The sequence below is a fragment of the Citrobacter sp. Cpo069 genome (genome assembly GCF_030332785.1).
Taxonomy (GTDB): domain Bacteria; phylum Pseudomonadota; class Gammaproteobacteria; order Enterobacterales; family Enterobacteriaceae; genus Citrobacter; species Citrobacter portucalensis.
Window position 1 is genome coordinate 57672 of sequence record NZ_JAOWHD010000061.1, and the last position, 57671, is coordinate 115342.

Genomic DNA, 57671 nt, shown 5'->3' on the forward strand with positions numbered 1-57671 from the left:
TCGTCAACTGTACGGCGCGCCGACAATTGTTGAACGCCATCGCCACCGTTACGAAGTCAACAATATGCTGTTGAAACAGATTGAAGCTGCGGGTCTGCGTATTGCAGGCCGTTCCGGTGATGATCAGTTGGTCGAGATCATTGAGGTACCGAATCATCCGTGGTTCGTGGCCTGTCAGTTCCACCCGGAATTTACTTCCACGCCACGTGATGGGCACCCGCTGTTTGCCGGCTTTGTGAAAGCCGCCAGTGAACATCAGAAGCGTCAGGCGAAGTAAGAAGTAAATAAGTTAGAACGGCAATGCACCCATTAGGGTGCATTGTTTGTCTGGAGTTTTAGTTTAACTTGTACTGAGGAAAATCTAATGTCCAAAATCGTTAAAATCATCGGTCGTGAAATCATCGACTCCCGTGGTAACCCGACTGTTGAAGCCGAAGTACACCTGGAAGGTGGTTTCGTTGGTATGGCAGCAGCTCCGTCAGGTGCTTCTACTGGTTCCCGCGAAGCACTGGAACTGCGCGATGGCGACAAATCCCGTTTCATGGGTAAAGGCGTACTGAAAGCTGTTGCAGCTGTTAACGGCCCAATTGCTCAGGCTCTGCTGGGTAAAGATGCTAAAGATCAGGCTGGCATCGACAAGATCATGATCGATCTGGACGGTACTGAAAACAAATCCAACTTCGGTGCAAACGCCATCCTGGCTGTGTCCCTGGCGAACGCCAAAGCAGCAGCAGCTGCAAAAGGCCTGCCGCTGTATGCACACATCGCTGAACTGAACGGTACTCCGGGTAAATACTCCATGCCGGTTCCGATGATGAACATCATCAACGGTGGTGAGCACGCTGACAACAACGTCGACATCCAGGAATTCATGATTCAGCCGGTTGGCGCTAAGACTCTGAAAGAAGCCGTTCGTATGGGTTCTGAAGTGTTCCACAACCTGGCTAAAGTTCTGAAAGCTAAAGGTATGAACACTGCAGTTGGTGACGAAGGTGGCTACGCGCCGAACCTGGGTTCCAACGCTGAAGCTCTGGCTGTAATCGCTGAAGCGGTTAAAGCAGCTGGCTACGAGCTGGGCAAAGACATCACCCTGGCGATGGACTGTGCAGCTTCTGAATTCTACAAAGACGGTAAATACGTTCTGGCTGGCGAAGGCAACAAAGCATTCACCTCCGAAGAATTCACTCACTTCCTGGAAGAACTGACCAAACAGTACCCGATCGTATCCATCGAAGATGGTCTGGACGAGTCTGACTGGGACGGTTTCGCATACCAGACTAAAGTACTGGGCGACAAAATCCAGCTGGTTGGTGACGATCTGTTCGTAACTAACACCAAGATCCTGAAAGAAGGCATCGAAAAAGGCATCGTTAACTCCATCCTGATCAAATTCAACCAGATCGGTTCTCTGACCGAAACTCTGGCTGCGATCAAAATGGCGAAAGACGCTGGCTACACCGCTGTCATCTCTCACCGCTCTGGCGAAACTGAAGACGCTACCATCGCTGACCTGGCTGTTGGTACTGCTGCAGGCCAGATCAAAACTGGTTCTATGAGCCGTTCTGACCGCGTTGCTAAGTACAACCAGCTGATTCGTATCGAAGAAGCTCTGGGTGAACAAGCACCGTACAACGGTCGTAAAGAGATCAAAGGTCAGGCGTAATCCTGTTCTTTAACTCTTAACGTAAAAACCCGCTGCGGCGGGTTTTTTTATGCTCTTAAAGCAGTAGAGGAAGGGTCGCGCTGGCGGTTTGCTGGCTCACATTACTGTACTTTTCATCCAGAGCAATCAGCGACGTAGTCAGTAGTTCTACCAACAGCATCACTCCCACCTTGGCGTTTAGCGCGCCAGCACTCAACGGACCTTCTGGTTTGGCTGCGACCAGTTGAATATCGCTCAGCGAAGCCAACGGGCTGCGCGGCGTATTACTTAACGCCAGTACGCGCACGCCTTGCTTACGCGCCAGTTTAACGACATGCAGTAGATCGCGCGTCGAGCCTGAACTGGAAATCGCTACCACCAGCGTGTCTTTGTTAAGCGTTGCGGCGTTCATGGCTGCACGATGCATGTCACTGAACAATTGTGCAGGTTTGCCGAGGCGCAGGAGTTTGTAATGTAAATACTCACCCAGAATAGCGCTGGCCGCTACGCCATAAATCTGTACCGACTGGGCCTGATGCAGCGCCAAAGCGGCGGATTCCAGTAATGTCCTGTCGAGTAATTTTGCTGTGTCCTGCAGCGCTTGTACGGATTCATTGACCACATTGTCAATCTCATCTCCGCTGTGCTCTACCGGCTGTCCTTGCTGGAGATCGAGTGCCAGCGCCATTTTGAATTCGTTATAACCCTTACACCCTAGTGCGCGGCACAGACGTGTGACGCTCGCCTCGCTGGTGTCGCTTTCACGCGCCAGTTCGGTAATCGTCAGGTAGACAACTTTTGCCGGATCGCTGAGCACAAACTCTCCCAGCTTCTGCTGTGTTCGGCTATATCCGTCAACGCCCTGGCGCAATCTCAGCAGCAGGTTTTCATTTTCTGACATGCAAAATCCTTAATGCGTTTCTCTGTTGATAGTGTGGCGGAAAGCAGGGGAGAGATGCCAGTCATTTTAAAAAAGTATGATCGGCTTCCTGGATTTTGATGATAATTTTCATTTTATAAATTAAATGTGGTAAAAATTTTCATCATTAATCGGGGAGATGAAAAAATGATGCAAATGTTTAGCGGCGCTTCATCGGGCGCATGGTTCGAAAAGGCACAGCGGTTCGGCAAATCGTTCATGCTGCCGATTGCGGTACTGCCCGCTGCGGGGCTGTTGTTAGGGATTGGCGGCGCGCTGTCGAATCCAAACACATTGACTGCTTATCCGTTTTTGGACGTTGACTGGTTACAGGCAATCTTCACGATCATGACCAGCGCAGGTTCTATTGTGTTTGCCAACCTGTCGGTGCTCTTTGCGGTAGGTGTCGCAGTGGGACTGGCGAAAACGGATAAAGGCACCGCCGGGCTTGCGGCATTGCTGGCATTTCTGGTGATGAACGCCACCATCAACGCTTTATTGACGCTCAACGGAACGCTGGCACACGAGAATCCCGGTGCCGTAGGCCAGGGGATGACGCTGGGTATTCAGACACTGGAAACGGGTGTGTTCGGTGGGGTGGTGATTGGGCTTGTCACCTGTGCGCTGCATAGCCGTTTCAATAAAGTCTCATTACCTCAGTTCCTTGGTTTCTTCAGCGGTTCGCGCTTTGTACCGATTATTAGCTCCCTTGCCGCGATTGTCGTGGGTGCGGTCATGACGGTGGTTTGGCCGCATTTCCAGAAACTCATTTTTGGACTGGGTGGTCTGGTGGATGCGACAGGCTATCTGGGGACGCTGTTGTACGGCTTCATCCTGCGTATGCTTGGCCCACTGGGTTTACACCATATCTTTTATTTGCCGTTCTGGACGACAGCGCTTGGCGGTAGTGAAATCGTCAACGGCCAGTTAGTTGAAGGTACGCAGCGTATTTTCTTCGCGCAACTTGCCGATCCGAATACGCAGCAGTTCTATGCGGGCACCTCGCGCTTTATGTCCGGGCGCTTCATCACCATGATGTTTGGCCTGCTTGGCGCATGTCTGGCGATGTACCACACCGCCAAGCCTGAGAACAGAAAACTTGTCGCTGGTCTGCTGTTGTCAGCGGCCCTGACCTCTTTCCTGACAGGCATCACTGAGCCTATCGAGTTCTCCTTCCTGTTTGTCGCACCCGTGTTATACGTCATTCACGCCTTCTTCGATGGGCTGGCGTTTATGATGGCGCATATTTTACATATCACCATCGGGCAAACCTTTTCGGGTGGGCTTATCGATTTCCTCCTTTTCGGCGTGCTACAGGGGGAAGCTAAAACCAACTGGATGTACGTCCCCATGGTGGGGATCCCGTGGTTCTTCCTTTACTACTTCACCTTCCGCTATTTGATTAACCGCTTTAACTGGTTGACACCAGGTCGTGAAAACGCAGCGCCGACTGAATCCGGCCTGCCGCAAAGTGAGCGAGCAGCGGCAGTGATCGCCGGGCTGGGAGGCAAAGAGAATCTGGAAGAGGTGGACTGTTGCGCCACACGCCTGCGCGTGACGGTGAAAGAGAGCAGCAAGGTCGATGAAGCGGCGCTGAAAGCGACCGGAGCCCGTGGCGTAATTATTCGCGGTAACGGGGTTCAGGTGATTTATGGCCCGCATGTCACCATCATTAAAAACGAAGTCGAAGAGATCTTATCGTAATGAAAACTGTACTGGATTCCCTGAAAGGTAAATTAATCGTCTCCTGTCAGGCGCTGGAAAATGAGCCTCTGCACAGCTCGTTTATTATGTCACGTATGGCGCTGGCGGCAGCGCAGGGCGGTGCGGTAGGTATTCGTGCGAACAGCGTGGTGGACATTCGCGCGATCAAAGAGAGCGTCTCCCTGCCGGTGATTGGGATTATCAAGCGTGATTATCCGGGTAGCGATGTGTTTATCACGGCCACTTTACAGGAAGTCGATGAACTGATGACCGTTGAGCCGGAAATTATTGCTCTGGATGCGACAGCGCGCCCGCGCCCCGGTGGGCAAACGCTGGAAGAACTGTTTACGCAGATCCGCGCTCGCTATCCGTCCGTACTGCTGATGGCGGATATTGCCACCGTAGACGAAGCGGTGACCGCCGAGCGCCTGGGCTTTGACTGTGTGGGCACTACGCTCTACGGCTATACCGCTGATACTGCCGGGCATGTGCTGGCGGAAAACGACTGCGGTTTTTTACGTGATGTGTTGGCTGCGGTTAGCGTACCGGTTGTGGCGGAAGGGAACGTTGATACCCCTGAACGTGCTGCACGATGCCTGGCATTAGGCGCCCATACCGTGGTGGTTGGTGGGGCTATCACCCGTCCGCAGCAGATAACGGCACGCTTTGTCGCAGCGATCGCCTCGTAAAGCATCGATGGGGCATGATACTTTGGCGGGGATCTGCGATAATTATCGTTTATCCCCATATTGAGAGCGCTATGCAGTACCCGATTAACGAGATGTTCCAGACCCTGCAAGGTGAGGGTTACTTTACCGGCGTCCCCGCCATTTTTATTCGTTTACAGGGATGCCCGGTTGGCTGTGCCTGGTGCGATACCAAACACACCTGGGATAAGCTTGAGGATCGGGAAGTCTCCCTGTACAGCATCCTGGCCAAGACCAAAGAAAGCGATAAATGGGGTGCTGCGAGCAGCGAAGATCTGCTGGCGGTCATTTCGCGTCAGGGCTATACCGCCCGTCACGTGGTGATCACCGGTGGTGAGCCCTGCATTCATGACCTGATGCCGCTGACTGACCTGCTGGAAAAGAACGGTTTTAGCTGCCAGATTGAGACCAGCGGCACGCACGAAGTACGCTGTACGCCGAATACCTGGGTGACCGTATCGCCGAAGGTGAATATGCGCGGTGGCTATGATGTGCTGTCACAGGCGCTGGAGCGCGCGAATGAAATCAAACATCCGGTTGGTCGCGTTCGCGATATTGAAGCACTGGATGAACTGCTGGCGACGTTGAGTGACGACAAACCGCGAATCATCGCCTTACAGCCAATCAGCCAGAAAGAAGATGCGACGCGTTTGTGCATTGATACCTGTATTGCGCGTAACTGGCGTCTGTCGATGCAGACCCATAAGTATCTGAATATTGCCTGATAACTGTGCCGGGGGCGTTTCGCTTACCCGGCCAGAGTTTGTTGCTCGTTGCAGGCCGGATAAGACGCATTGCCATCCAGCCTATAATCACTCGCCGCGGTATACGCAGCCCGCTGTGCAGGTCTCTTTCACCATTACGGCACTCAGCAGAGGGACCACAGGTTTAACCTGATCCCAAATCCATTTGGCCAGCACTTCGCTGGTTGGATTTTCTAAGCCAGGAATATCGTTCAAATAGTAGTGATCGAGTCTGTCGTAAGTCGGCTTAAACGCGGCTTTTAACTCAGCAAAATCCATGATCCAACCGGTATGCGGATCGACTTCACCGGTAATTTCAAGACGCACCATAAATGAGTGACCATGCAGGCGGCCACACTTATGCCCTTCCGGTACATGCGGCAGGTGGTGAGCGGCTTCGAAGGTGAAATCTTTAAACAAGGTGGTGGACATTTTTTACTCTCAAGAATGCGAAAAACCGCGGTAGGGTACCGTAAAGAGCAAATTTTATCATTATTTATACACGTCATTCTTTAAGCTGCTTCTTTGTTGGCTGCCTTTGCTCGCCCCAGTCACTTACTCATGTAAGCTCCTGGGGACTTGCTCAGTTGCCGCCTCGATGCATCTTAAATTATTTAGTGTATAAAAGGATGCTCAGTACCAAAGCTACATATTCATACAACCAATATTGGTTAATTATTTATATATCAAATGCTTATATAATCTGTTTTGCAGTTAATAACTATAACTAAAACAGGTTAGTCCATTTGGTTATTTGTTATTTCCATCCCTTCTTTAATTGTTACTATCCCCGCCGTTAACCTTATCTTCAGTTTGGGTTTTATTGCTGAAATCCGCTTTGCTTACTGGAACATGACAACGCATGACGACACAGGCCCCACCTTCCGCTTTGCTACCGCTAAACCCGGAGCAACTGGCACGCCTTCAGGCGGCCACGACCGATTTCACTCCCGCACAACTTGCGTGGGTTTCTGGCTATTTTTGGGGCGTGCTGAATCAGCAGCCTGGCAGCAACGCGGTGGCGACTGCGCCTGTCGCTGAAATGCCTGGCATTACGCTTATCTCCGCCTCGCAAACCGGTAATGCGCGCCGTGTGGCGGAAGCCCTGCGCGATGATCTGATCGCCGCGAAGCTCAACGTTACTCTCATCAACGCTGGCGACTATAAATTCAAACAAATCGCCAATGAAAAACTGCTGATCGTGGTGGCGTCGACGCAAGGGGAAGGTGAACCGGCGGAAGAAGCCGTGGCGTTGCATAAATTCCTGTTCTCGAAAAAAGCGCCGAAGCTTGATAACACCGCTTTTGCCGTATTTGGTCTTGGCGATACCTCTTATGAGTTTTTCTGCCAGGCAGGAAAAGACTTCGATGCGAAACTGGCTGAGCTGGGCGGTGAACGTCTGCTCGATCGTGTAGATGCCGATGTCGAATACCAGGCCGCGGCTGCGCAGTGGCGTGCTCGTCTGGTTGATGTTCTGAAAGCGCGTGCGCCTGCGGCACCGTCTGTGCAAGTTGCCGCGAGCGGTGCAGTAAATGAAGTACACACCAGCCCATACACCAAAGAAGCGCCGCTGACGGCGTCGCTTGCGGTGAATCAGAAAATTACCGGCCGCGACTCTGAAAAAGACGTGCGCCATATTGAAATTGATTTAGGCGATTCTGGCCTGCGTTATCAGCCGGGCGATGCGCTGGGCGTCTGGTATCAGAATGACCCGGCTCTGGTTAAAGAACTGGTTGAACTGCTGTGGCTGAAAGGTGATGAGCCGGTCACGGTTGAAGGCAAAACCCTGTCGCTCGCTGAAGCGTTGCAGTGGCATTTCGAGCTGACGGTTAACACCGGCAATATCGTAGAGAACTATGCCACCTTAACCCGCAGCGAAACTTTGCTGCCGTTAGTCGGTGACAAAGCACAGTTGCAGCATTACGCCGCAACCACGCCCATCGTCGATATGGTGCGCTTCTCTCCGGCGCAACTGGATGCTCAGGCGTTAGTTGATCTTCTGCGTCCGCTGACGCCGCGTTTGTACTCCATTGCTTCTTCCCAGGCGGAAGTGGAAAGCGAAGTGCACGTCACCGTGGGCGTGGTGCGTTATGAGATAGAAGGTCGCGCCCGTGCTGGTGGTGCTTCCAGTTTCCTCGCCGACTGCGTGGAAGAAGAAGGTGAAGTTCGCGTGTTCATTGAACACAACGACAACTTCCGTCTGCCAGCGAACCCGCAGACGCCGGTAATTATGATTGGACCGGGTACGGGGATTGCGCCGTTCCGTGCATTCATGCAGCAACGTGCGGCTGACGGAGCCGAAGGCAAAAACTGGCTGTTTTTTGGTAACCCACACTTTACCGAAGATTTCCTGTATCAGGTGGAATGGCAGCGTTACGTCAAAGAGGGCGTACTGAGCCGTATCGATCTCGCCTGGTCCCGCGATCAAAAAGAAAAAGTCTACGTACAAGATAAACTGCGCCAACAGGGCGCGGAACTGTGGCGCTGGATTAACGACGGTGCGCACATTTATGTCTGTGGCGACGCCAATCGCATGGCGAAAGACGTTGAGCAGGCGTTGTTGGAAGTGATTGCCGAATTCGGTGGTATGGATATCGAAGCGGCGGATGAATTTTTAAGTGAGCTGCGCATTGAGCGCCGTTATCAGCGAGATGTCTACTAATGAGCGAAAAACATCCAGGACCATTGGTGGTCGAAGGCAAACTGTCCGACGCTGAGCGTATGAAGCTGGAAAGCAACTATCTGCGCGGTACCATTGCCGAAGATTTAAACGACGGCCTGACCGGCGGGTTTAAAGGCGACAACTTCCTGCTGATCCGTTTTCACGGTATGTACCAGCAGGACGACCGCGATATCCGCGCCGAACGTGCCGAGCAAAAGCTGGAGCCGCGTCACGCGATGCTGCTGCGCTGTCGTCTGCCAGGTGGGGTGATCACCACCAAACAGTGGCAGGCGATCGATAAGTTCGCCCATGACAACACCATTTACGGCAGCATTCGTCTGACCAACCGTCAGACCTTCCAGTTTCACGGCATTCTGAAGAAGAACGTTAAGCCGGTACACCAAATGCTGCACTCCGTCGGCCTGGACGCGCTGGCGACAGCCAACGACATGAACCGTAACGTGCTGTGCACCTCCAACCCGTATGAATCTGAGCTGCACGCGGAAGCCTACGAGTGGGCGAAAAAGATCTCCGAACATCTGCTGCCGCGCACCCGCGCCTATGCAGAGATCTGGCTGGATCAGGAAAAAGTCGCGACTACCGACGAAGAGCCGATCCTCGGTCAAACCTATCTGCCGCGTAAGTTTAAAACCACGGTCGTGATCCCACCGCAGAACGACATCGATCTGCACGCCAACGACATGAACTTTGTGGCGATTGCGGAAAACGGCAAGCTGGTGGGCTTCAACCTGCTGGTGGGCGGCGGTTTGTCGATTGAGCACGGCAACAAGAAAACCTACGCCCGTACGGCAAGCGAATTCGGCTATCTGCCGCTTGAGCATACGCTGGCGGTCGCGGAAGCGGTGGTGACGACTCAGCGCGACTGGGGTAACCGTACCGACCGTAAAAATGCCAAAACCAAATACACCCTTGAGCGCGTCGGCGTCGACACCTTCAAGGAAGAGGTTGAGCGCCGGGCGGGGATCAAGTTTGAGCCGATCCGTCCGTACGAGTTTACCGGTCGCGGCGATCGTATCGGCTGGGTGAAAGGGATCGACAATAAATGGCATCTGACGTTGTTTATTGAAAACGGCCGTATCCTCGATTATCCGGGCCGACCGCTGAAAACCGGTCTGCTTGAGATCGCGAAGATCCACAAAGGTGAGTTCCGCATTACCGCGAACCAGAACCTGATCATTGCCGGTGTTCCTGAGAGTGAAAAGGCGAAGATCGAGAAGATTGCGCAGAAGAGTGGCTTAATGAACGCGGTCACTCCGCAGCGTGAAAACTCGATGGCCTGCGTCTCGTTCCCGACCTGTCCGCTGGCGATGGCGGAAGCCGAGCGCTTCCTGCCAACGTTTATCGACAACATTGACACGCTGATGGCGAAGCACAGCCTGAGTGATGAAAACATTGTCATGCGTGTGACCGGCTGCCCGAACGGTTGTGGTCGTGCGATGCTGGCGGAAGTTGGTCTGGTGGGTAAAGCACCCGGGCGTTACAACCTCCATTTAGGGGGCAACCGTATCGGAACTCGCATTCCCCGGATGTTTAAAGAGAACATCACCGAGCCGGAAATTCTGGCATCGCTGGATGAACTGATTGGGCGCTGGGCGAAAGAGCGCGAAGCGGGTGAAGGCTTCGGTGACTTTACGGTGCGTGCGGGCATTATTCGCCCGGTGCTCGATCCCGCCCGGGATTTCTGGGAATAATGTGAAATTGACTTATCGGGTCTGCTGAATCGGTAGGCCTGATAAGCGCAGCGCCATCAGGCAAGGCAAACAGTGAGGAACTTATGTCCAAACTCGATCTCAACGCGTTGAACGAACTGCCGAAAGTTGAACGCGTTATGGCGTTGGCACAAACCAACGACCAACTGGAAAAATTGAGCGCCGAGGATCGCGTAGCGTGGGCGCTGGAAAACCTGCCTGGTGAATATGTACTGTCATCAAGTTTTGGTATCCAGGCGGCAGTGAGCCTGCATCTGATAAATCAGATTCGCCCGGATATCCCGGTGATCCTCACCGATACTGGCTACCTGTTCCCGGAAACCTATCAGTTTATTGATGAGTTAACGGACAAGCTTAAGCTTAATCTGCAAGTCTACCGGGCAAAGGAAAGTGCGGCCTGGCAAGAAGCGCGCTACGGCAAACTGTGGGAGCAGGGCGTTGAAGGCATTGAAAAATACAATGACATCAACAAAGTCGAGCCGATGAACCGGGCGCTGCAGGAGCTGAACGCGCAAACCTGGTTTGCCGGTCTGCGTCGAGAGCAATCGGGCAGTCGTGCGCATTTGCCGGTGCTGGCTATCCAGCGTGGCGTGTTTAAAGTTCTGCCGATCATCGACTGGGACAACCGTACGGTTTACCAGTATCTGCAAAAACACGGTTTGAAATACCATCCGTTGTGGGATCAGGGCTATCTGTCGGTAGGCGATACCCACACCACCCGCAAATGGGAGCCGGGTATGGCGGAAGAAGAGACGCGTTTCTTCGGATTGAAACGCGAGTGCGGACTGCACGAAGGGTAACAGGAAAGGGGGCCGGTAAGATTTACATCCTACCGGACCACTTCTTCAGGATTTACCCGCTTTTGCCAGTTCTTTTACCAGTGGCAGCATAATGCGTACCACGTCGCGGCTACGGTGCTCTATCCGGCCCGGTAACGCTTTATCGATATGCTGTTGGTTATCCAGTCGCACGTCGTGCCAGCTGTTGCCTGCCGGGAAAGAGGCGCTTTTGGCGCGCTGCTGATAGCCATCTTTCTTGCCCAGGTTCCAGTTGGTCGCTTCAACTGAAAGAACGGCAATCCCCGCGTTGTCGAAGACCTCTGCATCGTTACAACATCCAGTGCCTTTCGGATAGTCTTTGTTCAGACCTGGATTGGTGCTGGCAACGATACCGCGGCTGTGCGCGATAGCCAGTGCCCGGTCGCGCGTCAGTTTTCGCACCGCTTCCGGGGTTTTCTTACCGCTATTGAAATAGAGCTTATCGCCGACGATCAGGTTATCGAGGTTGATAACCAGCAGCGTGTTTTTCTTCTCGGCGGCGCTCATTCGCTTCAGGATGTTCTCCGCGCCCAGTTTGCCTTCTTCCTCGCCGCTGGTGGCGATAAATCGAATACCGTACTGTGTCGGCACGTTTTTGAGTTTTTCCGCCAGTTCCAGCATTACGCCAACACCTGCAGCGTTGTCATCGATACCTTGCAGGGTTAATCCACCCAGATTGGCATCGGAATCGGCGTCGCTTTGTGCGGCGTAGGTGTCGAGGTGCGCCATAATAATAATCTGTTGCGGCGCTTTGCCTTCATGTGCAGCAATAACGGTGCTTCCCGTTACGTTATGCCAGTTTTTACGGTTATCTTTGGCGGTATAAACATAACGGCTATTAAACGTCCGAATATCGCTGCTATAACCCATCTGCTGAAATTGTTGACGTATATAATCAGCAGACAACATTTCTGCCGGAGATCCCGTCACGCGGCCTGGGAAAAACGTTGCGATATATCGAGCCTGGGTATTTGCTATATCTCCGGGCTTCGAAGATGTTGCCTGTGCGGGAAGGATGAAGCACGCGCCGAGCGCCATGGCTGCAAGAAGGTGGCGCAATGCGAGAAACATGATGAGTCCTTAAATACCAAGCAGAAATTTTCAGCCGCTAGTATGAAACCGTGATCGAGGTAAAACAATTTCATTTGCTCCTAAATGCCCGAATTCCGGTAGCTTAAGCACTTTTTGATATTTGCTTTTCCGGATCGTTATTCCTTTGAGGAACTACTCATTCCAATTCGTAATTTCATTCGCCCTCTTGCCCTCCCTATAGTCAGGTTATCTGAGCATCGTTAGCAAAATAACGGCATTACATAGGAACGGTTATGGATCAAAAACGACTTACCCACCTGCGGCAACTGGAAGCGGAAAGCATCCATATCATTCGTGAGGTGGCCGCCGAGTTTTCTAATCCGGTGATGATGTATTCCATCGGCAAAGATTCCAGCGTAATGCTGCATCTGGCGCGTAAAGCGTTTTATCCGGGCACGCTGCCGTTCCCATTGCTGCACGTTGATACCGGCTGGAAATTCAGCGAAATGTACGAGTTTCGTGACCGCACGGCGAAAGCCTACGGCTGTGAACTGCTGGTGCATAAAAACCCGGAAGGGGTGGCGATGGGCATCAACCCGTTCGTTCACGGCAGCGCCAAGCATACCGACATTATGAAAACCGAAGGGCTGAAGCAGGCGCTGAATAAATACGGTTTCGATGCCGCGTTTGGTGGTGCTCGTCGTGACGAAGAGAAATCACGTGCCAAAGAGCGCATTTACTCTTTCCGCGATCGTTTTCATCGCTGGGACCCGAAAAACCAGCGCCCGGAGCTGTGGCATAACTACAACGGGCAGATTAACAAAGGCGAAAGCATTCGCGTCTTCCCGCTCTCTAACTGGACTGAACAGGATATCTGGCAATACATCTGGCTGGAAAATATCGACATCGTGCCGCTGTATCTGGCGGCGGAGCGTCCGGTGCTGGAACGCGACGGCATGCTGATGATGATTGATGACGACAGAATCGATCTGCAGCCCGGGGAAGTGATTAAAAAACGCATGGTGCGTTTCCGTACGCTCGGCTGCTGGCCGCTGACAGGCGCGGTGGAGTCGAATGCGCAGACGCTGCCGGAAATTATCGAAGAGATGCTGGTCTCAACCACCAGTGAACGTCAGGGCCGCGTGATTGACCGCGACCAGGCGGGCTCCATGGAGCTGAAGAAACGTCAGGGGTATTTCTAAGGAGCCGCCATGAATACGACACTTGCACAACAAATTGCTAATGAAGGCGGCGTTGAAGCCTGGATGGTTGCCCAGCAACACAAAAGTCTGCTGCGCTTTTTAACCTGCGGTAGCGTGGATGATGGGAAAAGTACCCTGATTGGCCGCCTGCTGCACGACACGCGTCAGATTTATGAAGACCAGCTTTCATCGCTGCACAATGACAGTAAACGTCACGGCACTCAGGGCGAAAAGCTTGATCTGGCGTTATTGGTTGACGGCTTGCAGGCCGAGCGCGAGCAGGGCATCACCATCGACGTGGCGTATCGTTATTTCTCTACCGAGAAGCGTAAATTTATTATTGCGGACACTCCCGGGCATGAGCAGTACACCCGTAACATGGCGACCGGTGCGTCGACCTGCGACCTGGCGATCCTACTGATCGATGCGCGTAAAGGCGTGCTGGATCAGACTCGTCGTCATAGCTTTATCTCCACGCTGCTTGGGATCAAACACCTGGTAGTGGCGATCAACAAAATGGATCTGGTGGACTTTAGCGAAGAGACATTTAACCGCATTCGCGAAGACTATCTTACTTTTGCTGAACAACTGCCGGGCAACCTGGATATCCGGTTTGTGCCGCTCTCTGCGCTGGAAGGCGACAACGTGGCTTCGCAAAGCGCCAGTATGCCGTGGTACAGCGGTCCGACGCTGCTGGAAGTGCTGGAAACCGTTGAGATCCAGCGCATTGTTGATACTCAGCCGATGCGCTTCCCGGTGCAGTATGTGAACCGACCGAATCTGGATTTCCGTGGTTATGCCGGAACGCTGGCCTCCGGTAGCGTGAAGGTCGGACAGCGCGTCAAAGTGCTGCCGTCCGGCGTTGAGTCAAGCGTGGCGCGGATCGTAACCTTTGATGGCGATTTACAGGAAGCGCATGCGGGTGAAGCGATCACCCTGGTGCTGAAAGATGAGATCGATATTAGCCGGGGCGACCTGTTACTTGATGCCGGTGAAACGCTGCCGACAGTACAAAGCACAGCTGTTGATGTGGTGTGGATGGCGGAACAACCGTTGTCGCCAGGGCAGAGCTACGACATAAAAGTCGCGGGCAAGAAGACCCGCGCACGCGTAGATAGCGTGCAGTATCAGGTCGATATTAATAACCTGACCCAACGTGACGTTGAAGCGCTACCGCTGAACGGTATCGGTCTGGTTAATCTGACTTTTGATGAGCCGCTGGTGCTGGATACCTATCAGCAGAATCCGGTTACGGGCGGGCTGATTATCATTGACCGCCTGACCAACGTTACCGTTGGCGCGGGACTGGTGCGTGAGCCAATCGTCCAGGAGCTTGCCACAGCTTCTCAGTTCAGCGCGTTTGAGCTGGAGCTTAATGCACTGGTGCGTCGCCACTTCCCACACTGGGGTGCGCGCGATCTGCTGGGAGGAAAATAATGGCGCTGCATGACGAAAACGTCGTCTGGCATGCCCATCCTGTTACACCGCAACAGCGGGAACAACGCCACGGTCATCGTGGTGTTGTGCTGTGGTTTACCGGGCTGTCAGGTTCCGGTAAATCCACGGTAGCAGGGGCGCTGGAAGAAGCGCTGCATAAGCTAGGGGTGAGCACCTATCTGCTGGATGGCGATAACGTGCGTCACGGTCTGTGCAGCGATCTTGGGTTTAGCGATGCCGATCGCAAGGAGAATATTCGTCGGGTTGGTGAAGTGGCTAACCTGATGGTAGACGCCGGCCTGGTGGTGTTGACTGCGTTTATCTCTCCACATCGCGCCGAGCGAAAAATGGTTCGCGAGCGCGTGGGTGAAGGGCGTTTTATTGAGGTTTTTGTCGATACGCCATTAGCAACGTGCGAAGCTCGCGATCCAAAAGGGCTGTATAAAAAAGCGCGTGCGGGAGAGTTGCGCAATTTCACCGGAATTGACTCGGTTTACGAAGCGCCTGAATCGCCAGAGATTCATCTTGATGGTGAACAATTGGTAACAAATTTGGTTCCTCAATTATTAGACCTGCTGAGGCAGGAAGATATTATCAGATCCTGAGACACCCGAGCTTGCACGCCCGGTCAGTCACGGTCACAGGATTAGATATGCGTAACAGCCATAACATTACTATTACAGAGTCAGATACCTTCGCCGCCGACGACGAAACTACCTGGTCACTCCCAGGAGCCGTGGTCGGTTTTGTCGCGTGGTTGCTGGCGCTGGGATTCCCGTGTCTGATGTATGGCCCTAACACACTGTTTTTCTTCCTCTATACCTGGCCCTTTTTCCTTGCGTTGTTGCCCGTGGCGATTGTCGCGGGTATTGCCCTGCATTCGCTATTGAAGGGGAGATTGCTGCTGAGTATTGCCTGTACCCTGCTGGTGGTTGGCGCAATGTTTGGCGCACTGTTCCTGTGGCTACTGGGTTAGGCATACGTCCTTTCACGCGATCGCCGCTGTTGTTCACTGTCTGGCCATAATTCAAACCGTAACCAACAATGAGATTATGTTCTCCTTACATGGGGTATACGTAACAACGGGCAAATGTGGTACATTTGCCCGCGTTGTCGCGGCATTCCCGTCCGTTGATGTAAAGTTGTCAGCGGAGTTTATGGGATGTTGATGCCGTTTTTCAGGGGGCAGGATGGGTAAACTTACGTTGCTGTTGCTGGCTTTATTAGTCTGGCTACAGTATTCGCTGTGGTTCGGTAAGAACGGCATACATGACTATAGTCGCGTCAACGATGATGTTGCGGCGCAGCAAGCTACAAACGCGAAACTGAAAGCGCGTAACGATCAGCTTTTTGCCGAAATTGACGATCTCAATGGCGGGCAAGAGGCTATCGAAGAGCGCGCGCGTAACGAACTCAGTATGACTAAGCCAGGCGAAACCTTTTATCGTCTGGTGCCTGACGCGTCTAAACGCGCTCAGACTGCAGGGCAAAACAATCGATAAACCGTCCAGGGATTTAACATGGCAGCCACTTTAATGGACGTTTGCGCCGTGGTGCCGGCTGCCGGGTTTGGCCGCCGAATGCAAACAGAGTGTCCTAAGCAGTACCTCTCTATTGGCAATAAAACCATTCTCGAACACTCGGTTGATGCGCTGCTGGCTCATCCCCGGGTGACGCGAGTCGTCATCGCTATTAGCCCAGGCGACAGTCGCTTTGCCCAACTTCCACTCGCAGCGCACCCGCAAATTACCGTGGTGGATGGTGGCAACGAGCGTGCCGATTCTGTCCTTGCTGGTTTGCAAGCCGCAGGTGAGGCCAGTTGGGTACTGGTGCATGATGCCGCGCGTCCGTGCCTGCATCAGGAAGATTTATCTCGTTTGCTGGCAATAAGTGAAACCAGCCGCATCGGTGGGATCCTTGCCGCGCCGGTGCGCGACACGATGAAACGCGCGGAGCCGGGCCGAACAGACATCGCCCATACGGTCGATCGCACCGATTTATGGCATGCGTTGACGCCGCAGTTTTTCCCTCGCGAGCTGTTGCATGATTGTCTGACCCGTGCGCTAAACGAAGGCGCAACCATTACGGACGAAGCCTCGGCGCTGGAATATTGCGGTTTTCATCCGCAGCTGGTCGAAGGACGCGCTGACAACATCAAAGTCACCCGCCCGGAAGATCTGGCTCTGGCGGAATTTTATCTGACCCGAACTATCTAGATACATCATTCTTCAGGCTGCCTGGAGGATGTTGTGTATATCAGGAGAAGGCATAATGCGAATTGGACACGGTTTCGACGTACACGCTTTTGGCGGAGTTGGCCCAATTATCATTGGTGGTGTGCGCATCCCGTATGAAAAAGGATTGCTGGCGCATTCTGATGGCGACGTGGCGTTACACGCGTTAACCGATGCACTGCTGGGCGCGGCTGCGCTGGGGGATATCGGTAAACTCTTCCCGGACACCGACCCGGCCTTTAAAGGTGCAGATAGTCGTGAATTATTGCGTGAAGCCTGGCGGCGTATTCAGGCCAAAGGCTATACGCTTGGTAATGTGGATGTGACGATTATTGCTCAGGCGCCGAAGATGCTGCCGCACATTCCGCAAATGCGCGTGTTTATTGCCGAAGATCTCGGCTGCCATATGGATGATGTTAACGTGAAAGCGACCACCACGGAAAAACTCGGTTTTACCGGGCGTGGGGAAGGGATTGCCTGTGAAGCGGTGGCGTTACTCATTAAGGCAACGAAATGACTGCGTTTGAAGATCTGACGTATCTCCATGGCAAACCACAAGGCCATGGCGTTCTGAAAGCGAATCCGGAAGACTTTGTCGTCGTCGAAGATTTAGGCTTCGAACCGGATGGCGAAGGTGAGCACATTTTGGTGCGTATCCTGAAAAACGGCTGTAATACCCGTTTTGTGGCTGACGCGCTAGCGAAGTTCCTGAAAATTCACGCCCGTGAAGTGAGCTTTGCTGGCCAGAAAGACAAGCATGCAGTCACGGAACAGTGGCTGTGCGCGCGCGTGCCGGGCAATGCAATGCCTGATTTAAGCAAATTTGAACTCGAAGGCTGTAAAGTGCTGGAGTACGCGCGCCACAAGCGTAAGCTGCGTTTAGGGGCGCTGAAAGGTAACGAATTTACGCTGGTGCTGCGTGAAGTGAGCCAGCGAAATGACGTTGAAGCGCGTTTGCAGGCGATTAGCGAGCGCGGCGTACCGAACTATTTTGGCGCTCAGCGTTTTGGTATTGGCGGCAGCAACCTGCAAGGGGCGCTGCGCTGGGCGCAAAGCGATGCGCCGGTGCGCGATCGCAATAAGCGCAGTTTTTGGTTGTCGGCGGCCCGTAGCGCGTTGTTTAATCAGATAGTCAGTGAACGCTTGAAAAAAACAGACTTTAATCAAGTTGTTGACGGCGATGCGCTACAATTGTCGGGACGCGGAAGTTGGTTTGTCGCCACGCAGGAAGAACAGACCGAATTACAGCGTCGCGTCGATGATAAAGAATTGATGATTACAGCGGCATTACCGGGCAGCGGTGAGTGGGGAACTCAGCGCGACGCGCTGGCGTTTGAAGAAGCCGCTATTGCTGATGAAACCGCGCTGCAGTCGCTGTTGTTGCGCGAGAAAGTCGACGCATCGCGTCGTGCTATGTTGCTGTATCCACAACAATTAAGCTGGAACTGGTGGGATGACGTAACCGTTGAGTTACGTTTCTGGCTACCGGCAGGTAGCTTCGCCACCAGTGTTGTAAGGGAACTTATTAACACAATGGGTGATTATGCGTATATTGCTGAGTAACGATGATGGGGTCCACGCACCCGGTATACAAACGCTGGCGAAAGCGCTGCGTGAGTTTGCTGACGTACAGGTGGTTGCCCCGGATCGTAACCGCAGTGGCGCGTCTAACTCGCTGACGCTGGAATCCTCACTTCGCACGTTCACCTATGATAACGGTGATATCGCCGTACAAATGGGTACACCTACCGATTGCGTCTATCTGGGCGTGAACGCATTAATGCGTCCGCGTCCGGACATTGTCGTGTCTGGTATTAACGCAGGTCCTAATCTGGGCGATGATGTTATCTATTCCGGTACCGTTGCGGCGGCGATGGAAGGTCGTCACCTGGGCTTTCCTGCGCTGGCGGTCTCACTTGATGGGCATAAACACTACGATACTGCTGCCGCAGTAACCTGCCGTATCTTACGGGCGCTGAGTCGCGAACCGCTGCGCACCGGGCGCATTTTGAATATCAACGTGCCGGATTTACCGCTGGATCAGATTAAAGGTATCCGCGTCACCCGCTGCGGTAGCCGCCATCCTGCGGATCAGGTGATCCCACAGCAGGACCCGCGCGGTAATACGCTGTACTGGATCGGGCCGCCGGGCGAAAAGTGCGACGCTGGACCGGATACTGATTTTGCCGCTGTCGATGAAGGCTATGTTTCCATTACGCCGCTGCATGTCGATTTAACCGCCTACGGCGCGCATGAAGTTGTTTCTGACTGGTTAGACAGCGTGGGAGCCGACACGCAATGGTAAGCAGACGCGTACACACTCTTCTTGAACAATTACGTGCGCAGGGCATCAGAGATGAGCTTGTTCTCGATGCACTTGCCGCCGTGCCGCGCGAAAAATTCATTGATGAGGCGTTTGAACATAAGGCCTGGGACAATATTGCCCTGCCGATTGGTCAGGGGCAGACGATTTCGCAGCCCTATATGGTTGCGCGGATGACCGAGCTGCTTGAGTTAACGCCGCAGTCCCGGGTGCTGGAAATTGGTACCGGCTCTGGCTACCAAACGGCGATTCTGGCGCACCTGGTGCATCATGTGTGCTCTGTTGAGCGCATTAAAGGTTTGCAGTGGCAGGCGCGTCGTCGACTTAAACAGCTTGATTTACATAATGTTTCTACCCGTCATGGTGATGGATGGCAGGGCTGGCAAGCGCGAGCCCCGTTTGACGCTATCATTGTTACGGCAGCGCCGCCTGAGATCCCAACTGCGCTAATGATGCAGTTGGATGAAGGCGGCATTCTCGTCTTACCCGTGGGCGACGAGCACCAGTTTCTGAAACGGGTGCGTCGTCGGGGAGGCGAATTTATTATCGATACCGTGGAGGCCGTACGTTTCGTTCCCTTAGTAAAAGGGGAGCTTGCGTAGATACAGGCAATGAATACCTGGAGTTTTCCTGGATATTCTGGAATTAGTAAGCGTATCGTGGTCACGTTTCCAGTGCCCAGTCCGATGCCTTGCACGGTGATTACGTCACTGGTTTTAACCAAATTTTCCTGGGGGATAAATGAGCGCGGGAAGCCACAAATTTACCGTTCGCCGCATTGCGGCATTGTCACTGGTTTCATTATGGCTGGCAGGTTGTTCAAATACCTCGAATCCACCTGCACCGGTCAGTTCCGTTGATGGCGGTGCATCAACGAACACCAATTCCGGCATGCTGATTACGCCTCCACCAAAAATGGGCTCGACGTCGACAGTACAGCAAACGCCACAGATCCAGCCGGTGCAGCGTCCGACCACACAGTCAACACAGATCCAGCCTGTCGCGGAACAGCCTGTTCAGATGGAAAACGGTCGTATTGTGTACAACCGTAAGTATGGGAACATTCCGAAAGGTAGCTATACGGGCGGCAGTACCTATACTGTTAAGAAAGGCGATACCCTTTTCTATATCGCCTGGATTACCGGGAACGATTTCCGTGATCTCGCACAACGCAATAACGTTCCGGCCCCGTATGGCCTGAATGTCGGTCAAACTCTGCAAGTGGGCAACGCGTCGGGTACACCGATTACTGGTGGGAATGCCATCACCCAGGCGGATGCAGCACAGCAAGGAGTTGTGACCAACCCTGCACAAAATTCCACCGTTGCTGTTGCTTCGAAACCAACAATTACGTATTCTGAGGATTCAGGTGAACAAAGTGCTAATAAAATGTTGCCGAACAACAAGCCTGCTGGGACCGTTGTCACAGCGCCTGTAACGGCTCCAGCAGTTAGCGCAACCGAATCAACTGCAAGCTCAACGTCAACCAGCTCGCCAATCTCTACCTGGCGCTGGCCGACTGACGGCAAAGTAATCGAAAACTTCGCGGCTACTGAAGGTGGCAATAAAGGGATCGATATTGCAGGCAGTAAAGGACAGGCTATTGTCGCGACCGCAGATGGACGCGTCGTATATGCCGGTAACGCACTGCGCGGTTACGGTAATCTTATTATCATCAAACATAACGATGATTACCTGAGTGCCTACGCCCATAACGATACAATGCTGGTCCGGGAACAACAAGAAATCAAGGCGGGGCAGAAAATAGCTACCATGGGTAGCACCGGAACCAGTTCAACACGCTTGCATTTTGAAATTCGTTACAAGGGGAAATCCGTAAACCCGCTGCGCTATTTACCGCAGCGATAATTCGGCGGAACCAGGCTTTCACGTGCTAGTTCCGTTAGGGATCACGGGTAGGAGCCACCTTTATGAGTCAGAATACGCTGAAAGTTCATGATTTAAATGAAGATGCGGAATTTGATGAGAACGGAGTAGAGGCTTTTGATGAAAAAGCCTTGAGTGAAGAGGAACCCAGTGATAACGACCTGGCTGAAGAAGAGCTGTTATCGCAGGGGGCCACACAGCGTGTGTTGGACGCGACTCAGCTTTACCTTGGTGAGATTGGTTATTCACCACTGTTAACAGCCGAAGAAGAAGTTTATTTTGCGCGTCGCGCACTGCGTGGGGATGTCGCTTCTCGCCGTCGCATGATTGAAAGTAACCTGCGTCTGGTGGTGAAAATTGCTCGTCGTTATGGCAATCGTGGTCTGGCATTGCTGGACCTGATTGAAGAGGGCAATCTGGGACTGATCCGTGCCGTCGAGAAGTTTGACCCGGAACGCGGGTTCCGCTTCTCAACATACGCAACCTGGTGGATCCGCCAGACGATTGAACGGGCGATTATGAACCAAACCCGTACGATCCGACTGCCGATCCACATTGTAAAAGAGCTGAACGTCTATCTGCGTACCGCGCGTGAGTTGTCGCATAAACTGGACCACGAACCGAGCGCAGAAGAGATTGCTGAACAACTGGATAAACCGGTTGATGACGTCAGCCGTATGCTCCGACTCAACGAGCGTATTACCTCGGTAGACACCCCGCTGGGTGGCGATTCCGAAAAAGCGTTGCTGGATATTCTGGCCGATGAAAAGGAAAACGGCCCGGAAGACACCACGCAAGACGATGATATGAAACAGAGCATCGTCAAATGGCTGTTCGAACTGAACGCCAAACAGCGTGAAGTGCTGGCACGTCGTTTTGGTCTGCTGGGGTACGAAGCTGCGACACTGGAAGATGTGGGCCGTGAAATTGGTCTCACCCGTGAACGTGTTCGCCAGATTCAGGTTGAAGGTCTGCGTCGTCTGCGTGAAATCCTGCAGACTCAGGGACTGAATATCGAAGCGCTATTCCGCGAGTAAGCACAAGTTCTATCAAGAAAGGCCAGTCTCATTGGGACTGGCCTTTTTCTATGTTTGTTGCCTGATGGCACTGCGTTTATCAGGCCTACGGGGAGCTGGACTTTGTAGGCCGGATAAGACATTTATGTCGCCATCCGGCAGATTAGTTCATCATCTTACGCACCAGACGTGTGAACTGCTCACGTTCTTCATCAGATAATCGCCCCAAAAACTCATCATCCACGCTATCGCCTAACGGAGTTGCGCTGGCCAGTAATGCTTCTCCTTGCGCGGTCAAATAAACAAACCGTCGACGCTTATCTGCCGGGTCATGTTCACGCCTGACCAGCTCCCGTTTTTCCATTCGGCTCAGCATTTCCGCAAGGGTTGCCTTGGTACAGACTGCGGCTTCGGTCAGGGCGACCTGCTCAATGCCGGGACGTTCAGCAATGGCGCGCATCACCGCATACTGTGGTTTGGTCAGGTCCGGTAATTCATGTTGCCAGCGGGACGTATGCTGCTGGAAGAGCTGACGTAAAAGGTGAAATGCTTTATTTCGTAACGGCATGAGCGCTCCGGAATTCCTGTCAGTCTCTATCATAGCGGGTTACGCATCTTTTTTTAACAATTGCGGCTTTAGCGATCTGTGCTCGATGACCTTGCCCGAAATGTTATGTGAGAGTATTTTAACCAAAATGTTCGTACACGAACAAAAATTGAGAGGCTAAATGAGACTGATTGTCGGAATGACCGGGGCAACCGGCGCGCCACTTGGTGTGTCGCTATTGCAGGCGCTGCGAGAAATGCCCGAGGTGGAAACCCATCTGGTGCTGTCAAAGTGGGCCAAAACCACTATTGAACTGGAAACGCCGTACAGCGTCCGTGATGTGTCTGCGTTGGCCGATTATTGCCACAACCCGGCGGACCAGTCGGCAACCATCTCCTCTGGATCGTTTCGTACTGACGGCATGATCATTATCCCCTGCAGTATGAAAACCCTGGCCGGTATTCGTGCAGGCTACGCGGAAGGGCTGGTGGGGCGCGCTGCTGATGTGGTGCTGAAAGAAGGGCGCAAGCTGGTTCTGGTTCCGCGTGAAATGCCGCTTAGCACGATTCATCTGGAAAACATGCTCGCACTTTCCCGCATGGGCGTGGCGATGGTCCCGCCGATGCCCGCGTATTACAACCACCCGCAAACGGTCGATGACATTACGCAGCATATCGTTGCGCGTGTGCTCGATCAGTTTGGTCTGGAACACCCCAACGCCCGTCGCTGGCAGGGTTTACGGCAGGCGCAGAATTTTTCACAGGAGAATGAATAATGGCATTTGATGATTTGCGCAGCTTTTTACAGGCGCTGGATGACCAGGGGCAATTGCTGAAAATCAGTGAAGAAGTTAACGCCGAGCCGGATCTGGCTGCGGCAGCCAATGCGACCGGACGCATTGGTGACGGTGCGCCAGCGCTGTGGTTTGACAATATTCGTGGTTTTACCGATGCCCGCGTGGCGATGAACACTATTGGTTCGTGGCAGAATCACGCCATCTCTTTAGGCCTGCCGCCAAATACCCCAGTGAAAAAACAGATTGATGAGTTTATTCGCCGTTGGGATAAATTTCCGGTTACGCCGGAGCGTCGCGCCAATCCGGCGTGGGCTGAAAACTGTGTTGATGGTGATGAGATCAACCTGTTTGATATTCTGCCGCTGTTTCGCCTGAACGATGGCGACGGCGGTTTCTATCTTGATAAAGCCTGCGTGGTGTCGCGCGATCCGCTGGATCCGGACAACTTTGGCAAACAGAACGTCGGCATTTATCGTATGGAGGTGAAGGGCAAACGCAAGCTTGGCCTGCAGCCGGTGCCGATGCACGATATCGCGCTGCACCTGCATAAAGCCGAAGAGCGCGGTGAAGATCTGCCGATTGCCATCACGCTGGGTAACGATCCGATCATCACCCTGATGGGGGCCACGCCGCTGAAGTACGATCAGTCGGAATACGAAATGGCGGGAGCGCTGCGTGAAAGTCCGTATCCGATCGCTACCGCGCCGCTCACCGGCTTTGACGTGCCATGGGGTTCAGAAGTGATCCTCGAAGGGGTAATTGAAAGCCGTAAGCGTGAAATCGAAGGGCCGTTTGGCGAGTTTACCGGGCACTATTCCGGTGGACGTAATATGACGGTCGTGCGTATCGATAAAGTCTCTTATCGTACCAAACCTATTTTTGAATCGCTGTATTTGGGGATGCCGTGGACGGAGATTGACTACCTGATGGGGCCGGCAACCTGCGTACCGTTGTATCAACAGTTGAAAGCCGAATTCCCGGAAGTGCAGGCGGTGAATGCCATGTATACCCACGGTTTGCTGGCAATTATCTCCACCAAAAAACGCTACGGCGGCTTTGCCCGCGCGGTGGGGCTGCGCGCAATGACGACGCCGCATGGCCTGGGTTACGTGAAAATGGTGATTATGGTTGATGAGGATGTTGATCCGTTCAACCTGCCGCAGGTGATGTGGGCGCTGTCTTCGAAGGTCAATCCGGCGGGCGATCTGGTGCAATTGCCGAATATGTCGGTGCTGGAGCTTGATCCGGGTTCCAGTCCAGCGGGGATTACCGACAAGTTAATTATTGATGCGACCACGCCGGTTGCGCCGGATAACCGTGGGCACTATAGCCAGCCGGTATGTGATTTACCGGAAACGAAAGCCTGGGCAGAAAAACTGACCGCCATGCTGGCTAACCGTAAATAAGGAGTAGCAGATGATTTGTCCACGTTGTGCCGATGAACATATTGAAGTGATGGCAAACTCGCCGGTAAAAGGAGTCTGGACGGTATATCAGTGCCAGCATTGTCTATACACCTGGCGTGATACTGAGCCGCTACGCCGTACCAGCCGCGAGCACTACCCGCAAGCGTTTCGCATGACGCAGAAGGATATTGATGACGCACCGATGGTGCCGAGTATTCCACCGCTGCTGGCAGAAGATAAGCGCTAATACAACTCGCCGGGTGCGGCTTTGCCTTACCCGGCCTACATATAGCGATATTTTGAAGGCCCGATAAGCGTATCACTATCGGGCATTACGGCGTTACACCAGACTCTTCAACCGGTAGATCCACTCCAGCGCCTGGCGAGGCGTTAGCGAATCCGGGTCGAGATTTTCCAGTGCTTCAACGGCGGGCGACGTTTCTTCCGGAGCTGACAGGAGCGACATCTGTGTGCCGTCGACCTGAGTTGCAGCAACATTCGGCGCGATGCTTTCCAGTTCGCGAAGTTTTTGCCGCGCGCGTTTAATAACCTCTTTTGGTACACCAGCCAGGGCAGCTACTGCCAGACCATAGCTCTTGCTCGCCGCACCATCCTGTACGCTGTGCATGAAGGCGATGGTATCGCCGTGCTCTAACGCATCAAGATGCACATTTGCTACGCCTTCCATTTTCTCCGGTAACTGAGTCAGTTCGAAGTAGTGGGTGGCAAACAACGTTAATGTTTTGATTTTATTGGCCAGATTTTCCGCGCACGCCCACGCCAGCGACAGGCCGTCGTAGGTGGAGGTGCCGCGTCCAATCTCATCCATCAGCACCAGGCTGTTCTCGGTGGCGTTATGCAGAATGTTGGCGGTTTCGGTCATTTCTACCATGAAGGTGGAACGACCGGAGGCCAGATCATCCGCCGCGCCCACGCGGGTAAAGATGCGGTCGATAGGCCCGATCTCCACTTTCTGCGCCGGAACGTAGCTGCCGATGTAGGCCAGCAGCGCAATTAACGCAGTCTGGCGCATATAGGTACTTTTACCCCCCATGTTCGGGCCGGTGATAATCAGCATCCGTCGCTGAGGCGAGAGGTTAAGTGGGTTGGCGATAAACGGCTCGGTCAGCACCTGTTCAACCACCGGATGACGTCCCTCGGTAATACGAATACCAGGCTTGTCGGTGAAGGTCGGGCAGGTGTAATTCAGGGTATAAGCGCGTTCCGCAAGGTTGACCAGTACGTCCAGTTCTGCCAGCGCGCTGGCGCTTTGTTGCAAATCAGCCAGGTGCGGCAGCAGCATGTCGAACAGCTCATCGTACAGCTGTTTTTCCAGCGCCAGCGCTTTGCCTTTTGATGTCAGAACTTTGTCTTCGTACTCTTTCAGCTCCGGAATAATGTAGCGTTCGGCGTTTTTCAGCGTCTGGCGACGCACATAGTTAATCGGCGCCAGATGACTTTGCCCGCGACTGATCTGAATGTAGTAGCCATGAACGGCGTTAAACCCAACTTTCAGCGTATCCAGACCGGTGCGCTCGCGCTCACGAATTTCCAGTCTGTCCAGATAGTCAGTTGCGCCATCAGCCAGCGCTCGCCACTCGTCCAGTTCTTCGTTATAGCCGGGGGCGATGACGCCACCGTCGCGAACCAGCACAGGTGGAGCTTCCACTACGGCACGTTCCAGCAGTTCACGCAGGTCAGCAAACTCACCCATTTTCTCGCGCAGCATCTGCACGGGGGCACTGTCTATGCTTTCCAGTTGTGCGCGCAGTTCTGGTAATTGCTGGAAGGCATGACGCATACGGGCCAGATCGCGCGGGCGCGCGGTACGCAGGGCCAGACGTGCCAGGATACGTTCAAGATCGCCGACCTGACGCAGCACGGGTTGCAATTCACCGGTGGAGTCCTGTAGCGCGCCGATGGTCTGTTGGCGTTCAGTGAGGACTTTGGTGTCGCGGACCGGCATATGCAGCCAGCGCTTGAGCATACGGCTGCCCATCGGCGTCACGGTGCAGTCGAGTACTGAAGCCAGCGTGTTTTCAACGCCGCCCGCCAGGTTCTGGGTAATTTCCAGATTGCGGCGCGTGGCGGCATCCATAATGATGCTGTCCTGCTGACGTTCCATGGTGATGGAACGAATATGCGGCAGCGAAGTACGCTGGGTATCTTTTACGTATTGCAGCAGGCAGCCAGCCGCGCATAATCCACGCGGGGCGTTTTCTACGCCAAAGCCAATCAGATCCCGCGTGCCAAACTGCAGGTTTAGCTGCTGGCGAGCGGTATCGATTTCAAATTCCCATAGCGGACGACGACGTAATCCGCGACGTCCCTCAATCAGTGAAGTTTCAGCGAAATCTTCGGCATACAACAGTTCAGCGGGATTGGTGCGCTGCAATTCTGCGGCCATGGTCTCGCGGTCGGCGGGTTCGCTAACACGAAAACGCCCGGAGCTGATATCCAGCGTGGCGTAACCATAACCTTTACTGTCCTGCCAGATAGCGGCCAGCAGGTTGTCCTGGCGTTCCTGTAACAGCGCTTCATCACTGATGGTGCCTGGCGTGACGATACGCACCACTTTGCGCTCGACCGGACCTTTGCTGGTCGCCGGATCGCCAATCTGTTCACAAATAGCGACGGATTCACCCTGGTTGACCAGCTTGGCGAGGTAGTTTTCTACCGCATGGTGAGGAATGCCCGCCATCGGGATTGGCTCGCCCGCAGACGCGCCGCGTTTGGTCAGGGAGATATCAAGCAGCTGAGACGCACGTTTCGCATCGTCATAAAACAGTTCGTAAAAGTCGCCCATGCGGTAAAACAACAGTATCTCCGGGTGCTGGGCTTTCAGCTTGAGATACTGCTGCATCATTGGGGTGTGGTTCGTGAAGTCCGTATCAAGTGACTCTTTCATATCGCTTTTGCTCTTTTTTTAATCTTTTTGGGGACCTGGGCAGTCTCACGTGAGCCCCTGGAAACTCACATAAACCCACAAATTTGTCATTCGAAAGCCGCCTGATGGGCAGTAACGACGAGCGTTGGCTCGACCTGAATGGTCTATCTTATCACCGACAACGACTGAGATTCATCCGTAGGTTTTGCCGCCAGAACGCTTATTGATTATTCATTTTCCGGCAAAGCATAATTCTGGCAGTACAGATAGGGGATCCCCTCTTTGGTAATCAGGTATGTCGCGCTGTTCAGTGCAAAAAAATCGACGTTGGATACGCTGGTGTTGGTCAGGAAAAAATCGGGGAGGAGTTCCTGAATAAGGCTGGCGGGAGCCGTTTCTCGATTGGAAATTTGGATTTTCTGTGAAATCCAAACCGGGCTTGAGCCGTAGCTGGATTGTGTAAAAAGTACCATGCGTTGCACGGTTTGCTCATTATTTTCGGCATCTTTGATAATACCATCAATATTCACAATACCTTTACTGCCCCCGGTTTTAATATCAATAATCCCTCGGAACGAGCTTGTATTGCGTACAATTTCGATGGCAGAGCGGCAGGTGAGATCATGTAACTCGCCATTGTTCTTACTGTACCGATAGACGACAGTAAGAATAAGCGCAGCAAAACAAAGCAGCAGGATAATACCTGTCTGGATGCGGGACGTTCGGGGATATAAGTTCATTAGCTATCATACCGTGGGTAATATACCGACTGACAGGCATTTTCTTGCCTGGCTTTTATCGGTGAGCGACACACCAGCACGGACAGTTTCTTAGACTCAGGATAGGTCGTGATATAGATAAATTTATGGCTCTGACACAGTCCTGGGTTTTTGTCGATAAACGCGGTATGCCGGGAGAAATTACTGGCATCGTTATTGAAATAATACTGACAGCCAGTGGGTGCTTTATCCGCAGTGATATAGCCGGAGAAATAATCATCGCTGGCTTTCCATGGATATAATATCAGCACACAAATTATCAGGGTAAGTGCCAACATTACTGTTTCTGCAGCCGTTATCAAAGGTTGACGCGGTGTGTCAGCCAAAAATTCCTCAATGGTGGCATCTGGCGCTAAGGATTCTTCAGCAGAAGCAGAGTTCTCCTCCGGTGTTTCAATGACCTGAATATCAAACTCTTCTTGAATGATCAGCCCTTTGCGGGGGATCGTTGTGATCAGCGGTTGTTCAAGCTCCAGCTGCAGTAAGCTTTTACGCAACGAGAGAATACTTTGATAAAAGGCGTTGAAACTCACCTGCCGGTGATTTTTACCCCAACCGAATTCCAGCAATTCGTTTTGAGAAACCACTTGCCCGCGATGTTGAATAAGTAATAAAAGACATAACGACGCTGAGTGTTTGAGTTTTATCCGCTGATTGGGGTGATCTACCCGCGCCAGACATTGTGTGGCTGGCGTAAATATTATTCTATTTTCAATCAGATAACTGACATTGCCAGTCTCAGACATATTGTCTCTACTCTTGATGATGCGTCTGGTGGTTGTTTAGTCATGATACCACTGAGCCTATAAAGACCACCAGCATGGACCTGATTCCACAGCGAGAACCGCGAAGTGTTGCAAATTGGTATCATAATATAACAAGAATGAAAACTTTTTAATGAAAATAAAATCCATTAAAATCAATTGATTGTATCTTTTTGGCTACTCTGCAAAGAACAGAAAGATGAAAAAATGTCGACAAAGATGATTGCCATTAATTCTTTATGGACAGCGCCATATACTGCATGGCACCACCACGCGAAAACAGCATGAACCTTAACGCGTCAATGGCACCAGGGAATGCCGGTGGTAGATGTAGATGGGAATAAATGTCAGCTTGTTTGCGAGCTGACATTTATTTTTAGTGCCGAGTAAATTTAACCATCTTTTTGACTAAGCCATAATTTGCGGTAGAGAGTCCCATGTTCCAGAAAGAAATTGAAAATGCTGTAGTGCTCGTTGGCGATGAAATGAAGAAGTCGGATAATGCCTGGCTGTCGTTACGTAAAAAACGTCAGCGTATTGATTTGAAGACCGATGGACAAATCTTATTTCTGGAGAAAGGGACTGTCTCTGTTTATCGTGTGGAAAACGATTTAGTCACCGTGAGTATTTCTGCACCTGCTATTCTCGGCCTGCCACAAATGCGTACGGAAGTGGCTGGTCACTATTTACGTTGTGATACCGATTGTGAAATGTGGGCGATGAGCGTACAAAATGCCGATCACCTGTTTACGACCAAAAACTTATGGAAGCAGGCGTTTGATATCTTAACGCATCATCTTCAACGTTATTTTCAGCGTGAAGCGTTGCAGTCGCACCGTACTATTCGTGAGCAGATTATTGAACACGTAAAATATATCTGGTCGATGGAGCCAGAGGTTCGCGAGAAAACATCCGTGTATACTTTTATTTTGACCCGTAACCATATTTCACGTAGTGCCATCCATAAGGTGTTACAGGAGCTGGTTAATGACGGGAAAATCACCCTGAATCGTGGAAAGCTCTCTTTTTGCACGCCGTTATAAATTCATGCGCTCCCCGGCAAAATGTAAGGGAGCGCATCCGATCAACGTTCTCTGAGTGCTTCCGCGCGTGCGCGAATAATCGGTTTTAACAGGTAGCTCAGAATCGTTTTCTTGCCGGTGAGAATATCGACGCTCGCCACCATGCCGGGAATGATCAGCATCGGATGCTCTTTTGTTCCCAGGTAATTTTTGTCCGTCTGCAAACGCACAATATAAAAGCTTCGCCCCTGCTTGTCGGTAACGGTGTCCGGGCTTATCTGCACTACTTCGCCTTGCAGACCGCCATAGATGGTGTAATCGTAAGCGGTAAATTTCACCATCGCATGTTGACCCGGATGGAGGAAGGCGATATCGCGCGGCTGGATTTTGGCTTCGATTAACAGTTTGTCATCCAGCGGAACGATTTCCACCAGATCGCTGCCCGGTTGAATGACGCCGCCGATAGTATTCACCATCACCTGCTGGACGATACCCCGCACCGGTGAGGTGACCATGGTACGGTTCACCCGATCCTCCAGTGCTTTAACGCTTGCCTGGGTTTTACTCAGATTGGTGCGAGCTTCATTGAGTTGGGCCAGCGCATCGCTCTGGAAACGGCCACGGCTTTCACCGATTTTATTCTCAATCTCTTTAATTTCTGACGTGGCCTTGGGGAGCGACAGGCTAATAGAATTGAGCTGCCCGGCGGTTTCCACCTCGGTACGACGCAGGCGCAGCAGTTCGACTTTTGAAATGGCGCCTGAAGCGAGCAGCGGCTCGGACATTTTGATTTCCTGACGGATTAACCCGAGGCTGTGCTTAAACTGATCCTCCTTTGACTCAAAGTCGCGCAGCTCCTGTTTTTTCTGCACCAGCTGTTCTTCGAGCCCGGAAATTTCGTTGTGAAATTGTTCCCGACGGCTGTTGTACAGCTCGGTTTCTCCCCGGGCGACTTCCGGCGCCTGGCTGGCTATCTCGGGTGAAATCACAAAGTCCCGGTTTTCAACTTCCGCCGTCAGGCGTTCTACCTTGGCGCGCAGACCGAGTTTGTCGGCTTCGGTTTCACCCACGTTGGAGGCGAAACGCGTGTCATCGAGGTGCAGTAGTGGAGTTCCGGCGTTAACGATTTGCCCTTCATGCACGTACAGCTCGGTGACAATTCCCCCTTCCAGGTTCTGGATTTTTTGCAGTTTTGATGAAGGGATCGCTTTGCCTTCACCGCGTGTCACTTCATCAATTTTTGCAAAACCAGCCCAGATGAAGGACAGCACCACCAGCGCGAGGATCACCCACAACGTCAGTCGTATCACTCTTGGGGCGTCATCAATTATGGCCTGACTAACCTCATTAATACTGTCGGTTTGATTTTCATCACGACCGCGAAAATAGTGCTGCATATAGCTGCGGGCACGAGTCAGGAGATCAGCGAGACGCATTAATTTGCCCCTTTTTCAACGCATCCATCACTACCCCTTTCGGACCGTCTGCGATGATGCGACCTTTATCAACAATAATCAGACGGTCAACCAGCGACAGCATGGAAGCGCGGTGCGTGACCAGTAATAACGTTTTTCCCGCAATACAGGGGGCCAGCGCGTGTTTGATCTTCTCTTCGCTGGTGTTGTCCATCGAACTGGTGGGTTCATCCAGTAGCAGGAGAGGGGGATCAAGCAACAGTGCGCGCGCGAGCGCCACCGCCTGCCGTTGCCCACCAGAAAGCTGGGAGCCGCGTTCGCCGACCTGCAGGTTATAGCCGTCGGGATGCAGGCGTGCGAATTCGTTGACGCCAGCCAGTTCTGCCGCTCGCAGCATGGTTTCGTCATCGACATAGCGCGCTCCGCACAGCAGGTTATCGCGCAGCGTGCCGTTGAATAGCTGGATGTCCTGTGGCACGTAGCCGATGCTGTGGCGCAGATCATTCACATCCAGCTGACGAGAGTCGATACCATCGATCAGCAGGTTCCCGGCGCTCGGCTGGAATAAATTGACGATTAGTTTACTCAGCGAACTTTTACCGGAACCGCTGCGCCCGATAATGCCGATGCGCTCACCGGGCTGAATGGTCAGGTTAATTTTGTGCAGCGACAGGTTTTGTTGCTCCGGGTAGCTGAAATCCACATCGCGAAATTCAATGCTGCCCTGTAACTGTTCACGCTTGAGCGGGTTTTCATCCGCACGGCGCTCCTGCGTCAGCGACATCATTTTCTCAGTATTTTTGATGGTCAGCTTCGCCTGCTGATAGCGGGCGATAAGGCCGGTGAGCTGACCCAGCGGCATCAAGGCGCGACCATTGAGCATGTAGCAGGCGATCAAGCCACCCATACTCAGTTTGCCGTCGATAATCATGTACACCCCGACGATGATCATCACCACGCCTGAAATTTGCTGGAACCAGCCGGTGAGGTTGCTGGCCAGGCTGGACAAGGTTTTCACCCGCAGTTCGAGACGGCTCAGGCTACCCAGCGTTTGTTCCCACTGGAACTGGCGTTCGCTTTGGGCATTATTCACTTTGATGGCATCCAGACTGCTCAGGGTTTCAATCAGTAGTGCCTGACGTTCGCTGGCGAGGCTCATGGTTTTTGCCACCGCAGCGTTGACCGGCTTTTGTAGTGCCCAACTGCACAACAGGGCAATCGGTAATGTCAGTACCGGGATCCATGCCAGCGCGCCGCCGATAATGCCAATAACAATCAGCAGTAACAGGGTGAAGGGCAAATCGATAATCGTCGTCAAAGTGAGGGATGAGAGGAAATCACGCAGTGACTGAAACTCGTGAATGTTTTGTGCAAAGCTGCCCACGCGCGCCGGGCGCTCTTTCATCTCCATACCGACAATGCGCTCAAACAGGGTTGAAGAGATGATGAGATCGCTTTTCTTACCTGCAATATCAAGGCAGATACCGCGCAGCATTTTTAAAATCAGATCAAAGACAAAAGCCAGGCAGATGCCAACTGCCAGCACCCATAGTGTGACCGTTGCCTGGTTTGGCACGACGCGGTCATACACATTCATGGTAAAGAGCGGTGTGCCGAGCGCAATCAGGTTGATTAACAGACTGGCCAATACCGCATCCATATACAGAAAACGCGACAGCTTCAGCGTGTCTTTAAACCAGGATTTGGTACGCGGCAGAAAGGCCTCTGCCTGCAAATCGAATTCGTGGCGCGGATGCGCAAAAATGACTTTGCCCGCATAGTTTTGCTCAAGCGTGGCGGCATCAACGCAAATCTCCCCACCTTCGCTTTCGCTGGGCATAAAACGGGCGCTGCCGTCATCGTTCCATGCCAACAACACCCCGGTACCCCCCGCGTTCAATAACAAGACAGCAGGCAGAGATATTGCCGGAATTTTATCGAGCGTGCGCGTGACGACTCGCGCCTTTAAACCGGCCCTTGCCGCCGCGCGTGGGAATATATTCAGCGTGAGCCGATCGTTTTCTAATGGCAGGCCACTGCTTAATGTTGAACGACTCGCCGGTTTACCGTGCAGAAAACACAGAATCAGTAAGCTATCTAATAACGGGTCGTCATTATGGCTACGTGGGTCGTGATGTTGAGAATTAGGGTTAGCGTAATTCTCAGGGACGTCATTTAATAATTCGGCTTGTGCACTCATTTTCGCAACCATTCTGACCGTGCACGGTTAAATAATAGCAAGCTAATTATAAGCGTGCAGGTCAGAGATTTATTGGGGATTAATAATTATTAATGAAGTTCCGGTAAGCTATTTTCTTCTGCTGAATCTACCGGTTGTCCTGAAGGCGGCGGTGTGATTTTTAGAATGTTCATTAATTCCCCGGTGCGTTCGCTAATACGGTAGCCACTGGTCATGGCCAGATAACGTAATTCAACAAGACGGCGTTTAGAGGAGAACACTTCATTTTCACTATCGAGTAAATCCAGCAGCGTACGCTCGCCAAGACTAAATTGATCCTGATAAGCCGTGCGTACTTTGACGCTGCGGTCAGCGTATTCTTCCGCCGAAGGAATCTGAGCGCGTGCGTTTTGCAGTGCGGTCCAGGCCAGGCGCAGCTCCTGATTCAGCTGGCGCAGTGTGTTATTACGTACATCCTGAGCCTGCTTGTGCAGATAAGCGCGGGAGTTCATGTTGGCTTTGTCGCTGCCGCCCTGGTACAGGTTGTAATGCAGTTTGACCATCGCTTCCCACTCTTCGGTGTGTGCGCTGGTGGTATCGGTGTTGTTGCTAATCCCGCGGGAAAGCTCAACGTCCACACGTGGATAGAAGGTGGATTTCGACGATTCATACTGCTGGTGCGCAGCTTCGATATCCGCATTGGCAGACTTCAGTAATGGATTATTTTTTTCCATCCGACTTTTGGCATCTTCCAGCGAGGTTGGCAGCTGAGAGTCAATGCTCTCTGGCTGGCTTAAGCCCTGCGGATCCATGCCCGTCACGCTGATAAAGGTGGTTTTCGCGTCTTCAAGGTTAGTTTGCTCGGTCAGCAGGTTGTTTCGCGCCTGCGCCAGACGCGCTTCGGCCTGCATAAAATCCCCGGAGCGCCCAACGCCCTGATCGGTACGCAGTTTTATCTGGTCGTAAATGCGCTCGTGGTTCGCCAGATCGTCTTCAGCAAGGCGTACAAACTCTTCGCGTTGCAGCACGTCGAAATAGGCCTGAATCACCGCATAAGCGGTGCTTTCACTGGTGTTCATCACACCATAGGCGCGTGAGTCAACGGTCGCTTTTTGTCGCGCCACTTCGCTGTTGGTCGCAAAGCCGTTAAACACATTCTGCTCGAGGCTGATAGTCGCCTCGTTAGGTGATTGAGTCAGACCGTTATTGCGTCCTGCAGCGCGGGTAGTTGCATCATCAACATTTTTGCGCCCGGCCTCGGCATTTAAATTCAGTGATGGCAAATAGCCACCTTGTGCCGCACGCAGATCTTGCTCCGAGGAATAACGGCTATTTATTGCAGCATTAACTTCAGGATGATTCGCTAATGCATCTTTAACGGTATTTTGTAAGTCTTCTGCGTTTACTGCATTTATTGAAAAACATGAAAGCAGAAAAACTAAAAACTTCTTCATGACATGAATGCCCTATATCTCACGGTTATGACATCCAGGTGTCGTCGCTATCATCCATTTTTACAAACACGTTATATTAATTAACAAATATGAATTATCTTAATTGATGGCTGTAATCAGCTATTCAGCGACATGTTTTGTCACATCGTGTTTTATTTTTGGTTATTTTTTATTATATTCATTTGCCAGTCAAGTCTCATGTAATTGCATTCTATAAAATGTGTTTTTTTCTACATTGAGATATTAATGTTTACATTAATTGAATGTGATATTTGTTCGTTAATGTATTAACGAGTTTATAAAAATAATGATGGTAATTAAGTGAGGTTACGGTGAGCAAATTACTCGGTGTGATCAAAGCAATTATTGGACAGGTTTACGTAGTTGATGCCAATGGTGCACAACGACTGGTTCATGAAGGCGACAGGGTATATAGCGGTGAAGAAATTGTGACCAGTGCCAGCGGCGCGGTAAGTATCTCTTTACCAGACGGAAAAACGCTGGATATAGGCCGTAATAGCCATTGGGGTGAGCACGGGCTACAGGTTAGCCATCATCCGGAAAGTAGTGCTCAGGATATTGCCGCCGCACAAAAGGCCATTGCCGATGGCGCTGACCCGACGCAGGTGCTGGAAGCCACCGCGGCGGGTAATGAAGCACCGGTAACATTAGAAGGTGGCGGCGGGGGGCACACTCTGGTTCAGCTTGAATTGACCGGGCAGGTGGTTGATCCGACAGCAGGTTTTAACACCAAAGGTCTGGGAAGCCCGAACTGGGATATCAATCTGCCGATAGGGGGAGTTACCGCAGGTTCCGCGAGTGTTTTCCCGCCTGAGGTACAAATTACCGAGTTTGCCGGCAACGACGGTTTCATTAACAAAAGCGAATTCCATCAGACCCATTTAAGCGGCACCAGTAATCAAAATCACATCACACTCACCTTCACCGATAGCCAAAAAAACACATTCACCGTTACTGTTCCGGTGAGCAACGGGCACTGGAATATTGATACCGATCTGGGGGGACTGGTCCCGGGAAATGTAACAGTGGTGGCAATAGCCACCGATGTGACGGGACGAACGGCAGAAAGTTTTGACCATGCACTGATTGATATTACCGGACCACACATCGACATTACCGTTGATAACGTCACGCCGGATAACATCATTAACTACGAAGAGTCACGTCAACCACAAACCCTGATCCACGGTTCGGTCGGCGGCGACACTAAACCCGGCGATATCGTTACTTTATTGGTTGATGGTAAAGAATATACCGGTGTTGTCACCGACCCCGGTAATGGGACTCTGACTTATACCATCCCGGTACTGACCCAGGGGTTACTGCATGACCCGAACATCCACGCCACGTTAACCTCTACTGACGACGCAGGAAATACCACCATTGTTTCCACGGATCATCATGTCGATAACGACCTGTATGCGCAAAATGCCGTGACCATTGAAACGGTGGCGAATGATGATGTCGTCAACGCTAATGAGTTTCGTATGCCGACCATTATTTCTGGCATTGCCAGCGGTGATGCGAAAGCGGGTGATCCGGTCACGTTGACCATTCAGGGCAAAGCGTTTCACGGCACGGTTTTCGACGAGCATGGCCAGCTACGCTATGAAATCGTTGTGCCTTCCGCAACCCTCAACGAGGGGGCTAACGATGTGCAGGTGACGCTGGTAAGCCATGACGCGGTAGGCAATGAAGCCACTGCCGTGACGCACCGCACCGTGGTACTGGACACCCAGGCACATAACGCCCTCACGATTGATGATGTCACGACAGATAACACCCTGAATCGTGCTGAGCTGTATATGCGTAACCAGGTGATTTCCGGAACCGTCAGCGGGGAAGACGCGAAAGCGGGCGACCCGGTGCTGGTAGAGATCAATGGCCACCAGTACAACGGTCAGATCATCGATCTCGGCAATAGCACGCTGGGCTATCGTATTGCGGTGAACGCTGCCGATTTTGCCAACAACGTTGCAAAAGTCGATGGTTATATGGACGTGAAGGTAACGGTCACCTCTCACGATGCGGCGGGCAACCTGGCGATCGCCACCGATACCCACAGCGTGCACATTGATAATCTTGCGACCAATCAGGTCAACATTGACGCGGTGGCGACGGATGATGTGGTCAACGCGATTGAACACCGCATGATCACGCTGATTAGCGGTGTGGCAGGCGGTGATGCCAAAGCGGGCGATGCGGTCACCGTCAGCGTACAGGGGCAAAACTATGCCGGAACGGTGGTCAATGATAACGGTCAGTTGCGCTATGAAGTGGCATTACCGAAAGGAACGCTGCTGGAAGGTAAAAACGACGTGGTGGTAACGCTGGTCAGCCACGATGCGGCGGGTAACGAAGTCACCGCGCTCGCGCACCGTACCGTCACGCTCGATACTCAGGCGCACAACTCGCTGACAATCAATGATGTAGATAGTGATAACACCCTGAATCGTAGTGAGTTGTACACACGTAACCAGGTGATCTCCGGCACAATTGGCAGCAATGAAGATGCTAAACCTGGCGATCCGGTTCAACTCGAAATTAACGGTCACCTGTACCGGGGGGAGGTAATCGATTTAGGCAATAACACGCTGGGCTACCGTATCACGGTAAACACCGCAGACTTTGCCAACAACAGCGTACCGGTCGACGGTAACGTGGACGTGAAGGTCACAGTCACCTCTCATGATATGGCGGGTAACCTGGCGATCGCCACCGACACCCACATCGTGCACATTGATAACGTTGCGACCAATCAGGTCAGTATCGACGCGGTAGCGACAGATGACGTAGTCAACGCCATTGAGAACCGCATGGTAACACTGATTAGCGGTGCAGCCGGCGGTGATGCCAAAGCGGGGGATACGGTCACCGTCAGCGTCCATGGGCAAAACTATGCCGGAACAATCGTTGATGATAACGGGCAGTTGCGCTACGAAGTCGCGTTGCCGAAGACGGCCTTGCAGGAAGGTAAAAACGACGTAGTGGTGACGTTGGTCAGTCATGACTCGGTGGGAAATGAAGTTACCGCGCTGGCACACCGCACAATCACGTTAGACACTCAGGCACATAATACTGTCCGTATACATGATGTCACTGCCGATAACACATTGAATTACCAAGAGCTACTTGCGGCTAAACAGACCATTACCGGTTTCGTTGGTGGTGAGGATGCAAAGGTAAACGATCCTGTCTTACTGGAGATAAATGGCCATCAGTACAGCGGTAAGGTGATTGATTTTGGCCGCGGTAAGCTGGGTTATCGCATTGATGTGGACTCTTCTGCATTTGCCGATAACAACGGCCATGTGCTGGCGAATGTGAAAATTACCGCGATGGTCACATCTCATGACGCAGCGGGAAACCTGGCGATCGCGACTGATTCCCATAAAGTTCATATCGATAACTACGCGGAAAACACCATTAAGATTGACGCAGTGGCGACGGACAATTTGGTGAACGCCAATGAAAACCGGATGCCGACGATTATTAGCATCGTAGCCGGTGGTGATGCCCGGGAGGGTGATGCGGTAACTATCAGGGTTCGTGGACAAGACTTTGACGGCAAGGTGATCAACGATAACGGTCAGTTACGCTATGAAGTGGTTCTGCCGCATGGAACCTTGCATGAAGGAAAGAATGCGGTGGTCGCGACGCTGGTCAGCCATGACGCGCTGGGCAATGAAGTGACCAGTGAGTCGCACCGTATTATCACTCTTGATACTCATGCGCAAAACACCATCTCGCTAGATAACATTGCTACAGACAATGTTATCAATTACCAGGAACTGTCCGCGGCGACACAGCGCATTACCGGCATCGTTGATGGTGAAGATGCGAAGGTCGGCGATCCCATTCAACTGGAAGTTAATGGTCATCAGTACGATAGCCGGGTCATTGACCTTGGTAACGGACATCTGGGTTACAGTATTGATGTGGACTCATCGGCCTTTGCGAACAATAGCGTTCATGTGTTGACGGATGTCGATGTGCACGTCACTGTCACCTCTCATGATGCGGCGGGTAACCTTGCCATCGCTACCGATAGCCATAAAGTTCATATTGATAACTTTGCCAAAAACGCGGTGACGACGAATATCGTCGCGTCGGATGATGTGGTGAACGCCATTGAAAACCGCATGCCGACGCTGATTAGCGGTATCGCAAAAGGCCTGGATGCCAAAGTGGGCGATGTGGTGACCGTCCACGTACAGGGGCAAACACAGGACTTTAGCGGCACGGTGGTTAACGATCACGGCGTTCTGCGCTACGAAGTGTTTGTTCCAACAGGTGTGTTGCAGGAAGGCAGCAACGACGTGATGGTGACGCTGGTCAGTCACGATGCAGCGGGCAACAAGGCGGTGGCGGTGGAGCATCGAACCGTTACGCTGGATACCCAGGCGCAAAGTACCGTCACTATTGATAGCGTCACAGATGACGACAAACTTAACCATCTTGAGCTGGATACGCCGATGCAGCTCATCAGCGGTAAGGTGGGCGGTGACGCGCAGGTTGGCGATGCGGTGATCGTAGAAATCAATCACCAGACGTTTAACGGCAAGGTGATTGATCTTGGAGGCGGTCATTTAGGCTATCAGGTCCCGGTCAACTCAACGGCGTTCAGCGATAACAAAGGCAACCAGGATAAAAATGTGACCGTGAGTGTCACGGTTATCTCCCACGATGCGGTGGAAAATGAGGTCATTACCACCGCAACCCATGATGTGCATATTGATAACCATGCCGCGGCTAAAATCACCGTTGATACGGTGGCGGGTGATGACAAGCTGAACGGCGCAGAAGCCGCGAAACACCTCACTGAGATCATGGGGACGGTTTCGGGCGATGTGCATGTAGGGACTAAAGTTCAGGTTATCGTCAACGGCCATACTTACGACACAACTGTTCAGCGACTCCCGGAACATAATAATGCGCTGGGATATAAGCTGGACGTTCTGAGCCGCGATCTGGTCAAAGACCCGCATATCGTGGCCCGCGTAGTCGGCGAAGATAATGTGCATAATTTCCAGAAAGCGGAGATATCGCACGATCTGGTGGTTGATTTACATGCTAAGGCAATGCTGACGATCGATCCCGTTACTGGCGATAACATGGTCAATGGCGATGAATCAAAACAGCCATTCACCTGGATAACCGGGAAAGTGGCAGGGGATGTTCACGTAAATGACGTCGTTTACCTCACCGTTAATGGTCACGTTCTTACAGGGAAAGTGCACGATGTAGGGGGCGGGGTTCTCGGCTACAGCATTAAAGTCAGCACCGCAGATCTGATCTCCGATCCGCATTTAACCGCGACGGTGAGCACTACCGATGGTGCGGGCAACCCAGCCACGGCCAATGCAGAAACCACCGTTATTATCGATACCCGTGTCGATGCGCAGATAACCATTGATGCCGTGACGCCGGATAATACGCTGAACTTTGCTGAGCAAATGCATGGCTATACGATAGTGAGCGGTACGGTGAGCGGTGAAGTTCATCCGGGCGATTCATTCACCATGACCATCAACGGCCACAACTATGCCGGGGTGGTGGAAGATCGTGGCAATCATCAGATGGGTTTCCACGTACCCGTTGCTACGGCCGATCTGGTTGCCGATCCGCATATCGACGTCACCATGGATATCACGGACGATGCCCTGAACCATGCACAAATTACAGCACATCATACCGTTACGCTGGATGCTGACGCGAAGGCCTCTATCACTATCGATCCGGTAACGGGCGATGATGTATTGAATAAGATTGAATTGGGGCAAACGACGACAGTTGTCAGCGGTACAGTCGGTGGCGATGCGAAAATTGATGATGTGGTGCACCTGAATATTGGTGGCCATATGGTTGATGCTATAGTGGTGGACCTGCCGAATCTGGGAACGTTGGGTTACTCCATCAAGGTGGATACGCATTGGCTGCAAAACGATCCGCATATTACTGCAACAATCACCACTACCGATGCGGCGGGTAATAATGCGACGGCAGATGCGCACCGTACCGTGGACATTGACGATAAGATTGACGCGATTGTGCATATTGATCCGATTGTTACCGATAGCGGTGATGCGGTGATTAACCACGACGAGGCCCTGAAGCAGCAAACGACGGTTACGGGGACGGTAGGCGGGGATGTCAAAATCGGTGATATGGTTGAACTGACCATCAACCATCAGACCTATTTTGCGCGGGTGGAAAATCAAAACGGTCAGCATGTATTCAGTACAAAGGTTTCGACCTTAGATCTGCTCATGGATCCGAATATTCATGCTGAAGTGACGGCAAAAGACGACGCAGGTAACATCGCGCGTGGGTACGATGATATGCCGGTGCTGGTTGATACCGTTGCTGATGCCGGGATAACGATTGATTCTGCGTTGAGCTGGCAAGGCATGGCGCTACCCGCTGGAGACCGCCCCGAATTTGTGACGGTAACAGGGCATGTTACCCCAGACGCGAAGCTTAATGATTTAGTTACAGTTGATGTGGGTAACAACACGCACCTGGAAACACATGTTATTACCCTCCCTGATGGGCAATTGGGTTACACGCTAGATATTCTTTTTCAGGACTGGAATAACAACGGCAATATCACCGTGTCCATCACCACCCATGATGATCATGGCAATACGGCGACAGCAGTAGAACATAAATTTATCGATCTTCCGTGGGTAACCAATACCTTTATTCCAGCCAATACTCCTTATGGTATGCACACCCCGTCGACAACAGGTACTGGCACCACACCGCCGCACCAACCGACCGTGCATCTCACCGTTGATCAAGTGGCAGGCGATGATGTTCTCAACCACGATGAAGCGCAAAAAGGAACGACGGCAATTCGTGGTCTGGTCACCGGCGACGTTCAGGCCGGGGACGATGTTATTGTCACCATAAATCATGTGCAGTACACAGGGCACGTCATGACTATCCCAACGATGCCGGGACAACTGGCATACGAAGTGGATGTGCCGACGAGTGAACTGCAGGCGCATCCAACGTTTGATGTCTCCATCAAGGCGGGAACAGCGACAGATTCGGTGCAGAAAACCATCACTGTCGATACGGATAACCTGCTGCAGATAACGATGGATAAGGTTGCTGGTGATGATGTTATCAATGCTGCCGAGGCGCAAAGCGGTAAAACCACTATCAGCGGTACGGTCAGCGGTGAAGGGATCCATGACGGCAGCGTGGTGAGCCTGCAGGTCAATGGCAATACGCTGACTGCGGTAGTGCATGATGATAAACACGGTCACTTGAGCTGGTCGAAAGAGGTCAGTATTAACGATCTGCACAATAACCCGGATATTATCGCGACGGTAACGGCGACAGATGATCACGGCAACCAAGGAAGTGCCTCTGCCAGCAGCCATGTTGTGGTCGATCTGAGCGCTAATGCTGGCGTGACGATAGATAACATTGCCGGTGACAATGTGCTGAACGCGCGGGAATTGCTGCAACCTAAGATGACAGTAACGGGGTCGGTATCCGGAGATGTGCACCCCGGCGATAAGGTGACGCTGACGGTTAACGGAAACCCTTATGCGGCGACTGTCGATAATAACCATCACTACTGCGTCGATATTTACACCAAAGACCTGCTGGCCGATCGCGCGATTGTCGCGACAGTCTCAGGATATGACGATCACGGCAACGTGCAGCCCGCCAGCTTCACGCAGAATTATTCAATTGATACGACGACAACTGGCAGCATTACCATCAATACCGTCGGCGGTGACGATATTATCAATGCTGATGAAGTGAAAGCCGGTAGCGTTGAGGTGAGTGGTACGGTGGATGGCGATGTGCATCTTGGTGATAAAGTCGACATTCTCGTCGATGGCGTCACGGTACATACACGAGTCATTGAGCTGCCGCATATGAACGGGCAACTGGGTTACAAAGCGATGGTGAGTACGGTCGGGCTGCAAAATGACCCTACTATCCATGTAAGTGTGGAAGGTCAGGATTCGGCGTTGAACCCAATGCATGCCGTGAGCGACAAAACGGTCACTATCGACACGCAACTGAATGCCACCATTATGCTGGATGATGTGACGACAGACGACGTGCTGAATAATGTAGAAACGCAGCAAGCGAAAACCATCATCAGCGGTTATGTGACGGGAGATGTAGACTTTGGCGATCAGGTGACTGTCACGGTTAACGGTAAAGATCTGGTTGCCTATGTGAAAGACAGCGGTGGTCGCAAGGTGTTCAGCGTTGAGGCCAGTACGGCCGACCTGCTCCACGATCAAAATATTACCGCACATGTCATCGCCCACGATGATTCCGGCAACCATGGAAGAATCGATACCAGTAAGATCATCACCATCGACAGAACCGCTGCGGGAACGATGGATATTGATAATGTCACCCAAGATAACGTGCTTAATCATCAGGAACTCCAGGGAGCGACGGTGAGGGTAACCGGGCCTCTTGGCGGTGATGTGGATGTGTGGGATTCGATCAAATTAAAAATTGGCGGTCAGGAGTTTACCGGTTCGGTAGATACGCTGAGCAATGGCGATCGGGTCTGGCATGTTGATGTGGACAGTCATGTCATGGAAGTGAACACCACATTTTCGGTTGAGGTTAAAGGGCATGATGCGCCGGGCAACCCGTATTCAAAGACAACTTCCCACAGCTATTCGGTTGATCAACAGGCAGACGCCACGCTTATCGTAGATAAGGTTACCGGCGATAACCATATTTCACGTGCCGAATCACAGGATGCCGTCACGCATATTACCGGCAGCGTGAGCGGTGATGTGAATGATGGCGATCATATTAAAGCGCTGGTAAATGGTCATCAGTACGATGCCATTCTTCATCAGGGCATTAATGGGTTGACCTATGACATTGAGGCCGATACCTCCGCATTCCGTGCCGGTCATAACCGCGTGAACGTATTGGCCGAGGCGCATGATAACCACGGTAATATTACGCCTTATAGCCAAACGTTGAACGTGACGATGGACGAGCCTGTACCAGTGAAAGGGCATACGGTGGATAAAGGGAATCATGCTGCGATACAGCATGCGCTGCATAACCTGTTCGACGATAACGCATTATCTCTGTCTTATGCACCAGCAGCGACCGGACACGGTCAGGCGACAGCGGTGCTCAGTGCTGACGATAAGGCGAAGGGCGTGCTCGAAAAAGTCGATCTCAGCGATCTGGCGCGTGAACTGCATGAAGGCGTGGATATTGCGAAGTACATTCAAAGCGGCGGCGATCATCACCTGATCGCCAGTCCGGCAAAAGTGGCGCATGGAATAGATACCGCGCTGTCTACTCCGGCAAGCGGCGATCTGCATTCTCCGACCTACTCGTTGGATCATCTGATAGCTAAACCCGATCAAAACCACACTCACTAACGATTGCCTGCTGCCCTGTGTAAACAGGGCAGCAGCATCGTGCAAAATGAAAAGGCACTGATATGAATTCTGATTCATCTGCTGCAAACGTGCAGGCAGAAGGCGTGGCAAAAAGTCCTGAAAATGACAATCAGCAGGCTTTAGCGATGCTGCAAAAAAGCGACCTGGAGATGGTTCGCGTGCTCGACGACCTGATTAACCTGTTGATTCGTAAAGGCGTGATTGCCATTACCGATCTTCCGCCGATGGCGCAGGTTAAATTAATGAATCGCGCAAACGCGCGCCAGGAACTTGGTGGGTTAGAACAGCTGCTTGGTAACGATGAACGTATATTTTAGCTGATGCAGGCAGTTTGTAGGCCGGATAAGCGTAGCGCCATCCGGCTATACAAAGGCGTATCAAGACGCCAGTTTTATCACAATGGCGCGGGCTCACCTAATAATTGCCCCATTGCTCCATCAATCCCTAATTCTTGCAGCACCATAAGCTCACCTTCCGTTTCAACTCGCTCGGCAATGAGCGGCAAATCAATACTGCGCGTGGCACTGCACAATACTTCAATAAACAAACGCTTATCATTTTCCTCATCAATTTTGCGGATATAGCTGCTGTCGATTTTCAGATAGGCAAGACCCCATTGCGACAGATGACCGATCATATCGAAACGGCTGCCGAAGTGTTGCAGACCCAGCGCGCAGCGATGCTGACCGACGGTTTTAACAAATGCCGCCATCTGATGGGGACCGGGTAACTGATTTTCATCCAGTTCCAGAATCAACTGACTGGCTAATTTCGGTGAATAGCGCAGCGGGGTGAGTAGCTCAGCAGTGGCGGCCGCACTGGCGACAGAACTGCCGGAGATACTCAACGCCAATTTTCCGGGCGCGGTTTTCAACTGGTTCAATGTCAGTTTCAACATGGCTTTATCGAGGCGATGACTCCAGCCAAAGCGGTGGATCCAGGGCAGGAACCGTCCCGCGGTAATGGCGTTACCCTGCTCATCAATAATGCGCGACAGTACCTTGTAATGCAGGATTTTGTCCGGCTGGCGGCAATCGACCACCGGCTGATAAACCAACTGAAACTGTTGATTTGTCAGCGCATGCTCGAGGCGAACAAACCACAAATGCTGATCTTCTGTACTCGCAGGAACTTCAGTGGTGGGAACCACCTGATGGTCGGTGTGTGTTTCCGCTTCAACCAGCAGGCGATCGGCCTGGATCAGCAATGATTGAGCATTATCTCCGGCGTTAAACGGCACCATGCTGGTATAGGCCACCGGCTGTTGGTCTGACATTCCGGTGGCGTAAAAGGCTGTCAGTTTTTGGCACAGCGAATTGCACAAATCCAACATCTCACCATGTGTGACGCCAGGGCAGAGTAGGGCGAACTCACCGCCGCGAATGCGGGCAAGCGTGCTGTCGAGAGGGGCATACTTTTCTCTGTGCGCGTTCAGCAGGTTGGCGATGTTGAGCAACAGCTTATCAGTATGCGGTCCGCCAAAGCGCTGATTCAGACCGCCTAAATCCTGAACGCGGACCAGCATCAGATATCCCGGTGCGGTATCGGCATCGCTTAACCGCGCCTGGAGCTGCATATCGAAAGCCCGGCGGTTGGCTACCCCGGTCTGGCTGTCGAGATAAGCTTCATTGTGCAGGCGTTCGCTGTAGATAGCTTGTTCTTCAAATAACGATTTAAGCTTAGCTGCCATTAAATTCATGGCGCCTACAACGCGGCGTAATTCCGGCGTTTTGGGTAACTCGTGGAGTGTCAGAAACTCGCGACGGGTAATAGCTTCGGATTGTTTTGCCATGTAATTGAGTGGGCGCAGCAGTTTGCGCAGCAGCAGAATACCGGCGATTAAGCAGGCAAGGCTACAGGACAGCATCCACAATAGATTGCCTAAGGTATTGTCCCACAGACGCTGCACGGCAAAGATAGGGTCGCTGGTCACTTCCACGCGAGCTGCCTGCTGCCAGCCGCGCATAATCGTTGCTTCACCGGTTTGCGGGGTAACATCCACCAGATCGACGAACCAACCGGGAACGTCGGGAATTGTCGCTACCGCGCTACGCTCAAGAATTATTTTGCCGTTTGCCAGATCGACGATGCGGATTTTTTTGTAGTAACCACTATCGAAAATGGAACTGACCATCAGCTCGATCATTGCCGGGTCGTTGACGTTGGGCGTTAGCGAAACGCCTAGCGCCGTTGCGGCATCCTGGGCATGTGAAAGGAGTTGGTTATTGGACTGATTGCGAGAACTCTCCAGCGTCACAATAAAATTGCCGCTGAACACAACCATCATAAAGAGAGAGATTGCCAGAAGTAACTGTTTAAAAAGAGACACGGGCGATTCCTATTTATCCATCGGGAAGCCTTCTTCCCGCATTTTGGTGAAAACTTGCTGCCAGCGAGAAAGCCTCTTGCTGTCCCCAACGCGTTTATTGTTTTGATTGCCGGGAAGCCAAAGGCCAGTGTTGTTAAAGGAGTAGACGGGTAATAAGTCCATGCGCTGCGTAGCAGGCGAAATGGTGCTGGTCAGGCTGTCGAGCACCAGAGGAATCGCCCCAGGGGTGGCGTACCAGGTGAGCACCATATGCGCGCGATTTAAACGCAGGGCTTTAACGTAGGTGATGCGAAGTTTGTCTTCTGACACGCCCAACTGGCGGAGGGTGAAATATTTGGCGATTGCGTAGTCTTCACAATCCGCCTCACCTTTGCGCAGCGACTCGATAGGGGTCGCCCAGTAATCGACGTTATGCCAGACATCAATATCTTCGGTATAGCGGATCTTCTCGTTAAAGAATTGGTTTACGGCGCGTAATTGCGTTTGCTCGTCAGCATTACGCAACTGGAGCAGAAGCTGTTGCCAGGCGTGGATCCGTTGCTGTGCTTCTGGTGTTGCCGGGCCATATAGCGCATCGGACTTTTGTTGAATATTGGCAAAATCCCAGGCCGCGCGTAGCGAATGGACTGACAGCAATAGCAGCAGCGCCCCGGGGATTTTCCACAGGCGTAGCAGGCGGTGGCGTAAGCAGCGGCGGATAATGTTCAATGGCTATGCTGGCAACTGCCCGGTGACGGGTTTTTCAGCTTTTCGCAGGACCAGGGGGACAACCACTTTTTACGTAATTGCACGTTGGCCGGCGAGGCAAAAAAATCTTTCAGCGTACTGTCAACAAACGTCACAAACTGCGGATCGTTTTTCCTCATCATAATGGCATAGTGCATCTCATTGCCGATGCTCTCAGAAGAGACGCTGAACAGTTCAGGTTGCTCGCTATGATTAATCAGCGGCCAGGCCAGAATGTCATCGACAAAGAAAGCGGCGGATTCATTATGCGCCATTTTCTCAAATGCGCCGTTTATAGTGGTGGTGGTAATCGTTGAAATATTAAGGTGTTGCTCTCTGTTGGCTTTATTAAATTCCAGCAAATCTTTAGAGCTACCGGTCAGACTTACCGTGCGTCCTTTTAGATCGGCAATTGAATTTATATTATTTTTACGCAAAGAGATGATGCGCATTTTCGCGGTGTAGTAGTTGAGCGAAAATGAAACGCTGGAGGTCCGCTCCGGTGCGTTAGTATTTACACCACAGTCCATATCTATTTTCCGTGTGTTTAATGCGGAGAAGCGTTCTGCAAAATTCACGGGAATATAATGAATGGTTAAGCTGTTGAGCTTCAAATACTGGCGCAACTTATCGGCAATCATGTTACATACCGCGATGGTATAACCCGTGACTTTGCCATTGTGGTCAGTAAAAGAAAACGGTGGCAGCTGGCGATAACCCACGTTGAGCACGCTGCTGTTCTGAATATGATCGAGCGTCGCGGCGTTCTGCTGCGCCATCAGCGCGGGGGTGATACCGATGCCTGCCAGTAAAAACAGCCATTGCACTATGCGGTTCACCCTTGTCATCTCATGATTAATTATATTTTTCATAATCAAAACTGATCTTCTTTTTAGCAGACGTTAATGCTTTCAGGTTATCTGACATGGGAATGTTTAAATTAATGGCTTTCGGCGGGATCGGTGACTGAAACCATTTATTGTACAGCGCAGTAAATTCGTTGCTGGCCATCAGCGAGGAGAGAGTGCCATCAACAAATTCTTTAAATTCTTTATCGTGTAACGGGAGTAACAAGCCGGCCGGTAGCGGGGCGCTGAGCGCAATGTCGGAAAGTTTATAGTCTCCAGGATTAGGCGTTTGCGCGATCATCCCTTTGAGTAAAACCGTACTGGAGATCAGTGCAGAATACTCACCATTCTTCAGTTCATTGAAGGCGGTAATGTTGTTGGTATCGAGTTGAATATTAATATCCAGGTCATTGGCGGCATTCACTTTTTGCAGTTGCTCAACGTAAATCGTGCCGCTTTTTACCAGTACGCTATGTCCGGAAAGCTCTGCCAGATTGTCGTTGCTTTCATTTTTACGCATGACGAAGCGGGTACTTGAAAAATAAAACGGCAGCGAGAACTCGCTAATGCTGTGGCGACTTTTCGAATAAAAGGCCGGGATACACATGATGTCTGCCATGTGATTTTTAATCAGGACAAACTGCGATGCCGAGTTAGCTTTTACCCACTCAACCTTCAGGTTTTTAAGCTGAAGTTTTGTCTTGAGCGCGCTGACGATACTGTTGCAAATATCAATGGAATAGCCGGCAGGTACGTTGCCATTCTGCCAGGAGAAAGGAAACGCATCATCCTGATAACCAAGGGTAATGCTTTTCTTGCTGGCGATTTGCTCCAGCGTGTGCAACGGCAGGGCTGAGCCTGCTAAGCATGGCGTTGCTGAAACTATTAACAGGGCAAAAATCGTCAGCATGCGCTTTACCTGGCGAAAGAAGTCAGACATTGCACAGTCCTTCTTCAATGACCTCTTTGGCAAATGCGGAAAGCACTTCACGCTCGCGCAGCGGATAGCTAAAGAAATAGCCCTGAACATTCTGGCACTCAATGTCTCGCAGAATGTCACGCTGCTGCGCGGTTTCTACCCCTTCAGCGGTGACCGACATATTGTACTTATGGGCAAACTGAATCAGCATCACAATCAAATACTGACTGGCATTATCTTGCTGGAGCTTATCGACCAGCGTGCGCGCAATCTTGATGCGAGTGAAAGGATAGATCAGCAGATAATCCAGCGCCGCGTAGCCGGTGCCTAAATCATCCATCGCGATTTCAATGCCCAGTGAGCGGATCTCTTGCAGCACGGGCAAGGCAATCGACTTATCCAGCTTTTCGGATTCGGTAATTTCTATTTCAAGGCGCTCGGCTGAAAGTTGACTGATGCGTAACGCATCTTTGATAACGTCAACCAGTCCTGGGCTGTGCAGTTGGTAGGCCGATATATTGACGGCTACCCTGATACGCTCCGGCCATTTGGCAGCGGCTTCACAGGACTGACGAATAATCCATTCGCCCAAACGGACAATCAGACCGGAGTTCTCGGCGATGTTGATAAAATAATCAGGATAAATCAGACCCTTGGTGGGATGATTCCAGCGTATCAGCGATTCGTAGCCATATACGCTTTCATCTTCCAGATTGATGATCGGCTGGTAATGAAGCTCGAATTCCTTGTTATCAATACCATCGATGATTTCCTGATTAATAAACAGACTGTGGGTATGCTTCATCACCATGCCGTCTTCGAAGAAATGGAAGCAACCCCGGCCATGATGTTTTGAGGCGTACATGGCAAGGTCGGCATTGATCATCAACGTCGAGGTATTATTGCCCTGATACGGCGCGGTGGTGATACCGATACTGCAGCTGATGGAAAAAGTATGCGTGCTCCAGGTAAACGGGGTGCTCAGCGCACGAATAATCCGCTTCGCCAGCCGATTCGCTTCTTTGATGGCGTTATCGCTGACATGTTGCAGAATGGCGAATTCATCACCGCCCAGACGCGCTGCGATATCGTTAGGTCCCAGCAAGAGCTGCAGGCGCTGGGCAACGCTGATTAACAGCTCATCGCCCGCTTTATGACCAAAGGTGTCGTTTACTGGTTTGAAGTTGTCGAGGTCAATCAACAGCAGGTTAAATGGTTTTTCGTCCTGATGGATTTCACTGACGCGTTTATCTAACGCCTGGCCAAACGAAACGCGGTTGGGCAATCCGGTCAGTGAATCATGATGGGCCATATGCTCCATCTTTTGCGACATTTCATGCATTCGTTGCAGATAGCCGCGTTCTTTCATGGCGACGCGCAATTTTTCAATCGCCCCGGCCAGATGTCCAATCTCATCGTCTTGATCAAGATAGGGCGTTATACAGTCCGTCTCTTCATGGGCGATGCGGGTAAGGGAGTTAATCAGCAGCGGAACCGGACGGAATAAACGGCGCATAAACATCGTGACCAGTGCCAGCGTTACCAGCAAAATCAGGACAAAAATGATACTGCTTTTTTTCAGCATCGCATCGTAGGTGGCGTAGAGATCGCTTTTTTTTCCAATGCTGCTAATCAGGCTACCGAGGATCTCACCTGAAGGCGTCAAAATAGGAACGGCGCTGATAAAGCACTCTTCGCCATTAATTTGGGCGAAGCCAACATAGTAGTTACCCAGCACATCGCGCGGCAGACGACCGGGGAAAGAGATGATCCCTTCACCCTCTTCTGACTTGTTGTTGATGCCAACAAACCCTTTCTCCGGCGTATACAGAAACAACCAGGTGGGGCTATGCGTCTGTACTGATGCCAGTGCCAGAACGTCAACCGGGTTATAACCGGTTTGCATAATAGAGTCGGTGTCACCAATCTGTCTGTCGGAGACAATGCGGGATATCTGCCCTGCATCGCTGGTTTCGACCGAAACGGTGGTATACACGTTGCGGATGATGTAGGTCATAATCTGTGCATTCGCCTCAGCCCGTTGCACCCACTGCTGATAAGAAAAGTTATCTATCAGGCTCCAGTTGGTAAACGCGCCAGCACTAAACGCAATAACGATACCCGCCAGCAAGAATTGCGTTATTTTGCCAGTGATTGAATGTTGCCACCCTTTTATTGCTTTAAGGGAAAACAGAGACTTTGCCACGGATTATGTTAATTCCTGAAAAGATTATTCGGTGCTAAAATTAATTTCTGTTATTACTTGATGGAATATTATTGTTGCAAATAAGTAGATGAAAGATGTGAAACGTAATGACGTAACAAATAACTAACATTGAACCATGGTGAGTAATGACAAAAATAACGGTATGCGAATATAGATAACGCTGCTCTTTTCGTCAATAGGCAAAAGTGTACATAAAAATACATTTTCTGAATGCCCCTTTCAGGATATTAATGTTGACATTCATGGCGCCTGAGAAGGTTTTTTATACGTACTGGTTGGAGGTGTTGGGAAACTGACAAAGGCTTTTTTGTTTTTTAATAAACATCAATGAATTAGCTGTTTTTCTGACAAGCGTTTTAGTGATTTCATCCCCACCGGATGTCCATTTTTGTCTATAAATGGGTATTTATTTCCTTATTTGATATGAATAATATGCTCTCTTCATTATAGAACCTTATTTTATTTTCTCAGTGCGCGGTCAATGTTGACAATTTTGCTATGGTTCATCGGCTGACCCAAAAGGATTTGTTTGTGACATTCGAGTCTGGATTAAAGTCCTATTGGTATAGTGCATAGCGGATAAATTGATTTGGACGCAATAATAAATTCAAACACGATAAAAAACATTCGGGAATGGTGCCTGCCACTTGTCTTACCTGGCCTTTTTTACCCGCTGGCACAATATCTTAACGGTTATAGCATTCTCAATAATACTATTTTAACAGTTTACGATCTCAAGCTAGCCGTATTTTCTGCCGCATTGGTCTTGTTTGGTTTTCGGGTGTTGCCGGGGTTTCTTCTGTTCCTGACGGTCATGTTTGTGGTCGGTCCGCAAAATGAACGGGTAGATGCGTTGTGCCTGATCATCGCGTCGACCTTAAGTTATGCCGCGTACCGAAAATTCACCGGCAGACGCAGCTGCGTTAGCTTTGGTCGCATCAAAATTAGCTTTAATCGTCTGCTCTGGCTTTGTGGCTACAACGTCCTGCTGTATCTGGTGTTCAGCAAACTCTTTGCAATGTTTGTCGCCCACGGACAACGCCCCGATGTGGATAACATTCCGGCGTTGAGTCTGGGCATGCTGGTACGTATTCAGGGGATCATCAACGGTTGCCTGACGGGGATCCCTTTATTTTACAAGATTTACCGCATCATTCGTCGACCGTCTTTCCTGCTGACCTTTCTGCGGGCCATTGCCGAACAGTGTAAAGGCAATATCGGTGTCTACGGCGTTATATCCTGGTGCATCTTGCTGTTTTTTCTGATGTTCTTCTTAACATCACCGGATAATTTGGATGTTTTTTTCTCTATCTATAGCCTGATCCTGTTATTTCCGTTGATGTTGTGGGGAGCAATCAAGATTGGCCACTTGTTCACAATGCTGGTGTGGACGATCGTATTAATCATCTTAGGCAAACATAACGACAGCTATATCGCCAGCGATGTTAACTTCATGCTGCATCAGGCGCTAGTTTCGACGTTGATCTTTGTCTTTTCACTCACCATTGTGATCATGGGGGTACTGGCAAAATTTACCCGTCAGCGCTTTAACCAGGCGCTGCTGTTGGGGCTGACTGACCCGATGACAGGCATGGCAAATTTACGGGCGCTGAAGACGGAGCTATTTACCACTGAACGCGCGACTGTATGTCTGATACAGATCCCCGAGCTGGAGCTTTTCTCGCGTCGTTATGGTTTTCATTTCCGCGCCCGCTACCAGAAGATCCTTGCTGAGCATTTGCGCAGACATCTGGTGAAAAGCGAGAAAGTCTATTACCACGCGGGTTATGATCTGCTCATTCGGCTGGAAAATGGCACCTGGGAGCGGCTATGCGATCTGTATCAGGCCGCCAACAGTTTTCGTCTCTTTTACAACAACCATCGGTTGGGTTTTCGCAGTGGTTTGGGCTATTGCCTGATTAACGATCTAAGTGATGACATTTATCAGCTGGTGGGGAAACTGGGCATGGTGGCGGGTTTATCACTCACCAACGGCAGGCCGGAAAACCTTGAGGCGCAGCATAGCCGGATCCTTGGCAACCACATTGTTGATAAAACGGAAATTCGCACTGCGCTGCAAAATGCGCTGGATAACAATGCGTTTGTCCTGATGGCACAGCCAATAGTTAGTACCCACGGTGAAGCGCCGTATCATGAAATATTGATCCGTATGCTTAACGAACGGGGAGAATTTATTCCACCGAACAGTTTCCTGCCGGTTGCTCATGATGCGGGGCTGGCACCGGATATCGATCTCTGGGTTATCGAAAATACCCTCAAATTTATGCGTAACCACCCGCAGCATTGTTTTTCTATTAACCTGGCACCGGTGACGGTGTGTCGTTCAAATATTGTCATGAAGATCACCCAACTCCTGCACGACTACGCGGTGGAGCCACAGCGGATTATTTTTGAAATAACGGAAGCAGATACGTTATCAGACAAAGAACAAACCGTGGAAACGCTACGTTTAATACGTCAGCTGGGATGTCGGGTGGCAATTGATGACTTTGGCACCGGGTTTGCGAGTCATGCGCGCTTGATGAATATCGAAGCAGATATCCTGAAAATAGATGGCTCTTTTATTCGACGGATCACCGAAAGTGAAATTAGTTACTACATCGTTGAGTCATTCTGCCGCGTTGCTGAAATGAAAAAAATGCAGGTGGTCGCTGAATTTGTCGAGAACGCCACTATTCAGGCCTGTCTGGAAAAAATGAATGTGGGCTGGTTACAGGGATATCACATTGGCAAACCTACGCCGCTGTTCACGCTCGAATCACAGGGCGCTAGCTCCTGATGACCAAAAAAAGAGTAATTTCTTCTCAGGTAGAGAATAAAAATCATGAGTGACATTATTAAAGTAAAAAATCGAACGGCGAATACCACCAGTGAGGGACCGCGCGCTCGACTATTGTCCTGGCTGCACAACATCCATCCCGGTGTGGCGATGAAGCTCGGTATGATTTTGGTTGTTTGTATTGCAACGTTGCTGATTGGCGCCTCTTTTATATTATCATCTTATCTTTCCAGAGAATTGCAGGTCAATGCGCTGGAGATGATTAAAACCAACACGCGGATATTCCACAACAGTATTTCTAACGAGTTTCAGCGTGTGACTCGCGATGCAGAACATTACAGCAATGTTTATATTAATAATTATCAAAACGTTGCCAATAAACCGCTGCGTTATATGGACTCTACTGAATTAAAAGCGGTGCTGAGCAACCCGAACACCAACGCGCACTTCACCGAATTAACCAGCGTATTTGCCAGTACGTTTATTCTGCAAGGCGAGCAATTTGTGCGTGTCAGCAGTACGTTACTGGCGAGTTCAGGCAATACGGCAACAGCAACAGCGCTAGGGCATGATAATCCTGCGTTGCCGCTGCTTTTGAAAAATAAACCCTTTTCCGGTGTGGTCACACTGTTCGGTAAACAGTTTATTAGTCACTACGAACCGATTGCCGACAAATATGGTCAGGTCGTGGGGGCCGTCGCGGTGGGTTTCGACGTCAAACAGAGTTTGCAACCGATCATTCAGCGTTTGTTGAATGTGCATATCGGTAAAGATGGCTACGCCTATGTGCTGGATGCCGGATTTGAACCCGGTCGTATGTTGGTCCACCCCTCGTTGAGCAACCAGCAGGCAATTAATATTACCGATGCCAATGGTTTTAAGCTGTTTGCCGACATGCTCGAACACAAGAATGGCATCACTTACTACAACTGGGTGAGCGGTTATGGCGCATTGCCGAAGACCAAAGTTGCCGTTTATGAATACGTTGAAGGGATAAACTGGATAATCGCCACCACCAACTATGTTGATGATGTCGCCAAGAGCAGCAATCTGGTGCGTAACGGTCTGCTGCTGTTTACCGCGCTGCTGCTGCCCATCATTTTACTGCTGATTGCTGTGGCCAGCCGTTTCCTGATTTCCCGGCGCTTAAACCGTGTCCTGGGGATTGCACAAACCATTGCCGAAGGCGACTTAACGGTGGATGTTCAGGTCGATCACCACGATGAGATCGGCGAACTGCTGAGTGCGGTGGAGATGATGCGTCAGCGTCTGCACTCGTTGGTAGGCGGTATGGTTTCTCATGCAAATTCGGTACATCAGGCATCTTTGCATATTACCGAAGCGGTCGATGGGCAGGCATCAACCAGCGTGGAAACCTCATCTTCAGTGGCTGAAATTACCTCCACCATGGAAGAGCTGTCTGCCTCATCGACACAGATAGCCGAACACTCACGGGCGGTTGTGGATATTGCCAACCAGACGCTCGAGGACTGCAATAAAGGCTCCGAGTCGATGTCGCAATTGCTGATGCGTATGACGGATATTGATACCGACAATCAGCAAAATATGCGTGAAATCATGATGCTTGGTAATAAGTCGACGGAAATCAGTCGCGTGATGGTGATCATTAACAGCGTCGCTGATCAGACGAAACTTATCGCCTTTAACGCAGCGCTCGAAGCTGCCAGCGCCGGGGAAGCCGGTAAGCGTTTCTCGGTGGTGGCGGCTGAAATCCGCCGTCTGGCGGATTCGGTGACGGAATCGACGGTTGAAATTGAAAATAAGATCAACGAGATCCAAAACGCGATTAATCGTCTGGTGCTGAACGCGGAAAAAGGCGGCGAGAGCATTAAAGCGGGCGCAATAGCCTGTAAAGTCAGTGCTGAACATCTGAACGATATCGTTGTTACGGCTGAGCAAACCTCGACGGCGGCGCTGCAAATATCGCTATCAACACAGCAACAGAAAACGGCGAGTAATCAGGTGGTCATGGCGCTGCGTGAGATCGTTGTTGCCAGTAACTATACCTCGCAATCTATCAAAGACATTCTGGTTGTCAGTCAGGATATGACACAACTGTCGAAAGCGCTGAAAGAGGCTTCGTCCTCATTCACACTGACGGAAACAGATGCATGAATAGCAGCAACATTCGGGTGCTGATCCTCGACCTGGGCAGCGCATCGCGTAATGAGCTGGTCAGGCAACTGGAGGATCACCCGCACATTAAGGTGGTGGGGCAAGCAGCCCATCGCAGACAGGCGATCCGACTGTTGCAACAGCTGATGCCGGACCTGCTGATTCTGACGCTGGATATTTCGAGCGCCGATAACGTCGAGATTGTGGAAACGATCATGGCAACCAGCGCAATCCCGATCCTTGTCATGAGATTTTGTCCAGAGAATCAATGGGATGATGACTACATTTCCCGTGGTGCGTTGGCGGTGTTGCACCATAGCAGTGATTCACCACTCTCAACGGATGCTTTGCATCGTAAAGTAGAATTATTGGTCGGTGTAAAAGTCATTCGACATATCAAGGGATTACGCTATCCAGGCGAACCGGTAATCCCCACTGCACGACCGATGACAGACGTTGTAAAAACGCCACAGGACTGGCCCTTTGTGCTGGCGATTGCCTGCTCGACGGGCGGGCCGCAGGCGCTAAGTAAGCTGTTACAGGATCTGCCCGGTACGTTCCCGTGCCCGGTACTTATTGCCCAACATATTGCTGATGGCTTCGCGAAAAATATGGTGCATTGGCTGGATAGCGTGACCGATCTGAAGGTGCGACTGGCGCAGGAGGACGATCGGGTGGAAGCGGGGTATGTGTATATATTGCCGCCGGAGCAGCACCTGATCGTCAAAAGCAACCAGCGTTTAGCGGCGATCCCAAGACAGGAAAGCGACGTTTACCATCCCAGTTGCAACCTGTTGCTGGAGTCAGTGGCTGAGGTGTTTCGCGAAAAAGCCGTCGGACTGATTATGACCGGCATGGGCAGCGATGGCTGCCGCGGCATTGAGCTTATTGTCCGCCGTGGTGGTACAACGCTGGCGCAGGACGAAGAAAGTTCGGTG

General features: G+C 51.5%; 44 protein-coding genes (2 of these 44 cut by a window edge). 29 read left to right on the plus strand and 15 right to left on the minus strand.

The genetic code is table 11. From position 1 onward, the window contains the following. Together pyrG and eno are read left to right on the plus strand one after the other, a co-directional pair. Positions 1-277: the end of a glutamine hydrolyzing CTP synthase gene (pyrG, locus tag OGY08_RS20620; RefSeq protein WP_008785683.1), read on the plus strand. 1361 nt of this gene lie to the left of the window's left edge; the window shows 277 of its 1638 coding nt (coding positions 1362-1638); the start codon falls outside the window, past its left edge; the stop codon is at positions 275-277. Positions 278-364: 87 nt separating this feature from the next. Beyond that, positions 365-1663, plus strand: coding sequence for a phosphopyruvate hydratase (gene eno, locus OGY08_RS20625; RefSeq protein ID WP_003034129.1), 1299 nt, complete (start codon positions 365-367; stop codon positions 1661-1663). A gap of 55 nt (positions 1664-1718) precedes the next feature. Here the strand turns inward: eno and OGY08_RS20630 are convergent, their stop codons facing one another. Beyond that, the gene (locus OGY08_RS20630) at positions 1719-2543 is read right to left on the minus strand and encodes a MurR/RpiR family transcriptional regulator (RefSeq protein ID WP_057068337.1); all 825 of its coding nucleotides are present in this window, start codon (positions 2541-2543) and stop codon (positions 1719-1721) included. A gap of 165 nt (positions 2544-2708) precedes the next feature. Here OGY08_RS20630 and OGY08_RS20635 point away from each other — a divergent pair, with 165 nt between their 5' ends. The 3 genes from OGY08_RS20635 to queE all read left to right on the plus strand — a co-directional run bounded on the left by OGY08_RS20635 (position 2709) and on the right by queE (position 5697). Then, entirely contained in the window at positions 2709-4265 is a 1557-nt protein-coding gene (locus tag OGY08_RS20635) for a maltose/glucose-specific PTS transporter subunit IIC (protein ID WP_003034134.1), read from the plus strand. Then, positions 4265-4954, plus strand: coding sequence for an N-acetylmannosamine-6-phosphate 2-epimerase (locus OGY08_RS20640; RefSeq protein ID WP_125363209.1), 690 nt, complete (start codon positions 4265-4267; stop codon positions 4952-4954). Before OGY08_RS20635 ends, OGY08_RS20640 begins: the two co-directional genes overlap by 1 nt. 71 nt (positions 4955-5025) lie before the next feature. Then, a complete protein-coding gene (gene queE, locus OGY08_RS20645) occupies positions 5026-5697 on the plus strand; it encodes a 7-carboxy-7-deazaguanine synthase QueE (protein ID WP_003034139.1) in 672 nt (223 codons plus the stop codon). A gap of 87 nt (positions 5698-5784) precedes the next feature. On the opposite strand, the gene queD is transcribed toward queE, so the two are convergent. After that, positions 5785-6147: a 6-carboxytetrahydropterin synthase QueD gene (gene queD, locus OGY08_RS20650; RefSeq protein WP_003825707.1), complete on the minus strand. Its 363-nt coding sequence runs from the start codon at positions 6145-6147 to the stop codon at positions 5785-5787. Between the two features lie 430 nt (positions 6148-6577). On the opposite strand from queD, the gene cysJ reads away from it, so the two are divergent. The 3 genes from cysJ to cysH all read left to right on the plus strand — a co-directional run bounded on the left by cysJ (position 6578) and on the right by cysH (position 10907). After that, positions 6578-8377, plus strand: a complete 1800-nt coding sequence (gene cysJ, locus OGY08_RS20655) for an NADPH-dependent assimilatory sulfite reductase flavoprotein subunit (RefSeq protein ID WP_125363208.1) — start codon at positions 6578-6580, stop codon at positions 8375-8377. After that, a complete protein-coding gene (gene cysI, locus OGY08_RS20660) occupies positions 8377-10089 on the plus strand; it encodes an assimilatory sulfite reductase (NADPH) hemoprotein subunit (RefSeq protein ID WP_125363207.1) in 1713 nt (570 codons plus the stop codon). Before cysJ ends, cysI begins: the two co-directional genes overlap by 1 nt. 83 nt (positions 10090-10172) lie before the next feature. After that, on the plus strand, positions 10173-10907 hold the full coding sequence (gene cysH / locus OGY08_RS20665) for a phosphoadenosine phosphosulfate reductase (RefSeq protein ID WP_125363206.1): 735 nt from the start codon (positions 10173-10175) through the stop codon (positions 10905-10907). Positions 10908-10952: 45 nt separating this feature from the next. On the opposite strand, the gene OGY08_RS20670 is transcribed toward cysH, so the two are convergent. Continuing rightward, positions 10953-11996: an aminopeptidase gene (locus tag OGY08_RS20670; RefSeq protein ID WP_032944823.1), complete on the minus strand. Its 1044-nt coding sequence runs from the start codon at positions 11994-11996 to the stop codon at positions 10953-10955. A gap of 254 nt (positions 11997-12250) precedes the next feature. On the opposite strand from OGY08_RS20670, the gene cysD reads away from it, so the two are divergent. The 12 genes from cysD (at position 12251) to rpoS (ending at position 22077) form a co-directional block, all read left to right on the plus strand. Then, complete coding sequence (cysD, locus tag OGY08_RS20675; protein WP_003034152.1) at positions 12251-13159, plus strand: sulfate adenylyltransferase subunit CysD; 909 nt, start codon at positions 12251-12253, stop codon at positions 13157-13159. Between the two features lie 9 nt (positions 13160-13168). Continuing rightward, positions 13169-14596, plus strand: a complete 1428-nt coding sequence (gene cysN / locus OGY08_RS20680) for a sulfate adenylyltransferase subunit CysN (protein WP_286566458.1) — start codon at positions 13169-13171, stop codon at positions 14594-14596. After that, the gene (gene cysC / locus OGY08_RS20685) at positions 14596-15201 is read left to right on the plus strand and encodes an adenylyl-sulfate kinase (protein ID WP_003034157.1); all 606 of its coding nucleotides are present in this window, start codon (positions 14596-14598) and stop codon (positions 15199-15201) included. Before cysN ends, cysC begins: the two co-directional genes overlap by 1 nt. 47 nt (positions 15202-15248) lie before the next feature. Further along, positions 15249-15572: a DUF3561 family protein gene (locus OGY08_RS20690; RefSeq protein ID WP_020996298.1), complete on the plus strand. Its 324-nt coding sequence runs from the start codon at positions 15249-15251 to the stop codon at positions 15570-15572. A 214-nt stretch (positions 15573-15786) separates the two neighbouring features. Next, a complete protein-coding gene (gene ftsB / locus OGY08_RS20695) occupies positions 15787-16098 on the plus strand; it encodes a cell division protein FtsB (RefSeq protein WP_003034163.1) in 312 nt (103 codons plus the stop codon). Positions 16099-16116: 18 nt separating this feature from the next. After that, positions 16117-16812 (plus strand): 2-C-methyl-D-erythritol 4-phosphate cytidylyltransferase, encoded by a 696-nt coding sequence (gene ispD / locus OGY08_RS20700; RefSeq protein ID WP_008785675.1) that lies wholly within the window; start codon positions 16117-16119, stop codon positions 16810-16812. 55 nt (positions 16813-16867) lie between these two features. Continuing rightward, positions 16868-17347 (plus strand): 2-C-methyl-D-erythritol 2,4-cyclodiphosphate synthase, encoded by a 480-nt coding sequence (ispF, locus tag OGY08_RS20705; protein ID WP_003034167.1) that lies wholly within the window; start codon positions 16868-16870, stop codon positions 17345-17347. Further along, the gene (gene truD, locus OGY08_RS20710) at positions 17344-18393 is read left to right on the plus strand and encodes a tRNA pseudouridine(13) synthase TruD (protein WP_048215656.1); all 1050 of its coding nucleotides are present in this window, start codon (positions 17344-17346) and stop codon (positions 18391-18393) included. Before ispF ends, truD begins: the two co-directional genes overlap by 4 nt. Next, on the plus strand, positions 18374-19135 hold the full coding sequence (surE, locus tag OGY08_RS20715; RefSeq protein ID WP_003825728.1) for a 5'/3'-nucleotidase SurE: 762 nt from the start codon (positions 18374-18376) through the stop codon (positions 19133-19135). Before truD ends, surE begins: the two co-directional genes overlap by 20 nt. Next, entirely contained in the window at positions 19129-19755 is a 627-nt protein-coding gene (locus tag OGY08_RS20720; protein WP_003034172.1) for a protein-L-isoaspartate(D-aspartate) O-methyltransferase, read from the plus strand. The genes surE and OGY08_RS20720 overlap by 7 nt, the downstream gene beginning before the upstream one ends. 184 nt (positions 19756-19939) lie before the next feature. Further along, positions 19940-21022, plus strand: a complete 1083-nt coding sequence (nlpD, locus tag OGY08_RS20725; protein WP_223849051.1) for a murein hydrolase activator NlpD — start codon at positions 19940-19942, stop codon at positions 21020-21022. Between the two features lie 62 nt (positions 21023-21084). Continuing rightward, positions 21085-22077: an RNA polymerase sigma factor RpoS gene (gene rpoS, locus OGY08_RS20730; RefSeq protein WP_000081498.1), complete on the plus strand. Its 993-nt coding sequence runs from the start codon at positions 21085-21087 to the stop codon at positions 22075-22077. A 142-nt stretch (positions 22078-22219) separates the two neighbouring features. On the opposite strand, the gene OGY08_RS20735 is transcribed toward rpoS, so the two are convergent. Continuing rightward, a complete protein-coding gene (locus OGY08_RS20735; protein ID WP_125363204.1) occupies positions 22220-22624 on the minus strand; it encodes a MarR family winged helix-turn-helix transcriptional regulator in 405 nt (134 codons plus the stop codon). Positions 22625-22784: 160 nt separating this feature from the next. Between OGY08_RS20735 and OGY08_RS20740 the strand changes: the two genes are divergently transcribed. From OGY08_RS20740 to OGY08_RS20750, 3 genes are read left to right on the plus strand one after another with little or no spacing between them, the layout of a single operon-like run. Next, the gene (locus OGY08_RS20740; protein ID WP_125363203.1) at positions 22785-23378 is read left to right on the plus strand and encodes a non-oxidative hydroxyarylic acid decarboxylases subunit B; all 594 of its coding nucleotides are present in this window, start codon (positions 22785-22787) and stop codon (positions 23376-23378) included. Beyond that, complete coding sequence (locus OGY08_RS20745; RefSeq protein ID WP_003825816.1) at positions 23378-24805, plus strand: non-oxidative hydroxyarylic acid decarboxylases subunit C; 1428 nt, start codon at positions 23378-23380, stop codon at positions 24803-24805. Before OGY08_RS20740 ends, OGY08_RS20745 begins: the two co-directional genes overlap by 1 nt. Positions 24806-24815: 10 nt before the next feature. Next, positions 24816-25052, plus strand: coding sequence for a non-oxidative hydroxyarylic acid decarboxylases subunit D (locus OGY08_RS20750; protein WP_032944812.1), 237 nt, complete (start codon positions 24816-24818; stop codon positions 25050-25052). 93 nt (positions 25053-25145) lie between these two features. Here the strand turns inward: OGY08_RS20750 and mutS are convergent, their stop codons facing one another. The 3 genes from mutS to OGY08_RS20765 form a co-directional block, all read right to left on the minus strand. Continuing rightward, complete coding sequence (gene mutS, locus OGY08_RS20755) at positions 25146-27713, minus strand: DNA mismatch repair protein MutS (RefSeq protein WP_286566464.1); 2568 nt, start codon at positions 27711-27713, stop codon at positions 25146-25148. A 206-nt stretch (positions 27714-27919) separates the two neighbouring features. Next, entirely contained in the window at positions 27920-28432 is a 513-nt protein-coding gene (locus OGY08_RS20760; protein WP_003825820.1) for a YqeJ family protein, read from the minus strand. Continuing rightward, positions 28432-29217 carry a winged helix-turn-helix domain-containing protein gene (locus OGY08_RS20765; protein ID WP_057068066.1) on the minus strand — a complete coding sequence of 262 codons (786 nt, stop codon included), beginning with the start codon at positions 29215-29217 and terminating at the stop codon, positions 28432-28434. Before OGY08_RS20765 ends, OGY08_RS20760 begins: the two co-directional genes overlap by 1 nt. A 455-nt stretch (positions 29218-29672) precedes the next feature. Here OGY08_RS20765 and OGY08_RS20770 point away from each other — a divergent pair, with 455 nt between their 5' ends. Further along, positions 29673-30278 carry a helix-turn-helix domain-containing protein gene (locus OGY08_RS20770; protein ID WP_008785664.1) on the plus strand — a complete coding sequence of 202 codons (606 nt, stop codon included), beginning with the start codon at positions 29673-29675 and terminating at the stop codon, positions 30276-30278. Between the two features lie 41 nt (positions 30279-30319). Here OGY08_RS20770 and OGY08_RS20775 read toward each other — a convergent pair whose 3' ends face one another. From OGY08_RS20775 to OGY08_RS20785, 3 genes are all read right to left on the minus strand, one after another. After that, a complete protein-coding gene (locus OGY08_RS20775; RefSeq protein ID WP_053069349.1) occupies positions 30320-31693 on the minus strand; it encodes an HlyD family type I secretion periplasmic adaptor subunit in 1374 nt (457 codons plus the stop codon). Further along, positions 31680-33872 (minus strand): type I secretion system permease/ATPase, encoded by a 2193-nt coding sequence (locus OGY08_RS20780; RefSeq protein WP_286566468.1) that lies wholly within the window; start codon positions 33870-33872, stop codon positions 31680-31682. Before OGY08_RS20780 ends, OGY08_RS20775 begins: the two co-directional genes overlap by 14 nt. An 89-nt stretch (positions 33873-33961) precedes the next feature. Further along, complete coding sequence (locus tag OGY08_RS20785; RefSeq protein WP_125363201.1) at positions 33962-35305, minus strand: TolC family outer membrane protein; 1344 nt, start codon at positions 35303-35305, stop codon at positions 33962-33964. 332 nt (positions 35306-35637) lie between these two features. Between OGY08_RS20785 and OGY08_RS20790 the strand changes: the two genes are divergently transcribed. Both OGY08_RS20790 and OGY08_RS20795 read left to right on the plus strand, forming a co-directional pair. After that, positions 35638-44727 carry a retention module-containing protein gene (locus OGY08_RS20790; protein WP_286566469.1) on the plus strand — a complete coding sequence of 3030 codons (9090 nt, stop codon included), beginning with the start codon at positions 35638-35640 and terminating at the stop codon, positions 44725-44727. 62 nt (positions 44728-44789) lie between these two features. Continuing rightward, positions 44790-45065, plus strand: a complete 276-nt coding sequence (locus OGY08_RS20795; RefSeq protein ID WP_048215665.1) for a hypothetical protein — start codon at positions 44790-44792, stop codon at positions 45063-45065. A gap of 77 nt (positions 45066-45142) precedes the next feature. On the opposite strand, the gene OGY08_RS20800 is transcribed toward OGY08_RS20795, so the two are convergent. From OGY08_RS20800 to OGY08_RS20820, 5 genes are read right to left on the minus strand one after another with little or no spacing between them, the layout of a single operon-like run. Further along, complete coding sequence (locus tag OGY08_RS20800) at positions 45143-47077, minus strand: bifunctional diguanylate cyclase/phosphodiesterase (protein ID WP_125363199.1); 1935 nt, start codon at positions 47075-47077, stop codon at positions 45143-45145. 9 nt (positions 47078-47086) lie between these two features. After that, on the minus strand, positions 47087-47779 hold the full coding sequence (lapG, locus tag OGY08_RS20805; RefSeq protein ID WP_032941747.1) for a cysteine protease LapG: 693 nt from the start codon (positions 47777-47779) through the stop codon (positions 47087-47089). 2 nt (positions 47780-47781) lie between these two features. Continuing rightward, complete coding sequence (locus tag OGY08_RS20810; RefSeq protein ID WP_225280790.1) at positions 47782-48651, minus strand: transporter substrate-binding domain-containing protein; 870 nt, start codon at positions 48649-48651, stop codon at positions 47782-47784. A gap of 7 nt (positions 48652-48658) precedes the next feature. Continuing rightward, on the minus strand, positions 48659-49591 hold the full coding sequence (locus tag OGY08_RS20815; protein WP_111465122.1) for an amino acid ABC transporter substrate-binding protein: 933 nt from the start codon (positions 49589-49591) through the stop codon (positions 48659-48661). Further along, positions 49584-51776, minus strand: coding sequence for a putative bifunctional diguanylate cyclase/phosphodiesterase (locus OGY08_RS20820; RefSeq protein WP_032944783.1), 2193 nt, complete (start codon positions 51774-51776; stop codon positions 49584-49586). The genes OGY08_RS20815 and OGY08_RS20820 overlap by 8 nt, the downstream gene beginning before the upstream one ends. A gap of 610 nt (positions 51777-52386) precedes the next feature. Here OGY08_RS20820 and OGY08_RS20825 point away from each other — a divergent pair. The 3 genes in view from OGY08_RS20825 to OGY08_RS20835 are tightly spaced (at most 45 nt apart) and all read left to right on the plus strand, a layout consistent with a single transcriptional unit that may run on beyond the window. After that, on the plus strand, positions 52387-54597 hold the full coding sequence (locus OGY08_RS20825) for a sensor domain-containing phosphodiesterase (protein WP_008785653.1): 2211 nt from the start codon (positions 52387-52389) through the stop codon (positions 54595-54597). Positions 54598-54642: 45 nt separating this feature from the next. Next, positions 54643-56733 carry a methyl-accepting chemotaxis protein gene (locus tag OGY08_RS20830; RefSeq protein WP_008785652.1) on the plus strand — a complete coding sequence of 697 codons (2091 nt, stop codon included), beginning with the start codon at positions 54643-54645 and terminating at the stop codon, positions 56731-56733. Continuing rightward, a protein-coding gene (locus OGY08_RS20835; protein WP_284884466.1) for a chemotaxis protein CheB crosses the window boundary here: on the plus strand, positions 56730-57671 show its 5' portion. Its footprint extends 126 nt past the window's final position; only the first 942 of its 1068 coding nucleotides appear in the window; it begins with the start codon at positions 56730-56732; the stop codon falls past the right edge of the window. The genes OGY08_RS20830 and OGY08_RS20835 overlap by 4 nt, the downstream gene beginning before the upstream one ends.

Excerpts from the sequence above, each read along its gene's own strand:
- OGY08_RS20640 (WP_125363209.1), top strand. The coding sequence starts at position 4,265 with ATGAAAACTGTACTGGATTCCCTGAAAGGTAAATTAATCGTCTCCTGT.
- OGY08_RS20815 (WP_111465122.1), bottom strand. The coding sequence starts at position 49,591 with ATGTCTGACTTCTTTCGCCAGGTAAAGCGCATGCTGACGATTTTTGCC.
- cysH (WP_125363206.1), top strand. The coding sequence starts at position 10,173 with ATGTCCAAACTCGATCTCAACGCGTTGAACGAACTGCCGAAAGTTGAA.
- OGY08_RS20690 (WP_020996298.1), top strand. The coding sequence starts at position 15,249 with ATGCGTAACAGCCATAACATTACTATTACAGAGTCAGATACCTTCGCC.
- OGY08_RS20770 (WP_008785664.1), top strand. The coding sequence starts at position 29,673 with ATGTTCCAGAAAGAAATTGAAAATGCTGTAGTGCTCGTTGGCGATGAA.
- cysJ (WP_125363208.1), top strand. The coding sequence starts at position 6,578 with ATGACGACACAGGCCCCACCTTCCGCTTTGCTACCGCTAAACCCGGAG.
- OGY08_RS20750 (WP_032944812.1), top strand. The coding sequence starts at position 24,816 with ATGATTTGTCCACGTTGTGCCGATGAACATATTGAAGTGATGGCAAAC.
- OGY08_RS20765 (WP_057068066.1), bottom strand. The coding sequence starts at position 29,217 with ATGTCTGAGACTGGCAATGTCAGTTATCTGATTGAAAATAGAATAATA.
- OGY08_RS20830 (WP_008785652.1), top strand. The coding sequence starts at position 54,643 with ATGAGTGACATTATTAAAGTAAAAAATCGAACGGCGAATACCACCAGT.
- OGY08_RS20760 (WP_003825820.1), bottom strand. The coding sequence starts at position 28,432 with ATGAACTTATATCCCCGAACGTCCCGCATCCAGACAGGTATTATCCTG.
- cysN (WP_286566458.1), top strand. The coding sequence starts at position 13,169 with ATGAATACGACACTTGCACAACAAATTGCTAATGAAGGCGGCGTTGAA.
- OGY08_RS20785 (WP_125363201.1), bottom strand. The coding sequence starts at position 35,305 with ATGAAGAAGTTTTTAGTTTTTCTGCTTTCATGTTTTTCAATAAATGCA.
- OGY08_RS20745 (WP_003825816.1), top strand. The coding sequence starts at position 23,378 with ATGGCATTTGATGATTTGCGCAGCTTTTTACAGGCGCTGGATGACCAG.
- ispD (WP_008785675.1), top strand. The coding sequence starts at position 16,117 with ATGGCAGCCACTTTAATGGACGTTTGCGCCGTGGTGCCGGCTGCCGGG.
- OGY08_RS20630 (WP_057068337.1), bottom strand. The coding sequence starts at position 2,543 with ATGTCAGAAAATGAAAACCTGCTGCTGAGATTGCGCCAGGGCGTTGAC.
- rpoS (WP_000081498.1), top strand. The coding sequence starts at position 21,085 with ATGAGTCAGAATACGCTGAAAGTTCATGATTTAAATGAAGATGCGGAA.
- mutS (WP_286566464.1), bottom strand. The coding sequence starts at position 27,713 with ATGAAAGAGTCACTTGATACGGACTTCACGAACCACACCCCAATGATG.
- cysI (WP_125363207.1), top strand. The coding sequence starts at position 8,377 with ATGAGCGAAAAACATCCAGGACCATTGGTGGTCGAAGGCAAACTGTCC.
- queE (WP_003034139.1), top strand. The coding sequence starts at position 5,026 with ATGCAGTACCCGATTAACGAGATGTTCCAGACCCTGCAAGGTGAGGGT.
- OGY08_RS20735 (WP_125363204.1), bottom strand. The coding sequence starts at position 22,624 with ATGCCGTTACGAAATAAAGCATTTCACCTTTTACGTCAGCTCTTCCAG.
- OGY08_RS20670 (WP_032944823.1), bottom strand. The coding sequence starts at position 11,996 with ATGTTTCTCGCATTGCGCCACCTTCTTGCAGCCATGGCGCTCGGCGCG.
- ftsB (WP_003034163.1), top strand. The coding sequence starts at position 15,787 with ATGGGTAAACTTACGTTGCTGTTGCTGGCTTTATTAGTCTGGCTACAG.
- OGY08_RS20795 (WP_048215665.1), top strand. The coding sequence starts at position 44,790 with ATGAATTCTGATTCATCTGCTGCAAACGTGCAGGCAGAAGGCGTGGCA.
- OGY08_RS20740 (WP_125363203.1), top strand. The coding sequence starts at position 22,785 with ATGAGACTGATTGTCGGAATGACCGGGGCAACCGGCGCGCCACTTGGT.
- queD (WP_003825707.1), bottom strand. The coding sequence starts at position 6,147 with ATGTCCACCACCTTGTTTAAAGATTTCACCTTCGAAGCCGCTCACCAC.
- OGY08_RS20775 (WP_053069349.1), bottom strand. The coding sequence starts at position 31,693 with ATGCGTCTCGCTGATCTCCTGACTCGTGCCCGCAGCTATATGCAGCAC.
- ispF (WP_003034167.1), top strand. The coding sequence starts at position 16,868 with ATGCGAATTGGACACGGTTTCGACGTACACGCTTTTGGCGGAGTTGGC.
- OGY08_RS20810 (WP_225280790.1), bottom strand. The coding sequence starts at position 48,651 with ATGACAAGGGTGAACCGCATAGTGCAATGGCTGTTTTTACTGGCAGGC.
- OGY08_RS20635 (WP_003034134.1), top strand. The coding sequence starts at position 2,709 with ATGATGCAAATGTTTAGCGGCGCTTCATCGGGCGCATGGTTCGAAAAG.
- OGY08_RS20780 (WP_286566468.1), bottom strand. The coding sequence starts at position 33,872 with ATGAGTGCACAAGCCGAATTATTAAATGACGTCCCTGAGAATTACGCT.
- eno (WP_003034129.1), top strand. The coding sequence starts at position 365 with ATGTCCAAAATCGTTAAAATCATCGGTCGTGAAATCATCGACTCCCGT.
- OGY08_RS20720 (WP_003034172.1), top strand. The coding sequence starts at position 19,129 with ATGGTAAGCAGACGCGTACACACTCTTCTTGAACAATTACGTGCGCAG.
- truD (WP_048215656.1), top strand. The coding sequence starts at position 17,344 with ATGACTGCGTTTGAAGATCTGACGTATCTCCATGGCAAACCACAAGGC.
- surE (WP_003825728.1), top strand. The coding sequence starts at position 18,374 with ATGCGTATATTGCTGAGTAACGATGATGGGGTCCACGCACCCGGTATA.
- cysC (WP_003034157.1), top strand. The coding sequence starts at position 14,596 with ATGGCGCTGCATGACGAAAACGTCGTCTGGCATGCCCATCCTGTTACA.
- cysD (WP_003034152.1), top strand. The coding sequence starts at position 12,251 with ATGGATCAAAAACGACTTACCCACCTGCGGCAACTGGAAGCGGAAAGC.